The sequence below is a fragment of the Peribacillus sp. SRI_006 genome, from assembly GCF_057586375.1.
In genome coordinates this window covers 57,672-115,342 of sequence record NZ_JBYCZT010000001.1, presented here as the reverse complement: position 1 = coordinate 115,342, position 57,671 = coordinate 57,672, and the positions used below count along the sequence as shown (strand labels likewise).

Annotated in this window: 55 protein-coding genes, 1 tRNA gene, 1 riboswitch and 2 other annotated features (1 of these 59 only partly in view); of the genes, 4 read left to right on the top strand and 52 right to left on the bottom strand. The window is 42.2% G+C overall.

All coding sequences use genetic code 11. From position 1 onward, the window contains the following. From lonB to AC2YHV_RS00380, 33 genes are all read right to left on the bottom strand, one after another. Nucleotides 1–1,337, bottom strand: the 5' portion of a protein-coding gene (gene lonB / locus AC2YHV_RS00540; RefSeq protein WP_187049838.1) for an ATP-dependent protease LonB. Its footprint begins 334 nt before the window's first position; the window shows 1,337 of its 1,671 coding nt (coding positions 1–1,337); it begins with the start codon at nt 1,335–1,337; the stop codon falls past the left edge of the window. A 617-nt stretch (nt 1,338–1,954) separates the two neighbouring features. Next, the gene (clpX, locus tag AC2YHV_RS00535; protein WP_057276653.1) at nt 1,955–3,223 is read right to left on the bottom strand and encodes an ATP-dependent protease ATP-binding subunit ClpX; all 1,269 of its coding nucleotides are present in this window, start codon (nt 3,221–3,223) and stop codon (nt 1,955–1,957) included. Between the two features lie 430 nt (nt 3,224–3,653). Further along, on the bottom strand, nt 3,654–4,946 hold the full coding sequence (gene tig, locus AC2YHV_RS00530; RefSeq protein WP_034308928.1) for a trigger factor: 1,293 nt from the start codon (nt 4,944–4,946) through the stop codon (nt 3,654–3,656). 184 nt (nt 4,947–5,130) lie between these two features. Beyond that, the gene (locus AC2YHV_RS00525) at nt 5,131–6,165 is read right to left on the bottom strand and encodes a tetratricopeptide repeat protein (protein ID WP_487372382.1); all 1,035 of its coding nucleotides are present in this window, start codon (nt 6,163–6,165) and stop codon (nt 5,131–5,133) included. A gap of 156 nt (nt 6,166–6,321) precedes the next feature. Continuing rightward, complete coding sequence (leuD, locus tag AC2YHV_RS00520; RefSeq protein ID WP_034308930.1) at nt 6,322–6,921, bottom strand: 3-isopropylmalate dehydratase small subunit; 600 nt, start codon at nt 6,919–6,921, stop codon at nt 6,322–6,324. Nucleotides 6,922–6,949: 28 nt separating this feature from the next. Next, nucleotides 6,950–8,359: a 3-isopropylmalate dehydratase large subunit gene (leuC, locus tag AC2YHV_RS00515; RefSeq protein ID WP_098866422.1), complete on the bottom strand. Its 1,410-nt coding sequence runs from the start codon at nt 8,357–8,359 to the stop codon at nt 6,950–6,952. Between the two features lie 71 nt (nt 8,360–8,430). Continuing rightward, nucleotides 8,431–9,543: a 3-isopropylmalate dehydrogenase gene (gene leuB / locus AC2YHV_RS00510; RefSeq protein WP_034308935.1), complete on the bottom strand. Its 1,113-nt coding sequence runs from the start codon at nt 9,541–9,543 to the stop codon at nt 8,431–8,433. Nucleotides 9,544–9,558: 15 nt separating this feature from the next. Continuing rightward, nucleotides 9,559–11,094, bottom strand: coding sequence for a 2-isopropylmalate synthase (locus AC2YHV_RS00505; RefSeq protein WP_034308937.1), 1,536 nt, complete (start codon nt 11,092–11,094; stop codon nt 9,559–9,561). Next, nucleotides 11,081–12,109: a ketol-acid reductoisomerase gene (gene ilvC / locus AC2YHV_RS00500; protein ID WP_048688871.1), complete on the bottom strand. Its 1,029-nt coding sequence runs from the start codon at nt 12,107–12,109 to the stop codon at nt 11,081–11,083. Before ilvC ends, AC2YHV_RS00505 begins: the two co-directional genes overlap by 14 nt. 54 nt (nt 12,110–12,163) lie before the next feature. After that, on the bottom strand, nt 12,164–12,676 hold the full coding sequence (gene ilvN, locus AC2YHV_RS00495; protein ID WP_034308941.1) for an acetolactate synthase small subunit: 513 nt from the start codon (nt 12,674–12,676) through the stop codon (nt 12,164–12,166). 3 nt (nt 12,677–12,679) lie between these two features. Beyond that, the gene (ilvB, locus tag AC2YHV_RS00490; protein ID WP_268564530.1) at nt 12,680–14,395 is read right to left on the bottom strand and encodes an acetolactate synthase large subunit; all 1,716 of its coding nucleotides are present in this window, start codon (nt 14,393–14,395) and stop codon (nt 12,680–12,682) included. Between the two features lie 117 nt (nt 14,396–14,512). Further along, nucleotides 14,513–14,771 (bottom strand) — a binding site (T-box leader). A gap of 279 nt (nt 14,772–15,050) precedes the next feature. Next, complete coding sequence (locus AC2YHV_RS00485) at nt 15,051–15,563, bottom strand: M15 family metallopeptidase (RefSeq protein WP_487372381.1); 513 nt, start codon at nt 15,561–15,563, stop codon at nt 15,051–15,053. Between the two features lie 147 nt (nt 15,564–15,710). Beyond that, a complete protein-coding gene (locus AC2YHV_RS00480) occupies nt 15,711–15,989 on the bottom strand; it encodes a GNAT family N-acetyltransferase (protein WP_230136395.1) in 279 nt (92 codons plus the stop codon). A 676-nt stretch (nt 15,990–16,665) separates the two neighbouring features. Beyond that, the gene (locus AC2YHV_RS00475; protein WP_034308949.1) at nt 16,666–17,019 is read right to left on the bottom strand and encodes a YidH family protein; all 354 of its coding nucleotides are present in this window, start codon (nt 17,017–17,019) and stop codon (nt 16,666–16,668) included. Nucleotides 17,020–17,062: 43 nt separating this feature from the next. Continuing rightward, nucleotides 17,063–17,236 (bottom strand): hypothetical protein, encoded by a 174-nt coding sequence (locus AC2YHV_RS00470; protein ID WP_164468799.1) that lies wholly within the window; start codon nt 17,234–17,236, stop codon nt 17,063–17,065. 183 nt (nt 17,237–17,419) lie between these two features. Next, nucleotides 17,420–17,698 carry a 2TM domain-containing protein gene (locus AC2YHV_RS00465; RefSeq protein ID WP_098866425.1) on the bottom strand — a complete coding sequence of 93 codons (279 nt, stop codon included), beginning with the start codon at nt 17,696–17,698 and terminating at the stop codon, nt 17,420–17,422. A gap of 140 nt (nt 17,699–17,838) precedes the next feature. Then, complete coding sequence (locus AC2YHV_RS00460; RefSeq protein ID WP_487372380.1) at nt 17,839–18,201, bottom strand: GIY-YIG nuclease family protein; 363 nt, start codon at nt 18,199–18,201, stop codon at nt 17,839–17,841. An 18-nt stretch (nt 18,202–18,219) separates the two neighbouring features. Then, nucleotides 18,220–18,975, bottom strand: a complete 756-nt coding sequence (locus AC2YHV_RS00455) for a DUF2087 domain-containing protein (RefSeq protein ID WP_063590486.1) — start codon at nt 18,973–18,975, stop codon at nt 18,220–18,222. A gap of 1,009 nt (nt 18,976–19,984) precedes the next feature. Beyond that, entirely contained in the window at nt 19,985–20,185 is a 201-nt protein-coding gene (locus tag AC2YHV_RS00450) for a hypothetical protein (protein ID WP_034308956.1), read from the bottom strand. 175 nt (nt 20,186–20,360) lie between these two features. Beyond that, nucleotides 20,361–20,434: transfer RNA gene (locus tag AC2YHV_RS00445), tRNA-Arg, on the bottom strand. A 174-nt stretch (nt 20,435–20,608) separates the two neighbouring features. Continuing rightward, complete coding sequence (locus tag AC2YHV_RS00440; protein WP_057276662.1) at nt 20,609–21,121, bottom strand: metallophosphoesterase; 513 nt, start codon at nt 21,119–21,121, stop codon at nt 20,609–20,611. 2 nt (nt 21,122–21,123) lie between these two features. Next, a complete protein-coding gene (locus AC2YHV_RS00435; RefSeq protein WP_048689045.1) occupies nt 21,124–21,735 on the bottom strand; it encodes an XTP/dITP diphosphatase in 612 nt (203 codons plus the stop codon). Between the two features lie 215 nt (nt 21,736–21,950). Continuing rightward, complete coding sequence (locus AC2YHV_RS00430; RefSeq protein WP_057276663.1) at nt 21,951–23,072, bottom strand: Ger(x)C family spore germination protein; 1,122 nt, start codon at nt 23,070–23,072, stop codon at nt 21,951–21,953. Further along, nucleotides 23,069–24,544, bottom strand: coding sequence for a spore germination protein (locus tag AC2YHV_RS00425; protein WP_095679672.1), 1,476 nt, complete (start codon nt 24,542–24,544; stop codon nt 23,069–23,071). The genes AC2YHV_RS00430 and AC2YHV_RS00425 overlap by 4 nt, the downstream gene beginning before the upstream one ends. Next, entirely contained in the window at nt 24,541–25,623 is a 1,083-nt protein-coding gene (locus AC2YHV_RS00420) for a GerAB/ArcD/ProY family transporter (protein WP_487372379.1), read from the bottom strand. Before AC2YHV_RS00420 ends, AC2YHV_RS00425 begins: the two co-directional genes overlap by 4 nt. Nucleotides 25,624–25,823: 200 nt before the next feature. Next, the gene (locus AC2YHV_RS00415) at nt 25,824–26,903 is read right to left on the bottom strand and encodes a GerMN domain-containing protein (protein WP_034308974.1); all 1,080 of its coding nucleotides are present in this window, start codon (nt 26,901–26,903) and stop codon (nt 25,824–25,826) included. Nucleotides 26,904–27,223: 320 nt separating this feature from the next. Then, nucleotides 27,224–28,027 carry a glutamate racemase gene (racE, locus tag AC2YHV_RS00410; RefSeq protein WP_048689031.1) on the bottom strand — a complete coding sequence of 268 codons (804 nt, stop codon included), beginning with the start codon at nt 28,025–28,027 and terminating at the stop codon, nt 27,224–27,226. 10 nt (nt 28,028–28,037) lie between these two features. Further along, on the bottom strand, nt 28,038–28,481 hold the full coding sequence (locus AC2YHV_RS00405) for a MarR family winged helix-turn-helix transcriptional regulator (RefSeq protein ID WP_487372378.1): 444 nt from the start codon (nt 28,479–28,481) through the stop codon (nt 28,038–28,040). 217 nt (nt 28,482–28,698) lie between these two features. Further along, on the bottom strand, nt 28,699–28,923 hold the full coding sequence (locus AC2YHV_RS00400; RefSeq protein ID WP_028392149.1) for a helix-turn-helix domain-containing protein: 225 nt from the start codon (nt 28,921–28,923) through the stop codon (nt 28,699–28,701). Between the two features lie 122 nt (nt 28,924–29,045). Beyond that, the gene (locus AC2YHV_RS00395) at nt 29,046–29,510 is read right to left on the bottom strand and encodes an acyl-CoA thioesterase (RefSeq protein WP_057276667.1); all 465 of its coding nucleotides are present in this window, start codon (nt 29,508–29,510) and stop codon (nt 29,046–29,048) included. Nucleotides 29,511–29,774: 264 nt separating this feature from the next. Then, complete coding sequence (gene sdhB, locus AC2YHV_RS00390; protein WP_034308984.1) at nt 29,775–30,548, bottom strand: succinate dehydrogenase iron-sulfur subunit; 774 nt, start codon at nt 30,546–30,548, stop codon at nt 29,775–29,777. Nucleotides 30,549–30,565: 17 nt separating this feature from the next. Next, nucleotides 30,566–32,317, bottom strand: a complete 1,752-nt coding sequence (gene sdhA / locus AC2YHV_RS00385; RefSeq protein ID WP_034311432.1) for a succinate dehydrogenase flavoprotein subunit — start codon at nt 32,315–32,317, stop codon at nt 30,566–30,568. Between the two features lie 70 nt (nt 32,318–32,387). Then, a complete protein-coding gene (locus AC2YHV_RS00380; protein ID WP_063575535.1) occupies nt 32,388–32,996 on the bottom strand; it encodes a succinate dehydrogenase cytochrome b558 subunit in 609 nt (202 codons plus the stop codon). A gap of 383 nt (nt 32,997–33,379) precedes the next feature. Between AC2YHV_RS00380 and AC2YHV_RS00375 the strand changes: the two genes are divergently transcribed. Continuing rightward, nucleotides 33,380–33,850 carry a YslB family protein gene (locus AC2YHV_RS00375; protein ID WP_063575534.1) on the top strand — a complete coding sequence of 157 codons (471 nt, stop codon included), beginning with the start codon at nt 33,380–33,382 and terminating at the stop codon, nt 33,848–33,850. A 63-nt stretch (nt 33,851–33,913) separates the two neighbouring features. On the opposite strand, the gene AC2YHV_RS00370 is transcribed toward AC2YHV_RS00375, so the two are convergent. The 15 genes from AC2YHV_RS00370 to zapA all read right to left on the bottom strand — a co-directional run bounded on the left by AC2YHV_RS00370 (nt 33,914) and on the right by zapA (nt 50,902). Then, nucleotides 33,914–35,146 (bottom strand): aspartate kinase, encoded by a 1,233-nt coding sequence (locus tag AC2YHV_RS00370; RefSeq protein WP_053535875.1) that lies wholly within the window; start codon nt 35,144–35,146, stop codon nt 33,914–33,916. A gap of 89 nt (nt 35,147–35,235) precedes the next feature. Continuing rightward, nucleotides 35,236–35,412: riboswitch (Lysine riboswitch) on the bottom strand. Between the two features lie 61 nt (nt 35,413–35,473). Further along, entirely contained in the window at nt 35,474–37,246 is a 1,773-nt protein-coding gene (gene uvrC / locus AC2YHV_RS00365) for an excinuclease ABC subunit UvrC (RefSeq protein ID WP_063575533.1), read from the bottom strand. Nucleotides 37,247–37,349: 103 nt separating this feature from the next. Next, nucleotides 37,350–37,670, bottom strand: coding sequence for a thioredoxin (gene trxA, locus AC2YHV_RS00360; protein ID WP_328113193.1), 321 nt, complete (start codon nt 37,668–37,670; stop codon nt 37,350–37,352). Between the two features lie 201 nt (nt 37,671–37,871). Further along, a complete protein-coding gene (locus AC2YHV_RS00355; RefSeq protein ID WP_487372377.1) occupies nt 37,872–38,849 on the bottom strand; it encodes an electron transfer flavoprotein subunit alpha/FixB family protein in 978 nt (325 codons plus the stop codon). Between the two features lie 69 nt (nt 38,850–38,918). Next, complete coding sequence (locus AC2YHV_RS00350; RefSeq protein WP_487372376.1) at nt 38,919–39,692, bottom strand: electron transfer flavoprotein subunit beta/FixA family protein; 774 nt, start codon at nt 39,690–39,692, stop codon at nt 38,919–38,921. 122 nt (nt 39,693–39,814) lie between these two features. After that, nucleotides 39,815–40,588: an enoyl-CoA hydratase gene (locus AC2YHV_RS00345; protein WP_057276671.1), complete on the bottom strand. Its 774-nt coding sequence runs from the start codon at nt 40,586–40,588 to the stop codon at nt 39,815–39,817. A 125-nt stretch (nt 40,589–40,713) separates the two neighbouring features. Next, nucleotides 40,714–41,301 carry a fatty acid metabolism transcriptional regulator FadR gene (gene fadR / locus AC2YHV_RS00340; RefSeq protein WP_487372375.1) on the bottom strand — a complete coding sequence of 196 codons (588 nt, stop codon included), beginning with the start codon at nt 41,299–41,301 and terminating at the stop codon, nt 40,714–40,716. After that, complete coding sequence (locus AC2YHV_RS00335) at nt 41,298–41,420, bottom strand: hypothetical protein (protein ID WP_262983582.1); 123 nt, start codon at nt 41,418–41,420, stop codon at nt 41,298–41,300. Before AC2YHV_RS00335 ends, fadR begins: the two co-directional genes overlap by 4 nt. A gap of 83 nt (nt 41,421–41,503) precedes the next feature. Then, nucleotides 41,504–43,204, bottom strand: a complete 1,701-nt coding sequence (locus tag AC2YHV_RS00330) for a long-chain-fatty-acid--CoA ligase (protein ID WP_413011583.1) — start codon at nt 43,202–43,204, stop codon at nt 41,504–41,506. Nucleotides 43,205–44,328: 1,124 nt separating this feature from the next. Then, nucleotides 44,329–45,087 carry a GNAT family N-acetyltransferase gene (locus AC2YHV_RS00325; RefSeq protein WP_098866434.1) on the bottom strand — a complete coding sequence of 253 codons (759 nt, stop codon included), beginning with the start codon at nt 45,085–45,087 and terminating at the stop codon, nt 44,329–44,331. Between the two features lie 210 nt (nt 45,088–45,297). Further along, entirely contained in the window at nt 45,298–45,705 is a 408-nt protein-coding gene (locus tag AC2YHV_RS00320; RefSeq protein ID WP_034309012.1) for a DUF350 domain-containing protein, read from the bottom strand. 65 nt (nt 45,706–45,770) lie between these two features. Then, entirely contained in the window at nt 45,771–48,125 is a 2,355-nt protein-coding gene (locus AC2YHV_RS00315; protein WP_487372374.1) for an endonuclease MutS2, read from the bottom strand. 35 nt (nt 48,126–48,160) lie between these two features. Continuing rightward, complete coding sequence (polX, locus tag AC2YHV_RS00310) at nt 48,161–49,879, bottom strand: DNA polymerase/3'-5' exonuclease PolX (RefSeq protein ID WP_487372373.1); 1,719 nt, start codon at nt 49,877–49,879, stop codon at nt 48,161–48,163. Between the two features lie 212 nt (nt 49,880–50,091). Then, nucleotides 50,092–50,637 carry a CvpA family protein gene (locus tag AC2YHV_RS00305; RefSeq protein WP_034309018.1) on the bottom strand — a complete coding sequence of 182 codons (546 nt, stop codon included), beginning with the start codon at nt 50,635–50,637 and terminating at the stop codon, nt 50,092–50,094. Between the two features lie 4 nt (nt 50,638–50,641). Continuing rightward, nucleotides 50,642–50,902 (bottom strand): cell division protein ZapA, encoded by a 261-nt coding sequence (gene zapA, locus AC2YHV_RS00300; RefSeq protein WP_034309021.1) that lies wholly within the window; start codon nt 50,900–50,902, stop codon nt 50,642–50,644. A 172-nt stretch (nt 50,903–51,074) separates the two neighbouring features. On the opposite strand from zapA, the gene rnhC reads away from it, so the two are divergent. After that, a complete protein-coding gene (gene rnhC / locus AC2YHV_RS00295; protein ID WP_063575527.1) occupies nt 51,075–52,034 on the top strand; it encodes a ribonuclease HIII in 960 nt (319 codons plus the stop codon). 61 nt (nt 52,035–52,095) lie between these two features. Beyond that, nucleotides 52,096–52,263 carry a hypothetical protein gene (locus AC2YHV_RS00290; RefSeq protein WP_487372372.1) on the top strand — a complete coding sequence of 56 codons (168 nt, stop codon included), beginning with the start codon at nt 52,096–52,098 and terminating at the stop codon, nt 52,261–52,263. 47 nt (nt 52,264–52,310) lie between these two features. Here AC2YHV_RS00290 and pheT read toward each other — a convergent pair whose 3' ends face one another. The 3 genes from pheT to AC2YHV_RS00275 all read right to left on the bottom strand — a co-directional run bounded on the left by pheT (nt 52,311) and on the right by AC2YHV_RS00275 (nt 56,898). Further along, on the bottom strand, nt 52,311–54,725 hold the full coding sequence (gene pheT, locus AC2YHV_RS00285; protein ID WP_336059758.1) for a phenylalanine--tRNA ligase subunit beta: 2,415 nt from the start codon (nt 54,723–54,725) through the stop codon (nt 52,311–52,313). Nucleotides 54,726–54,753: 28 nt separating this feature from the next. Continuing rightward, a complete protein-coding gene (gene pheS / locus AC2YHV_RS00280; protein WP_053535889.1) occupies nt 54,754–55,794 on the bottom strand; it encodes a phenylalanine--tRNA ligase subunit alpha in 1,041 nt (346 codons plus the stop codon). Nucleotides 55,795–55,852: 58 nt separating this feature from the next. After that, nucleotides 55,853–56,095 (bottom strand) — a binding site (T-box leader). A gap of 44 nt (nt 56,096–56,139) precedes the next feature. Continuing rightward, a complete protein-coding gene (locus AC2YHV_RS00275; protein ID WP_063575524.1) occupies nt 56,140–56,898 on the bottom strand; it encodes a TrmH family RNA methyltransferase in 759 nt (252 codons plus the stop codon). Between the two features lie 122 nt (nt 56,899–57,020). Between AC2YHV_RS00275 and sspI the strand changes: the two genes are divergently transcribed. Then, nucleotides 57,021–57,230 carry a small acid-soluble spore protein SspI gene (gene sspI, locus AC2YHV_RS00270; protein ID WP_034309032.1) on the top strand — a complete coding sequence of 70 codons (210 nt, stop codon included), beginning with the start codon at nt 57,021–57,023 and terminating at the stop codon, nt 57,228–57,230. A gap of 16 nt (nt 57,231–57,246) precedes the next feature. Here sspI and AC2YHV_RS00265 read toward each other — a convergent pair whose 3' ends face one another. Further along, the gene (locus AC2YHV_RS00265) at nt 57,247–57,630 is read right to left on the bottom strand and encodes a general stress protein (RefSeq protein WP_063575523.1); all 384 of its coding nucleotides are present in this window, start codon (nt 57,628–57,630) and stop codon (nt 57,247–57,249) included. Nucleotides 57,631–57,671: the final 41 nt, after the last annotated feature.

The window sequence follows — 57,671 nt, the reverse complement described above, 5'->3', positions numbered from 1 at the left end:
GGGCCATCCACTGGACTTCCGCCCGGAAAGTTCACATGGATATCGAATTGATTGGCAGGCACTCCCATCGAGCGTAATACCGTAATGACATTTTCAATCGATCCTTTCGCCATGCTCTTGCGTCGAACCGATTTGCCACCCCCGCCGCCGATACTTTCTTCCTCAACGATACCGGTAATGTTTATCGAACCTTTTTCATCAGAGGCAGCCATTACCGTAACCTCTATTTCCAGCAATGCCCCGCTGTTTGGACCATAGACTGCAAGACCGTTGACAAGGCCTATTTTGGATTTCGCTTCTATTTTCCTGTCCATTCTTTGGGTCAGCTGGCTGCTATGGGCCATCCAATCTATATCTTCCTCCCTGATGAAAGTCCTGTTTTCATTAATTGAGATTCCTGCAAGAGTCTGAATCATGTTGACAGCTTCCCTGCCATTTCGGGCATAATCCGAAATCGATTCCAAGCCTTTATCACTGATGGTGATCCCCACTTTATCTGAGGCATTCTTGGCCACGGCGATTATTTCTTCCCGGTCCAGTTCACGGAAAAACACTTCTATGCATCTTGAACGTATCGCAGGCGCGATTTCATTTGGCGTTCTTGTTGTGGCACCAATCAACCGAAAGTCAGCCGGCAGTCCATTTTTAAAAATATCATGGATGTGAGTGGGAATATTTTGATTTTCCTCTTGATAATAGGCACTTTCCAGAAAAACCTTACGATCTTCCAATACCTTTAAAAGTTTATTCATCTGTATCGGATGAAGCTCTCCTATTTCATCTATGAACAGTACGCCTCCATGTGCATTGCTGACTGCACCCTGCTTTGGCTGCGGAATTCCTGCCTGTCCCATTGCCCCGGCTCCTTGGTAGATTGGATCGTGCACAGAACCGATGAGCGGATCGGCAATCCCTCGTTCATCGAACCTGGCTGTGGTGGCGTCCAATTCAACAAAAACGGCAGAATTCTTAAAAGGGGACTTGCCATTTTTCTTCGCCTCTTCCAAAACAAGTCTGGCAGCTGCCGTTTTCCCTACCCCCGGAGGACCGTAAATTATCACATGCTGGGGATTCGGCCCACATAAAGCAGCTTTTAAAGATTTAATCCCATCTTCTTGACCGATGATTTCATTAAATGTGCTTGGTCTAACTTTTTCTGCCAATGGTTCTGTTAACGAAATCGATCTCATCTTCCGTAATTGGTCCATCTCCTTACGTGAATCACGGTCAATGGAAACTTTTTGTGTCCGTTGGCCTTTCAATAAGTTCAAAAAATACAATCCAATAATAATCCCAAAAAACAGCTGGATAAACAACGCCAATCCTGTCCAATTCATCTTATTCCCTCCTGCACTCTCCTAGTTTGTCATTTCTGTTAGTATCTCCTTTGGAAGGGCGAAATTATCCAAGAAATTCGTGTTGAAAAATTGGCGTTTTTATCCTAAATACAACAATTTAGAAAAAAGGGAAAAGAAATAGACTGCCAGGATGAACTGGCAGTCTCAGACTGTAAACAACTCGAAATTATCTGGTTTTACCCTACTGTTTTGAGGTTTTAACGTTGATTTCCACTGCAGGCACTCGCTTTCCGCGGGCGGTCTGCGCCTGCGGGGTCTCCCTCGGACGTATATTCCCGCAGGAGTCTCGCACTTTCCGTTACAATCAACTTTGGTCTAAAAACAAGGCTGTTTTCGCATACTTTGTTGCTATTTACGAAGTAGTGCAGTGTGGTTGATTTCCCCTCCAGGTGCTCGCTTTCCTTGGTGCGGGCGGTGAGCCTCCTCGGCGTAAACGCCTGCGGGGTCTCACCTGTCCCGCTGCCCCCGCAGGAGTCTCGCACTTCCGCTCCAATCAACCTAAAATAGTTTCGTTTTAAAAACAACAATCTTTACGAAAAGAGCCAAAAACAAAAAGACTGCCAGCATTAACTGGCAGTCTTTCTTTTCCTTATAAATCAAGCAGATGTTTTCTTTTCTTGTCCTTTTATGGTTGTACCGTCTTTAAGGACGAGCTTTGGAGATTCATTTTTCGAAATCGTGCTGCCTGTAATTACACATTTTGCAACATCATCACGTGAAGGCAGATCGAACATCACTTCAAGGATGATGCCTTCGATGATGGAGCGCAGACCACGTGCACCAGTTTTGCGTTCAATTGCCTTTTTAGCAATTTCACTTAGCGCTTCCTGTTCGAATTCCAATTCAACATCGTCAAGCTCAAGTAATTTTTGATATTGTTTAACAAGGGCATTTTTCGGCTGTGTAAGGATTTCAATCAAAGCCGCTTCATCCAATTGCTCAAGAGTCGCAATTACCGGAAGACGTCCGATGAATTCCGGAATTAATCCGAAACGAAGCAAGTCTTCAGGAAGGACTTTGGAAAGCAATTCTTTTTCTGCAACATCATCCTTTTTCACGTCAGAGCCAAAACCAATGACTTTTTGCCCAAGACGGCGTTTGATGATCGGTTCGATGCCGTCAAAGGCACCGCCGCAGATGAACAAAATATTGGTCGTATCGATTTGGATGAATTCCTGATGTGGATGTTTACGTCCACCTTGAGGCGGAACGCTGGCAACCGTTCCTTCAAGAATTTTCAATAAAGCTTGTTGCACACCTTCACCAGACACGTCACGTGTAATGGAAGGATTTTCCGATTTACGGGCAACTTTATCGATTTCATCAATATAAATGATGCCTTTTTCCGCTTTTTCCACATCATAATCAGCTGCTTGGATTAATTTGAGAAGGATGTTTTCAACATCTTCCCCAACATATCCAGCTTCCGTCAAGGAAGTGGCATCAGCAATGGCAAAAGGAACATTGAGTAAACGTGCCAATGTTTGCGCAAGAAGGGTTTTCCCGCTTCCCGTCGGTCCGATTAGGGCGATGTTACTTTTAGAAAGCTCAACATCGTCGACTTTGCTATTGGAATTGATACGTTTATAATGGTTATAAACAGCTACAGCCAAAGATTTCTTTGCCTGTTCTTGTCCAATCACATATTCGTCAAGAATTTCGCGGATTTCCATAGGTTTAGGAACATCTCTGAATTCTACTTCTTCATCAGTTCCCAGCTCTTCCTCGACGATCTCCGTACAAAGTTCTATACACTCGTCACAAATATAGACACCTGGACCAGCAACCAGTTTACGGACTTGTTCTTGTGTTTTACCGCAAAAAGAACATTTTAACTGTCCTTTTTCATCATTAAATTTAAACATGTACGTTCACCCCTTTAAATACTCTTCCAACTCTATTACATAGCGGTACCTAATCGTAAAGAAAAAAACTAGGCACACATCTGCTTAAACATTCCAAACTCCCTAGTATGTTTTGCATTTTATCATGTTCTTGGAAGTTTAGTAACAAAAATGCTCACGGTCCGAGTTGTTAAATAAGTACAATAATCAATCAATATGTATTTGCCCTTTACCAGCATGCCCAAAACTTCGGATTTTTAAAAGCAGGATTTGCTGTATAAATATGTATATGCGGTATTAGAACTAATCTACACCGAAATCAAAAAAAAATCAATCAGGAATTAACCGATATTTAAAATTTACACTAATTCTCAATATGTATAAAACAAGGCACGATTACTCGCGCCTTGTTTTTTTAAAGGAAATATTTAAATCTACTTATTTATAAAAATTATTTAGCGTCAACTGTTTTGCTGTTTTCTACCAAGAAGTCAATTGCTTTCTTAATTTTAAGATCGCCTTTGATTCCTTCTAAGTTTCCAAGAGCTTGTTTGATCGCGTCAACTTCCATATTGTACATAGTAGCCATTTGTGCAAGTTCAGCTTCTACATCTTCGTCAGTCGCTTCAAGTTTTTCAACTTCTGCGATTGCTTCAAGAGTAAGGCTCGTACGAACTTGTCCTTCAGCTTCTTCTTTCATTTGCGCTTTTAAAGCTTCTTCGTCTTGACCTGAGAATTGGTAGTAAAGTTCTAAATTAAGACCTTGAGATTGGATGCGTTGAGAGAACTCATTCATCATGCGGTCAACTTCGTTTGAAATCATTGCTTCAGGAACGTCGATTTCTGCACCTTCAACAGCTTTACCAATTACAGTGTTTTGGATGAAGTTTTCTTCTTCATGTTTTTTGTCATGCTCTAATTTATGTTTTGTTTTTTCTTTAAGTTCAGCCAAAGTTTCCACTTCATCGTCGACATCTTTCGCGAACTCATCATCCAACTCAGGAAGTTGTTTTGTTTTGATTTCGTGAATTTTCACTTTGAATACTGCTGGTTTACCTGCAAGTTCAGCAGCATGGTATTCTTCAGGGAATGTAACTTCGATATCTTTTTCAGCGCCAGTTTCAAGACCGACAAGTTGCTCTTCGAATCCTGGAATGAAAGAGTTTGAACCGATTTCCAATGAATGGTTTTCTGAAGCTCCGCCTTCGAATGCTTCACCGTCAACGAATCCTTCAAAGTCAAGAACAACCGTATCGCCTTCAGCGACTTGTCCTTCTTCTTTAACGACAAGTTCAGCTTGACGCTCTTGTAAAGTTTTCAATTCGTTTTCAACATCTTCGTCAGTTACTTCAGTATTGAATTTTTCAACTTCAACACCTTTGTAATCTCCCAATTTAACTTCAGGCTTAACTGTTACAGTTGCAGTGAAGATCAGGTTTTCGCCTTTTTCCATTTTCTCGATGTCGATTTCTGGACGATCTACAGGCTGAATTCCAGCTTCTTCGACAGCATTTGCGTAAGCATCTGGAAGAATGATATCAAGCGCATCTTGGTAAAGTGATTCTACGCCGAATTTTTTTTCGAACATTTGACGTGGCATTTTACCTTTACGGAAGCCAGGTACATTTACTTGTTTCACTACTTTTTTGAAAGCTGCGTCTAAACCTTCGTTTACTTTTGCAGCGTCAACTTCAATTGTTAGTACGCCTTGATTACCTTCTTGTTTTTCCCATTTTACAGACATGTGTTTCCCTCCAAAAATCTATATACTTCAATAATAAGCATTGGATGATTATGCTTTGCAAGTGTTAACAAGTCATCCTTCAAATATACCCCCAAAATAATGGGGAAATCGTCAAAATTAGACGAATTATACATTACAACCACTACATTATACCACAGGATTAATCTGTTACAACAGCAATAGCTTAAATAATAGGATAAGAAATTTCTTCAATTTCTTTTATATAGGAAAGAATATCCGCAATGCTTTCCTCATCTGCCTGGTAAAGATCCGCTAAGTCCCTCACGGAAACTTCCCCGGTCATGTACTCTTCCGCCAAGGTATGGTAGGCAGCTGCCCATGCAGGCAAGCTTTCAGGTCCTGGTTCAAAAGGAAACAATAAAAAAGAATGACGTTCAATCAAACTATGGACCATTTCATATAAGCTCGGATTATCCTGACTGATTTCCTCTTCGGCCAGTCCGGTCACCATCTTATAGAAGTCCGTCTCCTTCAAACTTTTCAATTCCCTTGGGATGACCGACTTCGATTGATTGAATTTCCTCACCGTCATTTCCTCGTTATACTCCTGGTCGATAAGGATGTTAAGGAGCATCGTTTTGAAAAAAGGATGTCCCTCATCTTTTTGGAGAAATTCTTCGATTTGAGGGATAAATGGTCGAATATTGATATTCGTGAGTTTTGAAATGACCATAAGCATTTCATTATCCGTTTTCCCTTCAAAAAGTTCATCCTCCTGCATTTCCTCTGAAAGCTGTTGATTTTGCCTTTCTTTCTCTTCTTTTTTATCCTCAATAGCCCTTTTACTGAACTGAAGCATCTTTTCGAAATGTTCCTCTTTATCGAAGGGAATTTGGTTTTCTTCAAATAACAGTTCGATCGTCGTGACCATTTCCTGATGCTCGCCTAATTGCAGCAGTACCATCAAATAAATATTGATCAGTTGAAAATAGTCGCCGATGCCTTTATTCAGCATCTCTATGCACAACTCTTTTGCCTCCTGGTAATACTCAAGTTCAACTAGTGAGACCACCAGGCCCATGCAAACTTCATCATTTTCGGGCTCATACTCCCTGGCTTGGCTGAAAAGCTGCGCAGCCGCTTTAAAGTTCCTGTTACCAAGCTCATCCAGTCCTTTTACAATCAGCCTCTCACCGAGATTTGGAAAGGCGATAATCTTTGTTTCTCCGGCCTTCTTTTGGTTGTTCTCATCATCCATCCTATTTTCCGCCTCACCGTTCGCTTTTTGAGAAACAGTTTAGCATGTAATAGCTGGAAACACAAAAATTTATATGGGCGGATACCTTCTTTCCCGATAAAAAAAATCCCGTATCCTTTCAAATAAGAAAGGATAACGGGAAATGACTTTTTTCTATTAAATACTCGATACAGCCTTTTTTTGAGATTCATAGGCAGAAATCTCTTTATCATATTGAAGCGTTATCGAAATTTCATCCCAGCCTTTGACGAGCATTTCCTTCCAATATGGATGAATTTCAAAGCTCGTTTCAAACCCTTGACCATCTTTCAATGTCTGATTGGGAAGGTCGATAGTCAGCTCATAATCAGGTGCTGACACTCTCTCCATTAAATAGTTTACTTCAGTCTGGGTCAAAGCGATGGGGACCATGCCATTTTTCATGCAATTACTTTTAAAGATATCAGCATAAGACGGAGCGATGATGATATCGAACCCGTAGTCTTTCAAAGACCAAGGGGCATGCTCACGGGACGAACCGCAGCCAAAATTTTCACCTGCTATTAATATGGACGTGTTTTGATTATGGGGCTGATTCAATTCAAAATCAGGACGTTTCTTCCCGGTTTCATCAAAACGCCAGTTATAGAATAAAAATTCGCCAAATCCGCTTCGCTCAATCCTTTTTAAAAATTGCTTTGGAATGATTTGGTCCGTATCCACGTTTTTACGGTCAAGTGCCGCCGCTCTTCCTTTATATATAGTAATGGGTTCCATTTTCTGCACCTCCGGTTAATTCGTATTCTTATTGGACTTGTTCAGTTCTTTTCAAATTCCTAATATCGACAAATTTCCCATGAATGGCGGCCGCGGCAGCCATAGCCGGACTAACCAGGTGTGTTCTTGCCCCAGCTCCTTGCCTGCCTTCGAAGTTCCGATTGCTTGTGGAGGCACAATGCTCGCCTGCCGGAACCACGTCAGGGTTCATGCTCAGGCACATGCTGCAGCCCGATTCGCGCCATTCGAAGCCAGCAGATTTGAAAATTTCATCCAACCCTTCATCTTCCGCTTGCCTTTTGACGCTTTGTGAACCGGGAACGACCATCGCCCGAACCCCTTTTTGAACAGTTTGGCCATCGATCATTCCTGCGGCTTGCCTTAAGTCCTCAATGCGTGAATTGGTACACGATCCTATGAATACATGTTGTACGGGAATTTCCGTGATCGGCATCCCTTCCTCAAGGCCCATATACTCAATGGCCCGATTCAGTTCCTTAGGATCCATGATATCCTCTGCGAGGGTAGGTACTTTTCCGTCCACGCCACTAGCCATTCCAGGATTTGTCCCCCAGCTGACCATTGGTGGAATCAGGCTGCCATCAAGAATGATTTCTTGGTCATAAACAGCATCCTCATCACTGGAAAGTGACTTCCAGTCCTGAACACATTGCTCGAACTCTTGTCCTTTCGGCAAATATTTACGGCCTTTCAAATAAGAGAACGTTGTTTCATCAGGAGCTACCAGCCCTGCTCTTGCCCCGCCTTCAATCGACATATTGCAGACCGTCATTCTTTCTTCCATTGACATATCCCGGAAAACTTCCCCGCAATACTCAATGATATGTCCCGTACCGAAATCGACGCCGAATTTGGAAATTACATATAAAATGACATCTTTCGCCATCACGCCATGACCAAGCTTGCCATTGACCTCAAGCTTCAATGTTTTGGGTTTTGTTTGCCATAGGGTTTGTGTGGCCAAAACATGCTCGACCTCACTCGTACCGATTCCAAATGCAATCGAGCCAAACGCACCATGCGTGGAAGTATGACTGTCTCCGCAGACAATCGTCATCCCTGGCTGTGTAAGCCCTAATTCAGGCCCGATAACGTGAACGATACCTTGATCCGGACTGTCTAAATCAGCAAGGCGGATACCGAACTCCTTACAGTTTTGCTCAAGCGCCTCTAGTTGTTTCCTTGCAATATCATCCTCGATGAAATAGCGATTAACGGTTGGCACATTATGATCCATTGTCGCGAAAGTACGATCGGGTCTCCTGACTTTCCGCCCTTTTAATCTCAATCCTTCAAATGCTTGCGGAGAGGTCACTTCATGAATATATTGTAGGTCTATATAAATTAAATCCGGTTTATTCTCCTCTTCATTTACAATATGGCGATCCCATATTTTCTCTATTATCGACTTACCCATCACTATCCCACCTCGATCAATCTTGTATTTTTTTTAAAAAACACGGCCTAATGTTAGGCCGTGAAAGAAGTTTATGCATAAGCTCCCATGATGTTGGAAATGGCTTCCTGGTCTAAAAGGTTTGCTTTTATTTCTGCAATCATCTCAGAGGTAGACGTAATTGTCGGTTGGCCATTTGCGATATCGCCTGTTCTCAAGCCATATTCAAGGACCGTTTCCACCGCCTGTTCAACTGCTTTCGCCTCATCTTCCAAACCAAAGGATAGACGCAGCATGGAAGCCGCCGATAAAATCGTCCCAATCGGATTAGCCAGGTTTTTGCCTGCGATATCCGGGGCAGAGCCATGAATCGGTTCATATAGATTAGGACCATTAGTTGATATGGAGGCGGAAGGAAGCATTCCAAGCGATCCAGTCAATACCGACGCTTCATCGCTTAAAATATCGCCGAACATATTCTCCGTCACGATAATATCAAATTGTTTCGGGTTTTTGATCAATTGCATGGCTGCATTATCAACAAGCATATGTTCAAGGATTACATCCGGATAGTCCTTGGCAATTTCTTCAGCCGTCTCACGCCACATCCTGCTGGATTCAAGAACATTCGCTTTATCCACGGAAGTTACTTTTTTCTTGCGCTCCGATGCTAATGAAAAAGCAAGTTCGATGATGCGCTTCATTTCGCTTTTCTGATAGAAAAGTGTATCGACGACCGCTTCTTTCCCTTCTTTTTCAACGCGCTCACTTGGCTTTCCGAAATAAAGGCCGCCAGTTAGTTCCCTGACAATCACGAAATCCACATCTTCAATGAATTCCTTCTTAAGAGGAGAAGATTCCGACAAGCTGGAATAATAGCTGATTGGACGGATGTTAGCATAAAGATTCAAATCTTTTCGGATTTTCAACAAACCTCGTTCCGGTCTTAGGTGCGCAGGCTGGTCATCCCACTTAGGTCCTCCAACGGCCCCTAATAATACCGCATCGCTGTTTTTACAAATCTCCACTGTTTCATCCGGAAGGGGTGAACCTGTGCTATCGATGGCCCCTCCGCCAATCTCACCATATTGAAATTCAAAATCGTGTCCATATCTTTGGGCAACGGCTTCGAGGATTTCTACAGCGCCTCTTGTTACTTCTTTCCCGATGCCATCTCCTTGAAGCACCGCAATATTCCTTTTCATCGAAATCTCCCCTTCCTATTGTAATACTGCTTTTTCTTCCAGTTCCTTCATGATGATCACACGGTTAACAGCGTTCAAATATGCTTTGGCGGATGCTTCCAAGACGTCCTGATCAAGACCCCTGCCGCTTGTTTCCACACCGTTATAATCAATTTTCACAAAAACCTGTGCGAGGGCATCCATTCCGCCCCCCACCGATTGAATACGATAGTCCAGCAAGTTGATCTCTTTGCCCAAACATCTTTCAAGCGTGTTGTATAGGGCTTCTACACTTCCTGCACCTGTAGCCGCTTCCTGAATCTCTTCATTATCGCCTTTTTTCAATGTGACCGTTGCAGTCGCCGTCTGATGGGTGCCATGTGAAATCTGTAAGGAAATCATGTCATAGAAACTGATATCCGTCGCTTTCTCTTCAAGCACCAGCGCAACGATATCTTCATCCGTCATGGTCTTTTTATTATCGGCCAATTCCTTGAACTGGACGAATAATGAGTTCATTTCCTCATCCGTCACCGTAAAATTCAACTCTTGTAACCTTTCTTTGAAGGCATGGCGTCCTGAATGCTTTCCTAAAACGAGTGAATTGGACGAAACCCCGACGAGTTCAGGTGATATGATTTCATATGTCGTTTTTTCTTTTAACACGCCATCCTGGTGAATGCCTGATTCATGTGCGTAAGCATTGGCACCAATAATGGCTTTATTAGCAGGAACTTGCATTCCCGTAAGGCGGCTGACCAAATCACTGGTCCTTTTAATTTCATTCAATACAAGACCCGTTTCCGCTTGATAAAAATCTTTACGGATGTAGAGTGCCATGGCCACTTCTTCAAGTGCCACGTTTCCGGCACGTTCACCAATTCCGTTGATTGTGCCTTCGACTTGCGTAGCCCCGCCTTCGATGGCAGCCAATGAATTGGCCGTCGCCATTCCAAGATCGTCATGACAGTGTGCAGATAAACTAACTTTTTCAATAGAAGGAACATGTTCACGAAGGTATCTGAAAATGTTGCCATATTCGATTGGAGCTGCATACCCTACTGTATCCGGGATGTTAATGACCTTGGCACCAGCCTGAATGACCGCTTCAACGATTTCAGCCAAATAGTCAAGTTCCGTGCGGCTTGCATCTTCTGCAGACCATTGTACGATCGGAAAACGCGCTGCTCCGTACTTAACCATTTCAACCGACCTTTCAATCACTTGCTGCTTAGACATTTTCAACTTATATTCACGATGAATGGGCGAAGTGGCGATGAACGTATGCAATCTTGGTTCTGCGCCGCCCCTTAATGAATCCCAAGCTGCATCGATATCTCCTTTTACAGCACGCGCCAGCCCTGTGACAGAGCTGTTTTTGATTTTGCGCGCGATTTCCTGTACGGAGTTGAAATCCCCTTTGGATGCTGCCGGAAAACCGGCTTCGATTATATCAACACCCAATCTTTCAAGCTGATAAGCAATTTCAAGTTTTTCGGTAAAATTTAAATTTACACCGGCGGATTGCTCCCCATCACGAAGTGTGGTTTCAAATATATTAATTTTTCGCAACGGCTACCACTTCTTTCTCTTTTTGTTGAGGTTTTACGAATGGCATCATTTTTCTTAATTCACGGCCAACCACTTCGATTTGATGTTGGTTTTCACGATTATTGATCGCATTGAAGACTGGACGATTCGCTTGGTTTTCCAAGATCCATCCTTTAGCGAACTCACCGTCTTGGATGTCTTTCAAGATCGCTTTCATTGCCTCTTTCGTAGTTTCCGTCACAACGCGTGGTCCAGAAACGAAATCTCCCCATTGAGCTGTGTCAGAGATGGAATAGCGCATGTTTTCCATACCGCCTTCATACATAAGGTCGATGATTAACTTAAGTTCATGCAAACACTCGAAATATGCTACTTCCGGTTGATATCCAGCTTCTGTCAAGGTTTCGAATCCAGCTTTCACAAGGGCAGTCAATCCGCCGCAAAGTACAGCTTGCTCTCCAAATAGATCCGTTTCCGTTTCTTCCTGGAAAGTGGTTTCCAAACCGCCAGCTCTTAAAGAACCGATTCCCCGAGCGTACGCAAGTGCCAATTCTCTTGCTTCACCCGTAACATTTTGATAGATGGCGAACAATGCCGGCACCCCTGCCCCTTGTTCATATGTACGGCGAACAAGATGTCCCGGACCTTTAGGAGCGACTAATAAAACATCTACGTCTGCCGGAGGAACGATTTGATTGAAATGTACGTTGAATCCGTGTGCGAACATTAACGCTTGACCTGCACGCAATACCGGTTTGATTTCTTCTTGGTATACTTTCGGCTGAGTTTCATCCGGTAATAGGTTCATGATCACGTCTGCCTGTTCAGCTGCTTCCTTCACTGTGTAAACATTAAAGCCGTCTTCCACCGCTTTATCGAAGGATTTACCTTTCCTGATTCCGATGATTACATCTACACCGCTGTCACGTAGGTTTTGAGCGTGTGCGTGTCCTTGTGAACCATATCCGATTACCGCTACCTTTTTATTGTTGAAGAAATTCTCGTTTGCTTCTGCGTTATAATATACTTTTGCCATAATAATTACATCTCCCTTTTCATCATTGTTTTTGTTTTTGTTTTTGTTTTTGTTTTATACGATTGTCGCACTCTTAGCGTGTGCAATTTGCATTCCACGCGGGATGGCGGCAGTCCCTGTCCTTGCCAATTCCTTGATGCCATATGGCTTGATCAGTTCAATGAAAGCTTCGATTTTATCCGATTCCCCTGTGATTTGGACGGTCACGCTATCTTTACTGACATCAATAACTGAAGCTCGGAAGGGTTCGATGACTGAATAAATCTCGGCTCGGGTTTGTGTAGTCACCAATATTTTAATGAGTGCAAGTTCCCTCGCCACAATCGATTGATTCGTAATATCATATACTTTCAAAACATCGATCTGCTTATTCAGCTGCTTGGTGATCTGTTCAATGACAGTTTCGTCATCGACATCGACCACAAAGGTCATCCTTGAAATGCCATCCTGTTCGGAAGGTCCGACAGTCATGCCTTCAATGTTATAATTTCTTTTCGTGAACAGGTTCGTAATCCGATTAAGGACGCCTGGCCGGTTATTCACGGTGAGGCTAAGAATTCCCTTCATTGATTAAACTCCTTCCATTTCATCTAGCCCTTTTCCTTGTGCTACCATCGGAAAAACATTTTCGTTTTGTTTGACCCGGAAATCAATCAATACTGGACCATCAGTCTTTAACGCTACATCCAGGCAGTTGCTTGCTTCTTCCTCCGTCGTCACCTTATATCCCGGAATTCCATAGGCATCGGCCAATTTCACGAAATCCGGATGCGATTGAAAAATACTGTGTGAAAAACGGTTATCATGAAAGAGTTCCTGCCACTGTCTTACCATCCCTAGTGCACCGTTATTGACGATGATGATTTTGATTGGCAGATTCATTTCGGCAATGACCGAGAGTTCCTGCAGGCACATCTGGAATCCACCATCCCCCGATATGGAAAGCACCGTCGCTTTCGGGTTCGCCAGCTGCGCTCCGAGAGCCGAAGGTAAGCCAAAGCCCATCGTCCCCAATCCACCGGAAGTGACCCATGAATTCGGTTTGTTAAATGGATAGTACTGTGCTGCCCACATTTGATGCTGTCCAACATCGGTCGTAACAATGGCCTCCCCATTCGTTTTTTCATGAAGCATCTGGATGACCCGCTGAGGTTTCAATACGCCTTCTTCATGGGTATAGCGCAATGGGAACTCTTCATTCCAAGCAGTAAGCTGTGTTGTCCATTCATCAATTTCCGGTTTCTTGCCATTTTGCGTAATCAATTCCGAGAGTGCTTCTTTAGCACTTCCGACAACTGGAATTTTTGTCGGAACATTTTTACCGATTTCGGCTGGATCAATATCGATATGGGCAACCGTTGCGTGCTGTGCGAATTTCGCTAGATTCCCAGTCAATCGATCATCGAACCTTGCACCGATATTGATTAATAGATCACATTTCGCTAACGCCATGTTTGCTGCATAGCAGCCATGCATGCCACCCATTCCGATAAAGAGTGGATGTTCTGCCGGAAAGCCCCCAAGACCCAATAAAGTGTGGACGACGGGGATGCCTTGCTGCTCGACATATTCCTTTAATAGATGGGAGGCCTTTGCATGCAGGACACCTGCCCCTGCAAGAATGACCGGTCTTTTCGCCCCGCTTACGGCTTCAACAAGCTTTCTGATCTGTAAGTAATTCGGCTTGGTCGTCGGCTGATAGCCAGGGAGATTCATTTCTGGCTCCTCATCCGTCGATACACCTTCCAAAATGGCCATGTCCTTAGGTATATCGATCAATACTGGACCGGGCCGGCCGCTGGAAGCGATATAAAACGCTTCTTTTATGATGCGCGGAAGGTCTTCCGGCTTCCTTACCTGATAGTTATGTTTTGTGATCGGGGTAGTAATCCCCAGTACATCCGCTTCCTGGAAAGCATCCGAGCCGATTACACTGGTAGCTACCTGACCTGAAATTACAACTAGCGGTAAAGAGTCGATCATTGCATCGGCCAAACCAGTGACGATGTTCGTTGCCCCTGGACCGGATGTGACGATGACCACCCCCGGCTTGCCGGTAATCCTGGCGTATCCTTCCGCTGCATGAATCGCACCTTGTTCGTGCCTTGTCAAAATATGAAAAAGTTCTGAACTGTAAAGTTTGTCATAAATCGGCAATACAGAACCTCCTGGATAACCAAAGATGACATCAACATTTTCCTTTTTCAATGCTTCCAGCAGAAATTCGGCACCACTATAATGTGTCTTTCCACTTTTCCGATCAGCAACAACTGACTTTTGTGTCATTTCGTAAAAAACCTCCTTCGCTTTCCTAATTAAATTTTTTCTCAAGATTCAGAATTTTCAGCTTTTTAAGCATACAAAAAAGCCTTTTCACCCCAAATGTACTTGCACTCGGCAAGTTAAAGGGGTGAAAAGGCTTGATGAGCCACTCCACGGTACCACCCTTTTTCGCATGAAACTCCATGCGCACTTTGAATAGACTACACTATTCTCTGTTTTGGTAACGGGTACTGGTACGCACCCGTTCAGCTCTACTAGTCAGACGTTCAAGCTGAAACTCCAAGGTGAGTTCATCTTTCGGGACAATACCGGCTCTCAGCTACCCGGCTCTCTGTGACTGCCTTTTTAAAAGACTACTTATCCTCTTCAATGCTTTTCGCATTATTCATATTTTTCGAAACGCTTATGTTTGATGTCTTGTATTTGTGATTATCTTACGTGTATTTCAGGTAGTAGTCAACAGGTTTTTTGAAATTTTTTGATAATTCTAAATTGAAAGATTTGTTGTATCCGCTTACATACCTATCATGGCCACATTTTATAAAAAAAGTTTTTTCAATTTTTAATTTTTAAAAACACCGGATATCCCAATTAAATGAATCATGTCACGCATCATCCACATGATGTCAGTCACAAGTATCGGATCCCTAAAAAAGAATCATCCATTTTCCCTTTTAGCCTCATTTTCACTGATTGCTGACGCCACTCTTGATATAAGATTCGGCCGCCATCCCTTTTGAAGATCTCTCGTTGATAAACCGCCTGACATTCCAAGGTGAGGAAAATCACGGAACAATTCAAAATCCCCTCCCCAAACAAATCCCAGGGATTTTGCTATGGCTGCCACCCTTGTCCGCTTCTCGCCCTCTGTCCACAGTGCCCGCTTGCCGTCACCACTAAGGATGACAAAATCGACTGCAAGGCCATAGTTATGAAAGGATTGCCCCCCTCTGGCATAAGTCACGATTGGCTTGGATTTATTCGTTCTGCCTCGTTCATACAGTTCATGTTGTTCTCGGAAACTTCGATAACCAGCCGTTATTTGAACAAATATCCCCGCTTCATAAGCTAATTTCACCACTTCGAGTATCGTCTCGTTCACGACCGGGTTCATACCGCTTCCCATGTTTTCCTTTGCGTGATTCAATAGGGTTTGTAATTTGATGGCCATCCTAGCACCTCCCCTATATTAAATGCAAACATAACTGCAGGAGGAAAGGCTTTACCATTATTTTATTGGGGGTATAAAGATTATCTAAAAAATGAAAAAAGGCTGAACATAGGAGATATTAATCATCCCCTAAGTCAGCCCTCCGGTTCATTTAGCCAATACATCCTCGTATTCTGCATTTTTTTCAAATTGTTTTTGAACGAACGAACATACCGGAACAATTTTCAGGTTTTCCTCCCTTGCGAATCCTATGATCTTTTCAACTAGGGCATTTCCTACCTTTTGCCCGCGAAGCTTGTCAGAAACAACGGTATGATCGACCGTGATCTCATCATCACCTGATTTAAAGAATGTAATTTCCGCTAGTTTCTCACCAGATTCTTCGACAAAAAAAGAACTTTCACCTTTTTTGATATCCACCATCATGATGACCTCCTTTTCATTCCTCTTTATCATATCTCACAAAAAGGAAATTAAACAAATATTTAAAACGTGATTGAAATTGAATAAAGCAAGTACTTTCAAGGTTTATAAAGTTAGGAATTACCCATGTGAAGTTTATTTACAAACCGATGATGGTTTATATTTTAAAAGGAAGGCAAAAGACAAAACTTGATCGATCTTTTCCCTACGCTTATATACCCTTCCGGTTTCAAATTTCACCATGTTTAACTATTTCAATTTGTCTACAGAAGGGGTTCAAAAACGTATCTTTCATCAAATGATGCTCACGAAACCAACGGACCTAAAGTACCCAATACCTTTAACTCCTATCGTATCATTTCTATCTGATTCTCATAACGAAGTTGATTGTTGAGGAAGGTGCGAGACTCCACAGGCTCACCTGGACCGCCCGCGGAAAGCGAGTGCCTGAATCGGAAATCCATGCCCAAATTGTAACCGCCATAACATTACAACAAACTCGTTTTCTTCGAATTAGTCTAAGTCTGAATGATTCTTTCATAACCTGAAATACAGTGTTTTTCAAGCTTTCGTTTTTTGATGGCATTAAATTAATGGAAGAAATCTTTCCGTAAAGATGTGAGAATAAGTATATAATAGCAGAAACTGAAAAAACTGCCCTATTCAGGTTAGGACAGTTTTAAATGAAAACAAAATATAAAATGATCATCGATAACAATATGACCATAAAAACAGCGATTAGAATTACGTGCGCACTTGAAGACTGGAACGTCCCTTCATTGATTTGCCGTTTCTTCTGAAGATAACCGATTGTCGCCAGAACGGTAATCACAAGTCCCAATGCACACGCAAACATCCCCAGCACGATGCTGATCAAGTCAATCCGGGCATCCCGATGCACACCAATCGTAAAATGCAGGCTTGTCGCAAGAAAGCCAACTCCCACTATTGCAATCACCGTTCTTATCCATGCCAAGAAAGTGCGTTCATTAGCCAGATGCTGCTGGGCATATTTCAATTGGTTTTTCTCCATGTCATCACCTTAATCGAGCGTTTTTATCAAATGGTAAAATCAGTCATCTTTTCAGGAGCGAAAAGGCCCTGAACATTGACCCGGCAAACATTAGCCCTGCACCGCCGAGCAATAAATATATACATAGAGTTTTATCAATAACATTCAAAGGATAAAGCAAGGCCCCCAGCGCCATGATTGCCCCTATTCCCGTTATGGTCCATCCTATTTTTTTCATTCGCAACTCCTAAGATTAATTATTATTTAGTGAAGGTCCTCCACGGGTTTCCCCCTTTTTCATAGACAGGTCCCTCATTACTAGCTTAAACCATTTAAAAACTTACAACAAGTGAGATCCACCGATTATTTTCCCCACAAAAAAAGAGCCACAAATGACCCCCTGTTTTGAACACACCCAAATTCAGCCGTTCTTTTTATCCTTTTCCATATATTCTTTTATTTTTCTTTCTTCCCACTCAGACCCGAAGTTTCCTTGTGCAAGAATGGTAATTCCATGTATCAGAACACCAATCCCCCACCCACCGAGGGGATAAAGGAACCACCAATAACCGGGATCCGTCAAAAGGTTAATCGCAATCAACATGACATTCACCAATACATACACCATTATATGAATGTAGAATGCCTTAAGGTTTTCAACCTTTTTTTTCGCCCTTAGATATCCATCTCCATTTTCCATCTCAGCCACCCCCTAATCATAAACACTTAAATATATTACCATCTGCTTCCATAATACCTTATTTTTCATAAAGAAATAAGAATGAAATGCATCAAAGGTAAATCGGGAGCCGGGAATCAAGGAGAATCCCTAAAGGCCACTTATAAGTCAGCGGGTTTCATTCTATTGTATCCCCGTTCTTCGTAAGGCTGTATTTTTTCCATCCACTTTTCTTCAAGTTTTTTCAATTCCCGTTTAGCATCAAAAAACCCTGATTCTTTTGGCTTCAATACCTCCAGTACCTCAAAAGAAAATGCATCTTTCCCATATTGGTTCCACTCACTTTGCAGCACTTTATTGGTGTTTGTCCCGACTTCCAATTCAAATTGTTTCCCCTTCAACGTCTTTAAATTCCTGGTGCTTCCGATAAAGACTTTATTATTTACCGTATTTCTGATTTGGTATATCCCTGCTTCAACCTTTGTTTCTTTATATAATTGCTTCAATTCTTTTTTACGATCCATCTTTCTTGCCTCCAGTCATCATTTCTTCAGCCAATATTGGCTCCCATCAGGCTTTCTATCCAAGAATCCATATTCTATTAAGTATCTTCTCAAAAGAACATGATCATGATAAATCGCACCCAATATTTGATTGATTTCCTTTTCTTCGTATTTCCGCTCATTTTCAAAACGGTTCATAATTTCTTGGAGAATGATCAGCCTTTGTTTTTCCTTTGGCGGAAAAGACTTTAATGCATCCTGACTGCCTTTAGGGAAGTATTTTTTCAGTACAGTCACCTTTTCATCCTCAGTAACGTTATAACGATCATCGACCATCCTTGCTTTTTGATGAAGCGGGATAAATGCCGGCGCGTGTTCATCTTTATCTTTCAAAAGTTCCATCAGGGCTAAAAACAACTTAGCCTGACGCTCTTTCTCTTTCAACACAAAGCGATGGTTCCGAATCGTGGAAGGACTGCCAATTCCCATTTCCTCCTGAACCTCGGCATCATTTTTCCCTTGGTAAAAAAGGCGAAGGAGACGGTTTTGATGGTCGGTGAGACCTGTAAGTTTTTTATCGAGATCAATCAAGTATTCAAAAACCGAGCTGTGCGCATGTTCAATATGAATGCGCATATACCTCTTCGCTTCATAAAGAACTCCATCTTTCGGGTATACGATCCCCTTTTCAACTGCATTTCCACACAGTAAACAAACATATTGATTCTCACCTTCGATGTACCCTTGTTTAAGCTCATCCTGAGATGCGCTCCAAAACATTTCCGCGTCCTTCATTAAACAAACACTTCCCTATAAAGTTTATAATATAATAAACATAATATTGATTTGTTTGTATTATGTCAATGTTTTTTCTATTTTTTATAACTCCAGCAAATTATGGCCTTCTTAGTCAGAGGGGCATCATAACATAAAGCTGATAAGGGATTCACCTTCCACTTTACGGTTCCCATGGCACTATGCCGATTTAGTATCATGAGTAATAAGCAGAATTTTCCCAATAATATGCTTTATAAACGTGAATAAGCTTTAGAGGAGGATATCTTATCGAAAGAGGAAAATGAGTCGATCCCATCGATCCATAACACCGATTTGCACATGGCATTACAACATGTATCCGAACAATTCAAGGTCTCACGATTGAATCACTTATACAAAAACAATCGATGCAGCTGAGTGAAGCTGATGAAAAAAGTTCACCCGTCGAAGAATTGAATACGGCAATAATCAAAAACCGTGAAATCATAAAAAAAATCTCCAAACCTTAAATAGAATTTGATATCGAAAAAAAGACATCCAAGTATGGATGCCTCAGCTGCTGACAAAATTCGATGTAAGTAGATTTTACCTACAGTTCTTTTAGCTTGTACAAATTGAACGTAGCCCCAGGCACCGCTATTCCCGCAGGAGTCTCGCACACCCAACACAGTCAACTATGTTTAAAAATTCAGATAGAAATCTTTTTGCCTACAGTTTTTTATTTGAGAAAGTTGGAGTTGATTTCGGAAATTCGCTCCCTTTCCGCCGATTGTCTGCCAAGTCGCATTAAAGCAAGCACTTTTGGTGTCTCGGCTGCCAGTTATTCGGCAGTAGCGCTGTGCAAATTTCTTAAATCCAGTGAGGATTACAGTTAAGAACATAAAGACCTGAGCAAACCACACAATATTCGACCGTTCATGAATTTTTTTAACCCTCACCTCACTGTTCGGTCTCCGATTCCCATTTTGTCGGCGAAGGATGTTTTATGAAATTCCTAATAAACATCCTTCGCAGAGCTCATTAAGTATTAGCTAGGCACAAATTTAAGTATTCCTTCCAGATAAACACCTTTTTCTTTTCGTTTACATTCCCTCAACTTGATTCTTCCTTCTTTTTCCAACTCCTTGGCTAATTGGACCACTTCTGTTCCATCTTCGGTTATTTCGACTGAGAAGAAATTGCCCCGAGTGGAAGTTTGAATGAACTTGAATAATCTATCTTTATTCATTTAAACATCTCCTTATTTATTACAAGTTCGACATAAATGGTCATCCACCTGCGATAAATATAAATAAAAAATTTCATGGTTAAAAGGATGCAAATCAAAATGACCCTCGTTAGCTTAAACACCCAAAAAAGTAAAAAAGCCAAAACCTTTAGAAGGTTTTGGCTTTTTAAGTTAGTGTCCCAGGAGAGATTCGAACTCCCGACCGACGCCTTAGAAGGGCGTTGCTCTATCCAGCTGAGCTACTGAGACGTTTATGATATAAGTTGCGGTAAAACTTATGTATTACCTTAACTGTTCCCTTAGGACACTTCTTATTATAGTAGGATATCAAAAGGAAGTCAACGGTTTTTCAAAAAAAGTTTTTTTCTTTTTTTAAAGAACCAGGAAGCGGGGAAAAACGCTTCCTGTTCATTATACATGAAGTCATTCCATTTGATAAGCATTTCTTAAATCCTCAACGATTTTTCCTTCAAGGTCATAATAGATGATTTCAAGTTGGTCATTTCCAATCTCCAAAATGGCATAGGTTTTCTCTTTTCGTCCCCGCGGCTGCCGTATGCTTCCCGGGTTGATGAAGAGCTTGCCGTCAATCCACTCTGAACCTGGAGCATGGGAGTGACCAAAGCAAATAATATCCGCTCCTGTCTCCTCACTTTTATAAGATAGGTTCATCAAGGTCATATTTATGTTATAGAGGTGTCCATGCGTAACGAAGAAACGCTTGCCTGAGATATTCTCCACAATATCATCCGGATATGCCGAATCATAGTCGCAATTCCCGCCAACGGCCAAAAACTCCGCCATGTGAGGATCATTTCTTTCCAACTCTGAATCACCGCAATGGATCATGGCGGCGACCTCTTGTTTATGACGTTCGGCAATCATGCTGATTTCATGAGTTAAGCCATGACTGTCACTCATTATTAGCACTTTCATCGTCACATTCCTTCTTCCCTTTTTAGAAATAGATCAAGTTTTTCATCTAGAGCCCTCAACGCGTTGGCACGGTGGCTGATTTGGTTTTTTTCCTCTTTTGTCAATTCAGCGTTTGTTTTGCCCTGTTCCTCTACAAAAAAGATGGGATCATAACCAAATCCATTCGTTCCTGAGGGCTGTTCCGTGATCAAGCCTTCCATCGTTCCCGATACCGTAATCGTTTCCTGGTTGGGTGACGCTAGTGCCAAGGCACAATAAAATCTCGCCGTCCTAGCCTCTTTTGGCACGCCTTCCAGTTCGCGGAGGACTTTTTCCGTGTTTGCTTCATCACTCTTGGCCTCTCCAGCATAGCGGGCAGAATAAACGCCTGGACGGCCCTCCAATGCATCTACAATCAATCCGGAGTCATCAGCAATGACAAAGTGGCCTAGCTGATGGGCAATGGCCTCTGCCTTCAGGATCGCATTTTCTTCAAAGGTCGTGCCTGTTTCCTCCACATCCGGGGCATCCGGTACATCGAGAAGTGTTTTGACTTCATAACCTTTAGCGGAAAATAAGCTTTCGAACTCCTTGGCTTTCCCTTTATTTTTCGTTGCAATGATTACTGTCTTCATTTTTCATTTCACCCTTTTTCATTTTATCGGCACGGGAGCTCTTTGGGGCTGAGAAAGAATTTGCTGTCATTCGTAAATATGTAAAAGCCGCTTCTTCTCCAGTGCCAACGGACGGATTCAACTCTGCCTATCATGATCAACAACAGCCGCTGAATTTTCCAGATAAGTTAAGTCTAACACAACTCCCTCACCTGCAATAACCTGAAACTTATAAACTAACGTTTGTAATTTTCACTATGTTCAATATGGATATTAACTTTTATGTTATTTATTGAAGTCTTATCAAAGGAATTAATAATTTTATTATCCCACTTATTGACATGGTATCTGTATGCCTTTTCACTTATGTTAAAAAGGTCTGTATTGATTTTCCCCCCCGTCTCCAATGTCTTCAAAATATCTTGCTTAATTTTTATTTCTACCTTTTTTTCGATTTTTTCCATATCCAAGTTGTCTAAATTCTGTTTCAATATCCCATTTGCTTTAACTTCTAAATCATATAAGGGTTTCTTTTGTTGTTCCAATACTTTGATGTTTGTTTTGGGGTCCATGATTTCAACACTTACCTTTTGTTTATTCAGGGAAAAAAACATGACTGTCGCCTTATTTTCAACCCATTTCATACCAGTCAAATCTTGTTTACTTACAAACCCTTTATACTGTTGTTTTGATAAAACATAGCCGCCATTCAACGTTGGTATCTTTTTTTCTTTCCCCCTGTCTGTGTAATGATGCTCATTTATTACCATTGAGGGAATTAAAATGGAACCAACCGGTTGATAATATTTCGAAACCAGTTCACTGAATTTTAACGGGGAAATGAAATAGTTTTCATTAATAACGGTCTCTGGCCTTTGAATGATCGTGAATAAGTTAGGAAGATTAAAGAAACTATCACCGTTAAACACCTTTTTAATATCCTCGTTTGTAACAAACAGCCATGAATTGTATCGCAATAAGGGCTCTTTCCCTACATATTCAATGAAATCCTTCATTTTCTTATTGATTACATCCTCACTTAAAATGAAGGAGTTAACATGCCCGATATAAAGTGGCAATGCTGCATTTTGTTCCAATTCAGTAAATGCTTCTTCGATACTTTCCCCTTTACCTTTCCCAATGACAACACCGGTTTTTTCTTGTAATGCTGTGGCCCCCTCTTGTTTTGCTATATCCGCAAAATTCAATGCTTGAAAATATAAGATGAATTCACCCTCTTTATAATCGATCCCTAGAGCGGATCCATATGTTTGAGCTTGAATTTCCTTCATTCCCCAGCAGCCTGTCGTCAATAAAAGTTGACAGCCAATTACCATGACTGCAATTAGCTTTCTCATTTGTCCGACTCCTTTTGCGATTCATTATCACTGGATTGTAGAGCTTGATTCCGCTGCCTTAACATCCCATACGGAAGCTTGAATAAGACTTTTAACATGTCCGATTTATTTGGTTTGGAAAATGGATTCACAAAAGGCTGTCCGAAACTTTCCAAGGAAACCACAACAATCAAGATAAGAAATATTCCCATGAAGAATCCAAACAAGCCTAGAAATGCTGAACATGCAAATATGAATAACCTTATAAGAACGATATTCCCAGCGATATTCTGATTGATTAGGGTATAGCTTGAGAGAACTGTAACAGCAATTACTACGAGCATGGAGGGTGAAGTCAGCCCTGCCCGAATCGCTGCATCACCTATAATCAATCCACCCAATACAGAAACCGTCGGACCAACAGCTTTTGGCAGGCGAAGACCGGCTTCTTTAAATAGTTCAAACAATATGATCATTACGAATGCCTCCAAAGAAGCAGGTATGGGTAATCCCTGTCTCGTGATTGAAATCGTCGCAAGAAGCGAAAAGGGAATTTGGTCGAATTGATAGGTAACCAACGCTATAAAAAATCCCGGTAACGTAACCGTTACAAATAATGAGACTACACGAATGATACGCATAAAACTAATGTAAAAAAAGCTTGCATGTGCGTCATCGGCAGCATAAAGTAACTGATTAATACTCGTTGGTCCGATCAAGCTTGTGGGATTCCCGTCTACCAGGATGGCAAAGCGCCCTTGATTCAAGGATTCAACAACATAGTCCGGTCGACCGATATACTCCATTAAGGGGAAAATGGAAAATTGAGTATCATATAAGAGTTCTTCAACTTGGTAACTGCTGACTATGATATCAGCCTTTAATGAATCCAATCGTTTTTTAACATCCAAAAGAATCGAGGGATTGATAATGTCATCAATATATAGCAGCAATATTTTAGTTTTACTTCTTTTCCCGATTGTATATTCTATACATTTAAGTGATGCCGTTTTTAACCTCTGGCGAATTAAAGACATGTTATCCGCTATATTCTCAACGAATCCATCCCTAGGTCCCCGAATGGAAGATTCTATATTGGATTCTTCCGGACTGCGCTTAGGGGAATTGGCTAATGGGGTATGGTAAATTTCGTTGGAAGATTCATTAATAATGATCAGGTCTCCTGAAAAAAGAATGCTTTCTACTCCGTCTTTTAAATCGGAGCCCTTTCTAAGCGTACTGATCTCCATGATATTGCTTAATTGATCAATTGTTAATTCGCCATTTTCTTGAACCGCTTTAGATATTGTAGGCAGAATCACTTCATTGATGAATGGCATATCCACTAAGTTTGGCGCATATAAAAATCCCAACAAATAACGACCTTCATTATCAAAAGTTTTTGTTCTTAAAACAACATCGGAAGAATGTTCGAACCATTTTCGGATTTGGTCAATGTAAGAAGGAGTACCATTCAAATTTCCCTTCTTCATAATGTTTCACCTTTTCCTTTTCCCTTTTTAAAAATAATAAATAACAGTATAATTGCAGCACTAAAAAGAAACAGACTGCTTATCGGAAAGAAATATTTGTATAAAAGATTAAAAAATGAAGTAGCATCCCAATGGATTAGCGTTCCAATAACAATTAACAAATATAGTGAAAGCAGTATCCACTTCTGATGTTTTGAATTCGAGATTAACTTATAGCCTATAAATAAACATAAACTTATTCGGATCATGGCACCTGAAAGCCATTGGAAAATGGAAAGGAAATCGAGTCGAGTAATATAATAGCCAAATCTTAGCAACTTCCACTGTTCGTAAGCCGGATTCCTCATTTTCACCGCTTCCACAGAACCAAATTCCGCCATTGCTCCCATGAGGGGGCCTAACGTCAGCATGATGAGGATAATACCAACCAGTAAAAGCCACTTGGCTTTTAGCTTGTTTTTCAAGTAAGGAGTTAAAAATAAAAAAACGATAATTTCTAAATATCCTGCACTCGTATACAGCATTCCATTTAGTGTATGGCGATACCCGCTTTCAAATATCGGGAACAATAATTCGTAATTCTTATTACTCGTGTTCCCCAGCCCCACAAATATCCCCAAAATAGTGACGACCGGAAGAAATAGGAGAGCCAAAGTACTTATGGTGCGTATTCCTTTATAACTTGCAAAAATACAAATAAAAGTGAATAGGCTGACGACTACGATGTTTGGAATGTCATGAGTATAATTAGCTTTTGCCCAAATCAATGTAAATTTGACGGTTATGAAGGCGTTAATTATAAAGTACAAGGCAAATGCTATCGTGAAAATATATGTAACAAAAGGTGTAGACCATTTTTTCAGAAAAGAGATTATATCTTCTTTATCTAGTTTTTTATAAATATAAAAAATAAATAGTGTCCAAACGATACATGGAACAACACTTATTATGACACTTATCCATCCGTCGCGTTGAGATGCAGATAAGATATTGGGGAGGAGCAGGACATGCACCATGAATCCTGTATTCATGATGATTAAAACATAGATGTGTAAAGCCTGAATGACCTTTTGATCCATAATATCCCCCCATCCATTACATGATTAAAAGTAATTTCCCCTTTTTAAAATTTATTTATGTAAAAACTTTCCCACAACACGGGAAATTGCCTTGGGGCGATATTAGCTTTCACTCTTTAACAGCGTGGTCATTCAATGGCGGAGGCAAAAAAAATAAGAGGCAGCTGCGAGCTGCCTCATTGTTTTATTTCTACATATATTTAAAAACTGCCTGTGTTGACTTTCTCTGGACGGACGACTGGTTCGGATAATTTCTTACCTTCTTCATTAAGAACATCTGCGCTGCCCTGCACTTGCACTTCAACGCTTTCAATTCCTTTCTGTTCCGTCAAGGAAAGGACCAAGGCATCAAGGACCTCTTGTGATACCTTTTTCTCTTTAAAGCTTCCAAGGATATTTTCGTTAAAATTCAGGCTGACCTTACCTTCTGCCACTTTTGGCTCGTCAAGTAAAGCTACATCACTCATGAACCCTGTTTGCAGGCTAGAACCCGAAGGACTCTTCGTTAATTCCTGAATGACTGCTGTTACATTATCAGTCACCGTTTCGCTGATCCTGCGCGTCACGGGAACATAATAAGTGTACTCCTCATCACCGCCTACATAATAAACGGTGAGTGCCTTGGTATTGGAAATGTCGACTACATCACTCGTATCGATATTGATTCCTGAAGACCTTGAGATATTTTCATCTATCGGTGTGCCATTGACCGGCATTTCGGAAATATCTTCCCCATTGATTCTCATTTGGATTTTATCGACCGAGTCGAATTGTGTCAGGGTCCATGTGATGGCTTGAAGGATTTTAAGTTCATCCTCTTTCTGATAGTTTTTGAATTCCGGCGAAAAGTCCGCCACAGCCACCCCGTCTTTAATGTTCACGCTTATTTGGGTATCGGCAGGAATGACGGCCCTGAACCCATTTGGAAGTTTATCCGTGACTGGTCCGTTATTGACAAGGTAATCAAGGGCTTGTTTAGCGACAGCTTCCGATTTAGGAAGTTCCAATGTCTGTGGAACCACATACCCGCTTTTATCAATTAAATATAACTCCGTCTTCACCGTTTTCGATTCTACAGCGCCTTCTTCCCCCTCAGTCGCTGGCTTTTCCTCACCATTCGTTTCTGTTTCTTTTAATGAAGATTCATCCTCGACTAATGAAACATCCTTCGGGGGATCAATTTCCTTTTTCTCTTCACCGCCAAATAATCCGCAGCCTGAAAGCCAAAAAGAAGATGCCAGAATGGTCACAGCCATTGTTACTTTTGATTTATTGGACATAAAATCACTCCTAGGACAGTTTGTACTCCTATTTATACGAGCCCTAGGGGAAAATAGACCAATTATTTTCCCTCCGATAATGGAGCTGGGCAATTTGCCCGTATTGATGCATCTTTTTCAGCTTCATCAGGATTTGGGAACAATCAACTCCCATCCCCAAGTATAATCTGAATGCTGGATAGGATCCTTTCATGCACCTGCAGGGAAAGCGAGTCCCTCACGTTCCAATCAACGGCCACATGTACAAACCATAAAAAAACTGCAGACAAACTCCATTTTCATTAAGTTTGTCTGCAGTCTGAAACTTCCAAATGGAAGTCTTATAAGTGATCGATTTTAATTGTTTCGATGGTATTGGCATGAATACCGAGCCAGCTCGACGCGATGGAACCAAACATATCTCTTGAACCGGTTGTATAAAAGCGATGAACTGGACGGAGCTTGCTTTTATTGATTAATTTATAGTAATCCAAAATGACACTTGCCTCCCGGGCCGTCTCTTCTCCAGAGGAAATGACTTGCACTTCATCCCCCATATAGGAAGAGATTACAGGCCCCAGCAGTGGATAATGGGTACAGCCAAGGATCAGTGTATCGATTTTCGTTTTCTTCAACGGGTTCAAGGTTTGTGCCACGACCCGATTGACGATCCCCCCTTGAAACTCCCCGCTTTCTACGATTGGGACAAATTTCGGGCATGCTAAACTATCTACTTTCACATCGGAATTGATGGAAGCAAGTGCATCGTCATAAGCTTTGCTTTTTACCGTGCCTTCCGTACCGATAACTCCAATATGCAAGGAATCAGAAACTTTCAATGCCGCCCTTGCCCCTGGGTGTATGACACCCAACACAGGAATCGGAAGTATAGCCCTGATTTCATCCAATACAGCTGCAGTCGCTGTATTGCAAGCGATGATCAACATTTTTATATCCTTCTTCATCAAAAATCTCGTCATTTGCCATGTGAAGGTTTGGACATCTTTTTTTGTCCTCGGCCCATATGGGCATCTTGCTGTATCACCTAAGTAAATTATATTTTCATTTGGAAGCTGACGCATGACTTCTTTAGCTACTGTCAAGCCGCCTACTCCTGAATCAATGATGCCTATCGGTTGTTTCAAAAAACTCGCCTCATTTTTCTTTCATTTCTTGATGTAGTTTTACTAGAATCCCTTTGAGGGACATGATGTCAGATTCGTTAAAATTGACTAACACGCCACTCAAGTACTGCCTCCGTTTATTAATCACTTCTTCGATTATCCGTTCGCCTTCTTCAAGAAGGTGAATTCGAACCACACGCCGATCCTTTTCATCCCTGACACGCTGGACAAGCTGATGTTTCTCCATGCGGTCAATCAGGTCCGTCGTTGTACTGAAAGCGAGAAACATCTTCGTAGACAATTCGCCAATCGTCATGTCCCCTGATTCAAAAAGCCATTGCAAAGCCACGAATTGAGGAATGGTAATTTTATAATCATGGAGAATTTCTCTTCCCCTTTGCTTAAGCCATGACGATACATAGCGCAATTCCTTCTCGATATCGGCTACATATGCCACCTGCTTCTCTTCATCCATAAACACAGCTCCCCACTTCATGAAACTTATCATACTACCATTTTGGATGAAAGTGAAATGATTTTCAAGATTGATTGACTGGAATCATAATGAAACCCCACCATAAAAATAAGCAGCATCCAAAGAAGTCAAAACAACCAAATTGTTTTGCCCTTCCTTATATGCTGCCAATGAACGGGAGAGAAATTATTTATAAGGCTTACGTAGAGTTAACACATTAAAGCTTAAGTTCTCCCATACGAAGGAGTTCTATGACTGCCTGCGAACGTCCTTTAACTCCAAGCTTCTGCATCGCATTCGAAATATGGTTTCGAACTGTTTTTTCGCTAATAAACAATTCACCTGCGATTTCTTTTGTTGTTTTGTCTTGTACTAGTAACTCAAATACTTCTTTTTCTCTTTTGGTGAGTAATGGCTTATGAGTGAATTCGTTCTCCTTCAAGTAATGTTACCCTCCTTGCCTTCACCAGCATAAAACCCGGAGTGGGTGTCTATTTAGTCAAGATATAGTATGTCGGCTGGGGCAATGGAGTGACTCTTTTACTTGTCTAAATGGAAATATTTTTAGGAATGTTCCAGCACAGTATACAGCATCGAACGCTTCATGTCTTCCGTCCAAGGTACCGGCTTCCCGGTGGCCTTGGACACTTGTACAATCGTCCCCCTGCCCGTTAAACAAATGGAACCATCTTGTTTAGTCCCCATATAGTGTAGGTCCACTGAAGAATTTCCGATATGGTCAGCTTTCACATGGATTGTCAATTGATCATTGAAAAACATCTGCTTAAGGTAATCACACTGTAAATTGGCAACAACCGGCATCTCACCGCATTCAGCCGAGGTCCAATCCTTCATGAACCCCATACTGTTGAAATACTCAATCCGAGCTTCCTCAAAATAAGTAAAAGGAATCGTGTTATTCAAGTGCCCAAACATATCAGTTTCCGAAAAGCGGATCTTAATCTCATGTTTAAAAGAAAAATCATTGATCCACTCCGTTATATTATCGATATATGATATTTTGCCCAACTTGTGCACACCCTTTCTGAATTGAATGACTATTCACTCATTTTATAAGAAAACAACGATAATGAAAAGGATTTTCTATTGAAAGCAGGGTAAATTATCAAGCTCACTTCACAAATCCTTCACAGTTGGCCTGGTGCCGGATTTACACTTCAACCCCAGCTATCAATCGTTTATGATTCTCTCGATTCCCAACCAAGCCTGTGTATGTAAAACAATGAAAAAAAGAACCCATATCATAAGATACAGGTTCTTTCATGTTCATGATTAAACTTCATCACTGCCGAAGAAGTTACGGAATTGTTGGATCGTAGTATCACGGTTCAACGCAGCAATCGAAGTCGTTAATGGAATGCCTTTAGGGCAAGACTGCACGCAGTTTTGTGAGTTACCGCAGTTTGCAAGTCCTCCATCACCCATGATCGTATTTAAACGTTCAGCTTTGTTCATTGCACCAGTTGGATGTGCATTGAATAAACGAACTTGTGATAATGGTTGTGGCCCAATGAAGTCTGAATTGCTGTTTACGTTCGGACAAGCTTCCAAACATACACCGCAAGTCATACATTTAGATAACTCGTAAGCCCATTGACGTTTCTTTTCTGGCATACGCGGTCCTGGTCCAAGGTTGTACGTTCCATCGATTGGAATCCATGCTTTTACCTTTTTCAATGAGTCGAACATACGGCTGCGATCGACTTGCAGGTCACGAACAACAGGGAATGTACGCATTGGTGCTAGACGAACCGGCTGCTCCAATTGATCGATAAGAGCTGTACATGATTGTCTTGGTTTACCATTGATAACCATTGAACAAGCACCACATACCTCTTCAAGACAGTTCATGTCCCATGCGATTGCTGTAGTGTGCTTGCCTTGTACCGTTACTGGATTACGACGAATTTCCATTAGAGCGGAAATTACGTTCATATTCGGACGGTACGCTAATTCGAATTCCTCATCATAAGGAGCTGAATCCGGTGTATCTTGACGAGTGATTATAAAACGGACTGTTTTAGTCTCAGATTTAGTTTCAACCATTTTTTTGCTCCCCCTCTTTAGTGTTTCGTAGTGTAGTCACGTTTACGCGGTGCGATCAGTGATACATCAATATCTTCATAATGGAATTCAGGTGCTTGATCCAAGCCTTTGAATGTTGCCATAGTAGTTTTCATGAATTCCTCATCATTACGTTCTGGGAAATCAGGTTTGTAATGCGCTCCGCGGCTTTCATCACGGTTTAACGCACCAATTGTGATTACACGGGCCAATTGCATCATGTTTTGCAGCTGTCTAGTGAATGCAGCTCCTTGGTTACTCCATTTTGCCGTGTCATTGATGTTAATTTTCTTGTAACGTTCCATCAGCTCAAGAATCTTGTTATCCGTTTCTTTCAGCTTGTCATTGTAACGAACTACAGTAACATGCTGTGTCATCCACTCACCAAGTTCTTTGTGAAGGATGTACGCATTTTCGTTACCATCAAGAGACATGACTTCATTCCATTTCTCTTGTTCTTGTTTTTCGTACCCTTCATACAATGAAGAAGGAATGGATTCTGAAGTTTTAGCAAGGCCTTCAATATATTTAACGGCATTCGGTCCAGCGACTGAACCACCATAGATTGCAGAAAGAAGTGAGTTGGCACCAAGACGGTTACCGCCATGTTGTGAATAATCGCACTCACCTGCAGCGAATAAACCTTTGATGTTAGTCATTTGGTCATAATCAACCCAAAGTCCGCCCATAGAATAGTGAACGGCAGGGAAAATTTTCATTGGAACTTTACGAGGATCTTCACCCATGAATTTCTCGTAGATTTCAATGATTCCGCCAAGTTTAATATCAAGTAATTTAGGATCTTTATGTGATAGATCCAGGTAAACCATGTTTTCACCATTAATGCCAAGCTTCATGTTCATACATACGTCGAAGATTTCACGAGTCGCGATATCACGAGGTACCAGATTACCATAAGCAGGGTATTTTTCTTCAAGGAAATACCAAGGTTTCCCGTCTTTATATGTCCAGATACGTCCACCTTCACCACGAGCGGATTCACTCATTAGACGAAGTTTGTCATCGCCAGGGATTGCTGTCGGGTGAATTTGAATGAACTCACCATTAGCATAATTAACACCTTGCTGATAAACGATGGAAGCTGCTGAACCTGTATTGATCATTGAGTTCGTTGATTTACCGAAAATGATTCCAGGGCCGCCGCTCGCCATGATGACTGCGTCTCCAGGGAATGATTTGATTTCCATTGAAGTCAGGTTTTGTGCTACGATACCGCGTGCTGTTTGCTCATCATCGATAACAGCTCCAAGGAATTCCCAGCCTTCATATTTCGTTACAAGGCCTTCAACTTCATAACGGCGAACCTGCTCATCCAATGCGTAAAGTAATTGCTGTCCAGTTGTCGCACCAGCGAATGCTGTACGGCTATGTTGAGTGCCACCGAAACGACGGAAATCAAGAAGACCTTCCGGAGTACGGTTGAACATAACACCCATACGGTCAAACATATGAATGATTGATGGTGCTGCTTCGCACATCGCTTTAACCGGCGGTTGGTTAGCCAAGAAATCTCCGCCATAAACTGTATCGTCGAAGTGGATATATGGAGAATCCCCTTCACCTTTTGTATTTACTGCCCCGTTGATTCCGCCTTGGGCACAAACTGAGTGAGAGCGTTTAACAGGCACTAAAGAAAATAAATCAACCTGTTGTCCCAGCTCTGCTGCTTTGATCGTAGCCATTAATCCAGCTAGACCTCCACCAACGATAACTATTTTACCTTTACCCAATTCTGTCACTCCCTTATTTCCATTAGCCAAGCTATGTTTTTCCTAATTCTTATAAATGAACTCTATCTTCTTATACGAATGCGAAAATTGCGCTGATTCCGATATAAGAAAGAAGAACGAAAACGATCAATGTAAAGTAAGTCATGATTCTTTGCGATCTTGGTGAAACTGTAAGACCCCAGCTCACAGCAAATGACCATAATCCATTAGCAAAGTGGAAGATTGCCGAGATAATACCAACAATATAGAACACAATCATGAATGGACTAGAGAAAATCTCTGCCATCATGTCAAAGTTAACTTCAGCACCCATAGCTGCTTGGATTCTAGTTGCCCATATATGCCAAACAAGGAAAATCAACGTTATGATTCCAGTTAGGCGTTGTAGCATGAACATCCAGTTACGGAAGAAACTAAATCTGCCTAAATTGTTTTTTGCTGTAAAGGCAATATAGATTCCGTACACAGCATGGAAAATGAGCGGTAGATAGATGACGACCCATTCTACCAAAATCTTCACGGGCGTAAACTCAATTAAATGAACTGCCCCATTAAAAGTCTCTTCTCCTTTTGTTGCCATAAAGTTTACAGATAAATGAAAAATTAGGAATAGACCAATTGGAATTACTCCTAGAAGTGAATGAAGCCTGCGATTCCCAAACTCACGATTTTTTGCCACTAAGTGCCCCCCCTTAATTTGTGAAAAATCATGCAAAGATAAACTGGTGGCTACCTTTTATCTCCGCGTGAAAATACAGTATAGAGTCAAAAAACTCCTCTATACTTCCTTTACAATTATGTGACATGTCCATTTTACTCCTGACTTCTATGTGCGTCAAGAAAACGGATACAAGAAATCTCTTTTTCAGAATAGATTTTATTGGATTATCTTGGGTGTTTTTTGTTTGTCAAGATGATATTTTGAATAAATTTCTAATTTAACTATTAATATCTCGGTATAATTTCTCATTTTTTTCCAATTGCTATTTAAATAAATAAAAAACAGTATAATTTGCAAAAGAAATACGTTTATAATAGATTTACAGAAAGAGGCGATAAACTATGAAAAAAAATATTGCTGCTGCGATAGAAGAAGAGATTCAAACGGAAGAAATTCAAACTGAAGAATTCAAAGTTCCAGCTTTCGGGTACGAATTAATCAGAGAAGTTCTATTGAACGATATTCTCGGAAAAGACTCTAATCAAATCCTCTATTGGGCAGGTAAACAATTAGCAAGAAAATTCCCATTGAAGGGCGATCAGGAAGTGATTGAATTTTTCCAAAGCGCTGGATGGGGCAATCTGGAAATCTTGAAGTATACGAAACACCAGATGGAATTATCCCTCACGGGTGAAATAATCAGCCGCCGCCTGGATTTACACCCTGATTGTCACTTCCAGCTTGAAGCCGGTTTCCTTGCCGAGCAGTTTTCACTGCAAAAAAAATTCCTCAGCGAATCAACGGAAGAAATCAAACGCCGCGCAAAAAAAGTGATATTCACCATCCAATGGGATCCCAGAGATCCAATCTAATGAGCCCTGAAAACAGACTTACCCTTTTTACCGGAAGTCTGTTTTTTATTGGACTCCTGACACTTAAGCTAGCACATTTGCATGCTGACCAAGTTTAAATGCTTCATGAAGGGATTCAACCGCCTTCACCATTTCCTTTTCATTGACGACGGTCGAAACTTTAATTTCCGATGTGCTGACCATTTTCACCTGGATGCCTGTATTGGCCATCACTTCAAACATTTCGGCAGCCACTCCCGGATTGGATACCATACCAGAACCGACGATGGACACTTTGGCCAATCCGCTCTCCGTTTCGACCCGGTCGAATCCCAATTGTTCTTTATTATTTTCCAGAACGATCAAGGCCGCTTCCGTATCTTCACTTTTTGTGGAAAAAGATAGATTCGTCGTATCCTCGGCAGTCATGCTTTGAATGATGATGTCCACATTGATCCGGTTTTTCGCAAGCGTCGTGAAGATCGTGGATAATGCACCAAGTGATTGGGGCAAACCATATATTGTGACCCTCGTAATACTGTCTTCAAAAGCAATGCCGCGTACAATTAAGTTTTCTTCCATAGTTGCTTCCTCCTCTATGATCGTACCTGATTCTCTCTCCATGCTTGAACGGACTTCAAGCGGAATTTGATAATTTTTTGCATATTCGACAGCCCTTGGGTGAAGGACGCCCGCCCCCAGGTTGGCAAGTTCCAGCATTTCATCGTAAGAAATGGATTGGAGTTTTCGCGCGCCTTTTATGTAGCGTGGGTCCGTTGTGAAAACACCCGTTACATCTGTATAAATATCGCATCTATCCGCATTAAGCGCTGCTGCGATGGCAACTGCCGTCGTATCGGAACCGCCTCGCCCTAAGGTAGTGATTTCCCCATTTGCATCGTTACCCTGGAAACCGGCTACGACCACTATTTTCTTCTCCTGAAGCTGGGCTTGGATCCTTGTGGCATCGATGTTTAAAATCCGGGCATTCCCATGAACGGATTCCGTTTGCATGCCAGCCTGCCAGCCGGTATACGAAATGGCTTCATGTCCTTCTTCAATCAATGCCATCGTTAACAGGGAAATCGTTACCTGTTCCCCAGTCGTCAATAGCATATCCATTTCCCTCTTGCTTGGGGATCCGGAAATATCACGCGCCATGGAAACCAATTGGTCCGTTGTTTTCCCCATAGCTGAAACAACGACGACAACCTCATTTCCTTTCTCCGCTTCCTCGATTACCCGATTGGCAACATTTTTGATTTTTTCTACGCTACCGACGGATGTTCCGCCGAATTTTTGAACGATTAATGCCATCCTCATGCACCCTCTCTACTTTTTAGGCAATAAAAAAAGCAATGAGAAATATCTCATTGCTGTGGTCACATATCTTAATACTGTAATCACAGTGAGATAGCTCTCCAGGGTATAAACCCTGACAATCCGCCATTTATTAAATGTCGGACCAGGAGGACAAGGTATGAGTCTTGTCTTCCTTCGGCGGCGTCCCCTTTCAAAACCTTTCATGGAAGCTCATACTTCTCCAGGTTTTTACTCTTGAATTCCGCACCTCTATCAGCACTTTTAAGTTGTCTAGTTAAAAATTCCTTTTAATCATAGCATAGAGATTTATCGGTAGCAAGATTATTCTTGTAATTTTCTAACGATTCCCTCGGCTACCCCTTTTGGCATGCCAGCTTCCATGATTTCCTCGGCCGTCGCCTCTTTGATTTTCTTCAATGATCCAAAATGCCTTAATAATTGCTTCCTTCGCTTTTCCCCGACTCCTGGAATATCATCAAGCTGGGAGTGAACCGCATTTTTCCCGCGTAGCTGGCGATGAAACGTAATCGCGAACCGATGCACTTCATCCTGAATTCTTTGCAATAGGTAAAATTCCTGGCTCCTTGAATCAAGAGGTACAAGTTCAAGCGGATTTCCGATCATCAATTGCGAGGTCCTATGCTTTTCATCCTTAATGAGGCCTGAAAGTGGAATATCCAAGCCTAATTCATTTTCCAGAATATCCCGTACCGCTTCGACATGTCCCTTTCCGCCATCAATGATGATCAAGTCCGGAAGCGGCAGCCCTTCTTTCAATACTCGTGAATACCTTCTTCTGACCACTTCACGCATCGATTCATAATCATCAGGTCCCTGGACCGTCTTGATCTTATATTTTCGGTACTCTCTTTTTTCCGGCTTCCCATCAATGAACACGACTAAAGCGGAAACGGGGTCACTTCCCTGGATATTGGAGTTATCGAAAGCTTCAATTCGATGCGGGGTGTAGATACCCAGTTGTTTCCCGAGGTTTTCCACCGCATTGATCGTTCTTTCTTCATCCCTCTCAATCAAAGAGAATTTTTCCTGAAGGGCGATGGAGGCATTTTTATTCGCCAATTTAAGCATGTCTTTTTTCGCTCCCCGTTTCGGGTGAATCGTTTTGACACCAAGCAGCCCTTCGGCCATTTCGGCATCCACAGATTCAGGCAGCAAGATTTCCTTTGGTTTAAAATGGTTCGTAATCTCGTAAAACTGACCGAGGAATGTAAGAAGTTCCTGTTCGGGTTCATCGTAGACCGGAAAAAGCGAAACATCCCTTTCTATCAATTTACCCTGCCGGACAAAAAATACCTGAACGCACATCCAGCCTTTATCATAGGCAAAGCCAAATACATCCCTGTCGATGAAATCGGTCGTCATCATTTTCTGCTTCTCCATCGTAATATCGATGTGGGCAATCTTGTCACGGAACTCCTTGGCCCTCTCGAAATCGAGTTCTTCCGATGCCTCCAGCATTTTTTCAGTCAGTTCTTTTTTTATTTCAGTATGCCCGCCGTTCAAGAACCGGTTGATATCATCGACCATTTTTTTATATTCCTGTTCCTCTACTTCATATACACATGGGGCCAGGCACTGACCAAGGTGATAGTAGAGACAAACGCGATCCGGTAACGTATTGCATTTTCTTAGGGGATAGATGCGGTCGAGCAATTTTTTCGTTTCGTTAGCTGCAAATGCATTCGGATAAGGACCGAAATATTTCCCTTTGTCTTTTTTGACTTTTCGCGTAATGATTAGACGCGGGTGGCGTTCCGCAGTCAGCTTGATGAAAGGATACGTCTTATCATCCTTTAGCATGACATTATATTTTGGGTCATGTTTTTTGATTAAGTTCAACTCTAAAATAAGAGCCTCGATATTGGAAGAGGTGACAATGTATTCGAAATCCTCAATCTCGTTCACAAGTCGAAATGTTTTACCGTCGTGAGATCCCGTAAAGTAAGAGCGGACACGATTCTTCAACACTTTCGCTTTGCCTACATATATAATCGTTCCCTGACGATCTTTCATTAAATAACAACCAGGTTGATCGGGAAGAAGGGCAAGTTTATTCTTTATTTGTTGATTCATGCATTCAGCCTCCTGTTCTCCCTTTTTTACAATCATTATATATCAAGATAGCGAAAAAAGCTTCAAGTCCGCAGACTTGAAGCTTTTTTTAGCTATCTTACTATTACGCGTGTTTTGCAATAAGTTCAGCAAGTGCTTCTTTAGGTTGGAAACCAACAACCTTATCGACCACTTCACCGTCTTTAAGGACGATTAATGTCGGGATGCTCATCACACCGAATTTTCCAGCTGTTTCTTGGTTTTCATCTACATCCACTTTTACGATTTTTGCTGTATCGCCAATTTCAGTATCAAGCTCTTGAAGAACAGGAGCGATCATTTTACAAGGTCCACACCATGGAGCCCAAAAGTCTACAAGAACGACACCTTCGCTAGTATCTGTTGTGAAAGTTTGGTCAGTTGCATTTACAATAGCCATATATATTTCCTCCTCAAATTTACTCAAATAACTAAAAACAGTATACCACTGTTGCTCAAATCGATGCTAATATTTTGCTTCAGTGGTAGGATGTCCAAAAAAAGAGTAACTATGCAGGCCAAAAACCCTCCCCATTAGCGCAAACAAAGGGGCAAGACATGTATCGGCTCATGCCGAATGTCTTGCCCCTCATCTGTATTATTTCTATTACGCGTTAACTTTAAGTTTTTTGAATTCTTCCGTAAGTAATGGAACGACTTCGAAAAGATCTCCGACAATTCCATAATCAGCCACATTGAATATGTTAGCTTCCGGGTCTTTATTGATGGCAACGATAACCTTGGAATTGGACATTCCCGCTAAATGCTGGATCGCACCGGAAATTCCGCAGGCGATATAAAGATCAGGTGTTACGACTTTACCCGTTTGCCCGATTTGTAATGAGTAATCGCAATAGTCTGCATCACATGCTCCCCGGGAAGCTCCTACCGCTCCGCCAAGAACCTGTGCCAGTTCCTTTAATGGTTCAAAACCATCTTCACTTTTCACGCCACGGCCACCCGCGATGATTACTTTCGCTTCTGAAAGGTCCACCCCTTCACTGGCTTTTCTAACAACATCCTTAATGATTGTCCGTAAGTCCTTAATATCCACACTTAATGTAGAAACATCACCAGAGCGGGACTCATCTTTCGCTAATGGTTCGATATTGTTCGGACGGATTGTCGCGAAAATCACGCCAGCTGTAACAATTTTCTTTTCAAATGCTTTACCAGAATATATCGGGCGGGTGAAAACGATATTTCCGCCTTCTTCTTCAATGGATGTAACGTCGGAAATCAATCCTGATTCAAGTTTTCCAGCCAATTTAGGTGCAAGGTCTTTTCCTAAGGCTGTATGCCCAAAGAAAATTCCTTCCGGCTTTTCCTGCTCGATGACGGCAAGCAAGCTTTGCGCATATCCATCTGAAGTATATTGTTTCAATTGATCATTTTCGACTGCAATAACCCGGTCTGCACCATACTGGATCATTTCATTACCTAAATTCTGAACACTGTCACCAACTAAAACACCAACAATTTCCCCGCCATCCGCTGCAAGCTTAGCCGCACCGATAGCTTCAAATGATACATTTCTTAGTGAACCATCACGAACTTCGCCCAATACAAGAAACTTTCTAGCCATTTATAAAAACCTCCTGTGCTCTATTTTTCTTTTTGTCGTGTGTTGTTGTTTTGAGATGTACCGTATCGATTAAATCACTTTTGCTTCACTGCGTAATAACTGAACAAGCTCGGTAACTTGAGCACTGATTTCCCCGTCCAAAACTTTTCCAGCTTCTTTTTTAGCAGGAAGGTAAATTTCAATCGTTTTTGTTTTGGCCTCAACATCGTCCTCTTCCAAATCCAGGTCATCCAATTCCAATTCTTCAAGCGGTTTTTTCTTTGCCTTCATGATTCCTGGCAATGAAGGATAACGTGGCTCATTTAGCCCTTGTTGCGCTGTCACCAATAATGGAAGAGAGGCTTCGATCGTTTCAGAGTCCCCTTCGACATCACGGATAACGCTTACATTTCCATTTTCTATGTCCAATTTAGTAATGGTTGTAATATAAGGAATTCCCAAAATTTCGGCAACGCGTGGTCCCACTTGACCAGAGCCGCCATCGATTGAAACGTTCCCTGCAATGATTAGATCTGCATTTTTATCTTTTAAGTATTCGCCAATAATTTTGGCAGTCGTGAATTGGTCACCATTTTCTATGTCGTCTTCTATATTTATCAATACAGCTTTGTCAGCACCCATTGCCAACGCTGTGCGTAATTGCTTTTCAGCCTCTTCTGTTCCGACAGAAATAACCGTTACTTCGCCGCCTTGTGCATCACGCACCTGGATTGCTTCTTCAACTGCATACTCATCGTATGGATTAATGATGAATTCTGCCCCATCCTCATTGATTTTCCCGTTGGATAGTGTAATTTTTTCTTCTGTATCAAATGTTCTTTTCAGCAGTACATAAATGTTCACGATAATACCTCCCGAATAATTTGAGTTTTGAAGATTATGAATTTTATTGATATATAGTAATGTTCTACAGATTTCACCATAATCCTGCATGATATATAAAAATAGTTATTTAAACCGAAACATCATTTCCCTTTGAATACAGCTTCCCTTTTTTCAATGAAAGCGGCGATTCCTTCTTGTGCATCGGCAGTATCGAAAGCCTGACCAAAGAGGGCAGCTTCCCTTTCCACACCTTTATGGTAGGAATCATGCTTGGAATAATTCAATAACTCAATGGCCGCCTTTAATGCCAGTGGGCTCTTCTTGGCAATTTTATTGGCTAGATCCTTAGCTTTTGGAATCAGTTCTTCATCCGTGAAGGCATGATTCGCCAATCCGCATTGCACAGCTTCGGTGCCTGAAATCGGTTCACTTGTAAACAGCATTTCAGCTGCCTTTGCCATGCCTACGTAACGAGGAAGACGTTGGGTCCCAGCAAATCCGGGGATTAAGCCCAACTGCAGCTCAGGCAAACCAAGTTTAGCCCTTTCGGTGACCAAACGGATGTGGCAGGCCATAGCCAGCTCCAATCCTCCGCCAAGCGCCGCACCATGGATGGCTGCAATGACCGGTTTTGGAAAAGATTCGATTTTCTCAAATACAGATTGACCATTCTTGGTCAGCTTCTCGAAAGCTTTCCCGTTTTTCACTTCCGTAAACTCTTTAATGTCCGCTCCTGCAGAGAAGAATCTTCCTTCACCATGAAGAAGGACAACCCGTACGGCTTCGTCTTTCCCAATTTGATCGAATGCCTGTGAAAGCTCTCCGATGATAGCCGAAGAAAGTGCATTTGCTGGTGCATGATCAATCGTTATAAAAGCCACATGATTTTCGACAGAAAGCTTAAGATATTCCATATCAATCCCTCCAGGCATGATAGTCAAACTTTTTTGATAATTCTCTATGTATCACTTCCTGTTAAAGCTGGAAGTTGAATTAACCGATTCTTTCGAGGATGGCTAGCCATCCTCTATTTAAATCGTTAACTTTTCAGGCCACAGCCGCCAATCAGCAGGCGGTGAACGTCTGGTGCAAGGTAAGGAAGCGAATACTTTTGCTCATTCATGACCCAAGTCGTCACAGTTTCATCAATCGTTCCAAAAATCATCTGCCTGGCAAGTAAATTATTTAAATCAGGCAGGAATTCGCCGTTCTCTTTTCCTTCTATAATGATCTGATCGATTAAATTTAAATACCCTCTTAACACATCATTGATTCTAAGGCGCAATTCTTTATTCGACTGTCTTAATTCCAACTGAGTGACAATTGCTAAATTCACGTCTTCTGAAAGGTTTTGAAAATGTTTTTGGATGAGCACATGCAGTTTTTCCGAAGCAGTGGTCTTTCCTTTTATCTCTTCTTCGATCTGTTCCACAAAATACCCCATCTTTTCATGGAATAATGATATTAAGATATCTTCTTTATTTTTAAAATAAAGATAAATGGTGCCATCCGCTACGCCTGCCTGTTTGGCGATTTTGGATACTTGGGCTTGATAGTAACCGTTTTGGGCAATGACAATAACGGCCGCATCAATAATTTGATTATACTTTGGTCTGTTGCTTTTCACTGGATGTCCCCTTTCAGAAAAATGAATGAACCATCATTCATATTTCTATCATAAAATGATGACCCTTTACTGTCAAGCAAAACCTTATATAAGGCTCCTGACATTTCACTTCTGTTCATTGTACAGCCACCATCCATAGCTTGTCCAGCTGTTCTGCAAAACGGAGCCCTCTTCCGCTGCTCCGTTAAAAGGGGGTGCTTGTTTAAGCTTCTTTTCTTTCCTCGGATATTTTTTTCTTTTCTTCCTCGATAAGGACTCTTCTCAGGATCTTCCCTATCGTCGTTTTAGGAAGTTCATCCCTGAATTCATAGCTTCGCGGCACCTTATACGAAGCCAGGTTCTTTCTGGCAAATTCATTCAATTCCTCTTCAGTGACCTTGGCATTTTTTTTCAGGACGACATAGGCCTTGACGGTCTCTCCTCGATAAGGGTCAGGGATGCCTGCCACAACTACTTCCTGTATGGCCTCATGCTCGTATAGCACCTCTTCCACCTCACGTGGATATATATTGAAACCACCTGCAATGATTGTATCCTTTTTCCTCTCGACGACATAAAAGAACCCCTGCTCATCCATATAACCCAGATCGCCAGTAAGCAGCCAGCCATTTTTAAAGGTTTTTTCCGTTTCATCCGGACGGTTCCAATAACCTTTCATTACCTGTGGTCCTTTTATGGCAATCTCGCCTATTTCATTCGGAGGAAGCTCTTCATTGGATTCCAGGGACAGAATCGCCGAGTCAGTGTCCGGCCACGGCAGTCCAACGCTTCCTTTTACACGCGGCTGATCCCAAATGAAATTAGCATGTGTCACAGGTGAGGTTTCTGAAAGTCCATAGCCTTCAACTAGCTTCCCGCCGGTAATTTTCTCAAACTGCTCTTGAACCTCTAAGGGCAAAGATGCAGAACCGCTAATACAGGCATTGATGGAAGAAAGATCATATTTAGCGATATCCGGATGGTTCAAGAGGCCGATATACATCGTTGGCGCTCCTGGAAACATGGTCGGTTTCTGTTTTTGGATGGTTTTAAGCGTCGCTTCGACATCAAACTTCGGCATGATGATCATGGTGTTCCCTTCCATGACGGAAAGAACCAAGACCGTAGTCATACCGTACACATGGAAGAAAGGCAGAATCGCAAGGATCCTTTCCTCACCGCGCTTATTTTTGTAAAGCCATGCATTGCACATTTTCGTATTTGCCAGCAAGTTCTTATGAGTAAGCATGACCCCTTTGGGAAAGCCAGTTGTCCCACCTGTATATTGCAAAAGGGCAAGGTCATTATTGACATCGATCGGCACAGTGTCGACTTCTTCAGTGATCTTTCGTTTCATGATTTCGGAAAATAAATGATGATTCCCTTCATGCTCCACATTGATGACAATGCCGTATTGCTTTTTTTGAATAAAAGGATAGATAAGATTTTTCGGGAAAGGTAAATATTCCTTGATAGCGGTTACAATTATATGTTCAATATCCGTTCTTGATGCCACTGCAGAAACACGGGGAAATAAAATATCCATCACTAAAATCATTTTCGCTCCGGAATCTTTCATTTGATATTCTAATTCACGTTCAGTATAGGTTGGGTTCGTTTGAACCACGACTCCTCCGGCCATCAATATCCCAAAAAAGCTTATGACACCCTGAGGGCAGTTAGGTAGCATGACGGCAACGCGTTCGCCTTTTTGAAGTCCGATACTTTTTAAATAGGCTGCAAACTTTAAAGCAGATTCATGCACTTCCCGGAAAGTTAATTCTTTTCCCTGGAAATGAATCGATACTTTATCAGGGAATTCCTCGGCTGATTCCTTCAAAAAAGAATAAAGAGGTTTATCTTCGTACGACAAAACAGCGGGTATCTGTTCCGGATAAATAGCTTGCCATGGCTTATTGCTCATTTGCCCCCTCCTTCTGAATATTCTCAATACTCTTAATCATTATAATACAATCGGGATTTTCTTACAATTGCCGAATTTCAGAGTATAAAGACCTTACGATTAAAGGCTGGATAGTATATATGTCCTATTCCAACTACAGGGAATGTTGGAATAGGACATATAAAAAGGGAAACAAAAAAAGGAGTGGCTATACTCCTTTCAGAATGTAGACAACCCTTTTACCCTCATTTTTTTCTTTTAAAAAAGTTCCAGTGATTGGAACGGAAGGTACAAGACTCCTGCGGGAAAAGCGTGTCTAGGGGAGACCCCGCAGGCGTGCCGAGGAGGCTCCCCGACCGCCCGCGGAAAGCGAGTGCCTGGAGTGGAAATCATTACACATACCCTCTTTCGGAAATCCGCTCCCTTTCCGCTGACTGTCTGCCAAGCCTCATCAAAGCAATCGCCTGTGGGCCCTCGGCTAGCCAGTTATTCGGCAGGAGTGTCGCAAATCTCTTCCATCCTTTAAGGAATACTGTAAAAATATGAAGAATAATCTAGTTTACTTTTAAAATTTTGGTTCGGGGCGAGAGCAATTCGGAACTCCTTTTGCCGGAAAATTGATGGGACCGCAAGACTGAAGACGAATTGGAGAAGGAGAGCCAGTTTCCCTACAATATTTCTTTAAAAAAAGTTCCAGTTGATTTCAGAAATCCGCTCCCTTTCCGCCGACAGTCTGCCAAGCCTCCTCGACGCAAGCGTCTGCGGTGTCTCGTCTAGCCAGTTATTCGGCAGGAGTGTCGCAAATTTCTTCAATCGATTGAGGATTATAGTTAAAAAAACATGAAGGATAAACTAGTCTTAAACATGGTTTAGATGAGCCTGGCCTGCAGTTTTTTCTTTTAAAACACAAAGTTGATTGGAACGGAAGATACGAGACTCCTGCAGAAAAGCGTGGCAGGGAGACCCCGCAGGCGTGCCGAGGAGGCTCCCGACCGCCCGCGGAAAGCGAGTGCCTGGAGTGGAAATCAACGCTCAAATTTCACAACCCCTCAAGAAAAAAATAAAGGATATTCAAATTTTCTTTAAAATCACAGATCGGGGAGAGCATTCCGATCCTCTTTTGTCGTCTACTGAAAAGAGGCATTCTACTTCTTGGTTTTAATTCTATACCAATACTTATATTTTTCTTCAAACCCCAATTTTCCGTATAAGCTTAAAGCAGGTGCGTTCGTTTCTATCACCTGAAGATAAGCATTTTTTGCTCCATTTTCTTTACCCCAATGCAATAGATTACGAACGAGTATTGCACCATTGCCTTGGTTTCGAAAGTTTTCATGGGTAATGATATTGTACAGGCCTATGTATTCGTCTTCCAAAACACCCAGTCCACTTGCTGTAACGGTTCCACCTTCATCAGTCAACAACATAAAGCATGTTTTTGGAATGATATTCCCTAACATCTTTTTCAGGATGGTTTGATCATGATCATCAATATTACTAAGCTGGCAGAAATCGTGAAACCATTCATCATGTAAATGATCATACTTTATGACATTGGTTTCATTCGGTGACTCTGTATCTGCCAAATTCAATACCTGGACACTTGTTGTTCCTTCAAGGGCATACCCAGACTCTTCCAGCACACGATCCAAGTTGATAGGGTTTGCCTGTGGAGTCACTTTGTACACGGCCTTATCATTCCTTGCAAAATATAATTGTTCACAATTCGAAATTTTCTTTTTCACATTTTCATTCGATGGATAGATGGGGGTGATGGAATTCGCCCTTTTCGTATATCCATCCGCAAATCGGATAACCCATCCATCATAGATTTGTGTTTGCATGGCGGGTAAAGCATTCAGCGATAATTCTTCAATCTTCTGTATCCATTTGGACTGATCCATATTCCTCCTCCTCTTCAAAAGTCTATTTGACCATTATTATTATACATGGCCCCCGATTTTTTTTAATAGAACCAAATAAAAGAAGCGGCACACTGGCCGCTTCAGTTGAACAATGTCATATAAATGATTCCAAACAGAAAAAAGATTCCGCAACAAACAATTAAGACTTTTGCAAGTTTCTCCACAGCTTACTCCCTCTCATGAAGGGCATTAAGAAATTCCGGCGCCGATGACAAAAGATAATGCGATTGATATGATCATCGATAGGAATCCAACTGCCCGATTATCTTTTTGTATTTCTTCATCTATTTTAAATCCAGGAGTCATAAATTCAAAAATGAAATAACCGATCAGCAGCAGGACAAAACCGTAGACGCCCCAGCCAATCATGGTAAGAAGCGAATTCTGATGGAGAATGGACTGTTGGAATACATAGGCGATCCCAAAAATTTTACCACCTGTTGCCAACGCGACAGAAAGGTTTCCCTGTTTGATCTCCTCCCAGTTCTTGTACTTTGTGACAAGTTCAAAAATGGCTAAAAAAACAATCATGCACAGAATAACGACACTGTAACGAGCAGCTATATATACATATTCATTTTCCCACATATTCTCCATGGTCCAACTCCCGAATGGTAACTAGCCACCCGGCTTGGCTGAATTGCCGGAATGACCGCTTTCCTTTATTTAAATTCCACCACCGTAACACCTGTTCCGCCTTCACCGGCTTCGCCGAAGCGAATCCTTTTGACAGAGCGGTGATTTTTCAAGTATTCCTGGACCCCGGACCGAAGAGCACCCGTCCCTTTACCATGAATGATGGAGACACTCGAATAACCGGCCAAAAGAGCATCATCAACGTATTTTTCCACTCTTGATATGGCATTTTCAAAGCGTTCTCCACGAAGGTCAAGTTCGACGCTAACGTGATAATCGCGGCCTTTGATCGTGGTAAGCGGCTTTGTTTCTTTTACTTTTGTGCTCTTGATGAATTCCAGGTCAGACTCCTTCACTTTCATTTTCATGATGCCAATCTGAACCTGCCATTCATTATTTGAGACCTTCTCAATCAAGTGACCTTTTTGACCAAAGCTTACGACCTTTACTTCATCTCCAGGTTTCAAGCTTTTATCCAGCGGCCTCGCAGCTTTATTTGTTGTTTTTTTCACTTTAGGCGCTGCTTCTTCAAGCCGTTTTTTTGCATCGATCAGTTCATGCTCTTTAACATCGGCATGCTTTTCAAGTCGCAGTTTACGTAAGTCGGCAATGATCGCTTCCGCTTCCCTTTGTGCATTTTCAACGATTGCCGCTGCCTCTTTTGCTGCCTTTTCAACCATCGCATCCCGTTCTTGATGGTACTCATCAATTTGCTTTTGAAGGTCTTTATGAAGAATTTCCGCCTGTTTCAGGTGATTCTTGGCTTCCAATTCTTCTTCTTCAGCCTTCTTGCGGCTGTCTTCAAGGGACGCTATCATATTTTCAACTTTATTCGTATCCTCACCGATATGGCCGCGGGCGTTGCTGATCACGTTTTCTTCCAAACCAAGGCGCTTGGAAATTTCAAACGCATTACTCCGCCCTGGTACACCAATTAAAAGTTTATAGGTGGGACTCAAGGTTTCCACATTAAATTCGACGCTTGCATTTATGACGCCTTCCCGATCATATCCATACGCTTTTAATTCCGGGTAATGTGTCGTTGCAATCACACGTGCTCCGCGCTTATACACTTCATCCAAAATGGAAATGGCCAAAGCTGCACCTTCCTGTGGGTCAGTTCCCGCTCCAAGCTCATCGAATAAAACAAGACTGTCATAATCGACATGCTTAAGGATATCGACAATATTGACCATATGCGAAGAAAATGTACTTAAGCTTTGTTCAATCGACTGTTCATCGCCTATATCGGCAAAAACAGAGGAAAACACAGCCGTTTCGGAACCATCCAGTGCAGGGATCTGCAGACCGGACTGGGCCATTAACGTACAGAGGCCAATCGTTTTCAGGGTAACCGTCTTACCACCTGTATTCGGACCGGTGATGACGATTGTCGTAAATTCATCACCAAGAAAAATATCATTGGCCACGACGACATCATTCGGAATGAGCGGGTGTTTCGCTTTGAATAATTTCACGCGTCCCTCATTATTCAGAATCGGCTTGGAACCTTTTATCGCTTTTGCATATTTTGCCTTGGCGACAAGGAAATCGATTTGTGCCAGCACTTTGACATTATGAAGCAATTCAGGGGTGAACGCACCGACTTTTTCCGATAGTTCGATCAATATCCGTTCTATTTCCTGCGTTTCCTTCACTCGGGTTTCCTGCAGGACATTATTCAGCTGAACGATTGCTTGAGGTTCAATGAACAACGTCTGCCCTGATGATGATTGATCATGAATGATCCCTCCATACACACTGCGGTATTCCTGTTTTACCGGGATGACGAATCGATCATTCCGGATGGTGATGATGGCATCGGATAACATGGTTGATGCATTGGAAGAACGGATCATACTTTCCAGTTTTTCCCTTACACGACTTTCATTCGTCCGAATTTGGTTTCTTAGGGTACGAAGCTTGTCGCTGGCAGAATCCATCACTTCGCCATGTTCGCTTACTGCATACGTAATTTCCTGCTGCAAATCAATCAATGGATGTAGGGAATCGATATATTCGGCTAAAAGCGGAACATCAATCTCCTGCTCTGCCAGTTCTTCGAAGAAACGGCTTAAGATCCTGCCGGCACGAATCGTACTCGCAAGTTCCATCAATTCCATCGGTGAGAGCATACCGCCAATCTGTGCCCTTTTTGCATGCGGACGGATATCGAAAATTCCGCCCAATGGCAAGTTACCTTTCAACCTTACGATTTTGGCAGCCTCATCTGTTTCTTCCTGCCATCTCGACACTTCTTCAAAATCCGTGGAAGGCATCAATTGCTCCGCCTTTTCTTTTCCTATGGATGAGGATGCGTGTGAGATTAATTGTTCTTTTATTTTATGAAATTCCAATGTCTTTAAAGCTTTATTATGCATGGAGTTAAAGCTCCTCCTTATTTATGGACAAATAGTTAATCATTTCTCTTTAAAAACGCCAAAAAGCCATCCGTATCCCTTGCATTAAGAACCCTGGATTCTTTAATCCAGCCCTTTTTGGCTGACGAGACACCCACAGGCATATGTTCAAGCATGTCGATGCTGTGGGCATCCGTATTGATCACGATCGGAACGCCTGCTTCCTGAGCCTTGCGCAGATGCGGAGGTGCCAAATCCAATCGGTTCGGATTCGCATTCAATTCCAAGGCCGTATTCGTTTCACGGGCCAGTTCGATCAGCATTTCTATATCCACATCATATCCGGTTCGTCTGCCGATGATCCTTCCCGTTGGATGTGCAATGATATCTACATGCGGATTATTCAGAGCCGTTTTTAAGCGCTCCATGATCGTTTCCCGAGGCTGTGAAAAGCTTGAGTGAATCGATGCAATGACCAAATCCATCTCTGCAAGCAGCTCATCGTCATAATCAAGTGTCCCATCAGGAAGTATATCCATCTCTATCCCGGAAAGAACGGTAAAGTCAGTGTATTTTTCATTAAGTTCATGGATGATCCGTTTTTGTTCACGTAAACGTTCAGCGGTCAAGCCGTTCGCCACTTTCAGATATTGCGAATGATCGGTGATGGCCATATATCGATACCCTTTTGCACGGCATGCTTCAATCATTTCTTCAATCGTATGAGCACCATCACTCCATGTCGTATGCATATGCAGATCACCTTTAATGGCCTCTAAAGATATGAGAGGTTCATTAGCATCATAATGCTCCACTTCCGTTCCGTCTTCACGCAGTTCTGGGGGAATGAAAGGAAGGCCAAAATGATTATAAAATTGTTCTTCCGTTTCAAACGTCAATACATCACCGGTTTCAGTCACTTCCACCCCATATTCGCTGATTTTCTCTCCGCGATCTTTAGCAAGCTGGCGCATCCGCACATTGTGATCCTTCGAACCTGTAAAATGATGAAGTGTCGTGATGAATTCCTTATCCTTAACGATTCGGAAATCGACAGAAATGTCATATTCATAATCAAGCACGACCGATACTTTTGTATCACCGGCCGCAATCACCTGTTTTATCCCTTTTATTGCAAGCAGTTGATTCTTAACCTCTTCGGGATGATCTGTCGAAATGATAAAATCGAGGTCCTTGATTGTTTCCCTCATACGCCGGATGCTGCCCGCCCTGGAAGAACGGATGATGTAATCCATGTTAGCAAGGGCCGTTTCAATATCAGCCGCAATCGGTCTCATGAAGGCTAGGGGGAGCCGATCTGGCCTTGAACCAGCCTCGGCAATTGCAGACAGGATCTTCTCTTCCGTTTTTTTGCCGAAACCGGCAAGCGCCGCGACCCTGCCTTCCTCACAGGCGATTTTAAGATCATTCACATCTTTGACATGCAGCTCTTTATGAAGCTTGGCAATTTTCTTACCGCCCAAACCTTGAAGCTGCAGAAGCGGAATCAATCCTTTTGGCACCTGCTCCTGAAGCTCTTCAAGTACAGTCGATTTCCCTTCATTTATATACTCTTCGATGACGGATGCCGTTCCTTTCCCGATTCCATTCAAAGCGGTAAAATCTTCGATCTCCGTCAGGCTCCGGTCATCCGTTTCCAAGGCGCCCGCTGCCTTTCGGAAAGCTGAAACCTTAAACGGGTTCTCTCCTTTTAGTTCCATATATATTGCAATTTTTTCTAATAGTTTAATGATATCTTTTTTATTAATTGTCATTTAATTCACCGCCGAAAAAATTAGTAGGGTGTCCCATGTTCACTTTCTTAAAGATACCTTTCTTGGAGGTAAAGTACAAGCAGTCAGGTTCTTAACCTTCGAATCAAATAGAATGAAGTTACATGCCGCTACATAAAAAGGGGCCTCCCCCGTGTTCAAAGTATAGGAATCCAGGACTTTGAACACGGGAGGCAGGCCCTCTTATACTGACATTAAGATTGTTTTACATCATGAAACCAAAGTTCCTTCACTTGCTCGGAAAGGAACGGCGTATGTTTCACGATCGATTCTGCCAGAAATGAGCCAGTTAATGGTTTCTGGATGGAATCCATTGGCAGCATGGCAGCTATATATAATATAATAAACATGATAAGATAGACTTCGAGAAAACCCAATATCCCTCCGCCCCAGCGATTCAGTTGCTTTAATATCGGTAGATGGGTAATGAAATTGAGCATGGATCCTATCATTTGCCAAAGAATCTTGGCAGCAAAGAAAATGATTGCAAAGGCAATTGCATTGTAATACGCCGTATCAAGCCCGACTGTATTGAAAAACATATTAAGGGTCGAGGAATCACCCATCGTTGGGAACGGAATCCATAATTTCAAATTGGGAGCAAGATCTCCGTAAAATACATAGGCGACGATGAAGGCTACAATGAACCCAGTCATATGAACCGTTTGTAAAATGAAGCCACGCTTTAAACCGATTAATAAACCGATTAAAAGAATGGCCAGAATTGCTAAATCAAGCATGTACTCAGTCCTTCTCTCTCTTTAATTCCAGTTGAAGCTGGTCTAGTTCATCTTTTAATTTAATATATTCATGGATGGTATTCACGGCCGTTAGCACCGCTAGCTTGCTTGTATCCAAGTGTGGATTTTTCATCCTGATCTCTCTCATTTTTTCGTCAACCATCGAAGCGACCAGGCGCATATGACTTGCGCTTTCTGTGCCGACGATTGTATATGGCTGTCCGTATATATCAACTGTTGTTTTATTTCGTTTATCGTCTGACAAAATGATGCCCCCAATCTAAACAATCCTAATTCTATCATATCATGAAGTTTTTCGTCATGAAAGAGAGTACATCGTCATTTCTCGCATTAAAATTTCAATAATTTGTCATACGATATCGAATTTAGGAAGAAGATTACCTATTAAACAAAATGAAGTTAGGAGCTAACCCATTATGTCCCATGTTGTTTTACTTATCAGTCCTGAACAAATAAAGGCGATGAAGTCCCATTATTCTTCATCCTTGGCGGCCAAGCAGCCGCCAGGGAGCATCTTTTCCGCCAAACCGCCGCTATGTACGGTGACGGCTTATAAATCCGGGAAGGTCCTTTTTCAAGGTAAGAATGCCGAAATAGAAGCGGTAAAATGGCAAAAAGGTACCACTGCTGCGGCTCCAAAGAAAAAAACGGCATCCTCTGCATCGGTCAACGTCCATCGATATTCGCCGCCAGCAAATATCGGAACCATGTCAGTGATTGGTTCAGACGAGGTCGGAACAGGAGACTATTTCGGCCCGATGACCGTCGTAGCCGTATATGCCAAGAAGGAGCAACTCGCTCTATTAAAGGAGCTAGGTGTCCAGGATTCCAAAAATCTGAAAGACCCACAGATCATCGACATTGCCAAACAGATTAAGGATGTAGTGCCCTTCAGCCTGCTCACATGCGACAACCCGAAATATAATGCGCTGCAGGCAAAGGGAATGTCACAAGGAAAAATGAAGGCACTCCTCCATAACCAAGCAATCAAGAACCTCATGCAAAAAATCCAGCCAGAACAAGCGGAAGCCGTCCTTATTGATCAATTCGCTCAACCAGAGGTATTTTTCAATTACCTAAAAGGCCAAGAACTATTCCAAGCTAATGCTACCTATCTATGCACAAAAGCGGAAGGCATTCACCTTGGAGTGGCAGCCGCATCCATCCTGGCCCGATATGCATTCGTCAAACGCTTTGACTTGCTGAGTGAAAAAGCGGGATTCAAAATCCCTAAAGGTGCCGGATTTGCAGTAGATGAAGCGGCCGCAAGATTGATTCACGAAAAGGGAATCGATTCATTACACGAATTCACGAAAACCCATTTTGCCAACACTGAAAAAGCGAAGCGACTCTATCAACAGAAATATCATAAATAGAAGAAAGCGGCTGATCTTCCTGAACAGCCGCCTTTTTCTCATGAAAATGCGCGGTTTACTCATGAATTCACTCTATTTACACGTGAGTTTGTGCGGTTTACTCGTGAATTCACTATTTACTCGTGAATTTGCGCCATTTACTCGTGAATTCACGCCATTTACTCGTGAGTTTGCTCCATTTACTCGTGAATTCGCTCGGTTTACTCGTAAGTTCACCTTTTACTCGTGAAATAAAAAGGACAGCTCCCCATGATTCAGGGAGCTGTCTTTTAGGTTTTATCCTCTTAGCTCTGCGCCGGCTTTTTCTTTAACGGCTTCAAGCACTTTATCATGTGCTTTTGTAATGTCCTCGTCCGTCAGGGTACGTTCCGGGTCGTAGTATTTCAGTGAGTAGGCAATGGATTTCTTGCCTTCCTCCATTCTTTCACCTTCGTATAAGTCGAAGATGCTTACTTCTTTCAGCAGTTTGCCGCCGGCTTCTTCAATAATATCCTGAATGTCCCCGGCTTTCGTGGCTTGATCCACAACGAGCGCGATATCGCGTGTGGTTGATGGATAGCGCGGAATCGTTTGGTACGCTATCGGCGCGACTTCTGCTTCGGCCAATGCTTTTAAGGAAAGTTCGAAAATGTATGTTTCTTTAATATCCAAGTCTTTTTGGACAGTTGGGTGCACTTGGCCGATAAATCCAATTACTTCACCATTCAATAGTACTTCCGCTGTCCGTCCTGGATGCATATCGTTGATTTCCGCTTGGCGGTAACTGATTTGATCAGCTAATCCAAGTGTGTCGAATAATGCTTCGATCACGCCTTTGGCTACAAAGAAATCCACTGGTTTCTTTTCACCCTGCCATAGATGTGACTCCCATAGACCGGTGATTGCTCCAGCAACATGTTCTTTTTCTTCAGGCAGTTCTTGTTCGTCACGCTTAAAGAATACCGAACCGATTTCATACAGTGCCAGTGAATCAATTTGGCGGGCATTGTTATATTTCACGACTTCCAGCAATTGAGGCACGATGCTTAAACGCAGCTGGCTTCTTTCTTCACTTATTGGCATTGCCAATCGAATGGATTCTCTTGCTTCCAATGCGAATTGGGACGCTTTTTCCTGGCTTGTCAGTGAATAGGTCACTGCTTGATAAAGGCCTGCGCCTTCAAGTGTACGGCGTGCCTTCCGCCGTTTAATTTGATAGTCTGTCAATTGTCCTGGATTAGCAGAACCGATCGGCAGTGTAACGGGGATGTTATCATATCCATATAAACGTGCAGCCTCTTCGACTAAATCGGCTTCAATCGTAATATCACCACGGCGCGTCGGGACAGTGATCGTGAATGTTTCATTGTCAAGTTCCACGCCGAATTGCAGACGTTTGAAGATTGATTCCACAACTGATACGGTCATGCTTGTTCCAAGGAGTGTGTTGATTTTTTCAAGCGTAATGCTAATGACCGCAGGTTCCATTGACAATTCGTCAACTTCTGCTGCTCCTTGTAAGACTGTTCCGCCTGCATATTGTGCAATCAATTGTGCAGCACGTTCCCCTGCTTCACGAACACGTGCCGGGTCGACGCCTTTTTCAAAGCGGGCACTAGCTTCACTGCGTAAACCATGGTCCTTTGAAGCTTTGCGAACTACTGTACCAGCAAAATATGCACTTTCAATAATGATGTTCGTCGTATCATTTTTGACTTCGGAATCCGCTCCGCCCATCACACCAGCAATCGCAACTGGCTCACTGCCATTCGTGATCACTAAATGGTCAGGTGTCAAAGTGCGTTCCGCTTCATCCAATGTTACGATTTTTTCAGCATCCTTCGCTCTGCGGATGACGATTTCCTTTGAACCAAAGCGGTCATAATCAAAGGCATGGAGCGGTTGGCCGTATTCAAGTAAAATGTAGTTCGTGATATCCACCACATTATTATGAGGTCGGATACCTGCAGACATCAACCTAGTCTGCATCCAAAGCGGTGAGGGTCCGATCTTAACATCCTTGATGATTTTAGCCATGTATATCGGGTTATCTTCTTTCGCTTCCACTTTGACACTGATATAATCAGTTGCTTTTTCAGCTGCCTCTTCTTTCTCGACTACCGGCCATTTCACTTCCCGGCCTAGAATGGCTCCCACTTCGTATGCAACACCAAGCATGCTTAGCGCGTCGGAGCGGTTTGGTGTCAGCCCAAGTTCCAGCACTTCATCACTTAAACCAAGTTCCTCCAATGCATCTTTCCCTACTTCCACATCATTAGGGAAGACGAAGATTCCTGTAGCATAATCCTTGGAAACAAGCTTGGATTCGAAGCCCAATTCTTGAAGCGAACAAATCATTCCGTGCGATTCTTCTCCGCGAAGTTTCGCTTTCTTGATTTTGAAATTACCTGGAAGGACTGCACCAACAGTAGCGACTGCGACTTTTTGGCCTTTATCGACATTCGGTGCTCCACAGATGATCTGAACGGGATTTTCGGCCCCGATATCAACTTGGCATTTATTCAATTTATCCGCATTTGGATGTTGTTCACGTTCTAAGACATGCCCGATGACGACCCCTTTTAGCCCTTCACTTTTCTTTTCCACCCCTTCAACCTCAATGCCGCTTTTCGTGATTTTGTCAGCAAGCTCCGACGCATTGATGCCTGAAAGGTCAACATAATCTTGTAACCATTTATATGACACAAACATGGTAGGTCCTCCTTTTTAAAATAAAAATTTATGCTTCGTGATGGTTGAATTGTTTTAAGAATCGAACATCATTCGTATAGAAATGACGGATATCGTCCACACCGTACTTCAACATGGCAATCCGTTCCACGCCCATTCCAAATGCGAATCCAGAGTATTTCTTGGAATCGAAGCCAGCCATCTCAAGGACGTTCGGATGAACGATCCCAGCGCCAAGCACTTCGATCCAGCCTGTTTTTTTACATACGCTGCAGCCTTTACCGCTGCAGATTTTACAAGAAATATCCACTTCGACGGAAGGCTCAGTAAATGGGAAGAAACTTGGACGAAGACGGATTTCACGGTCTTGCCCGAATACTTTTTTCGCAAATACGTCTAGCGTTCCTTTCAAGTCGCTCATGCTGATGTTCTCATCGATGACCAAGCCTTCAATTTGCTGGAATTGATGGGAGTGTGTCGCATCATCGTTATCCCGGCGATATACTTTTCCTGGGCAAATGATTTTAACAGGGCCTTGACCTTTATGTTTTTCCATCGTTCTGGCTTGAACCGGTGAAGTGTGCGTCCGCATCAGGATTTCATCCGTGATGTAGAAGGAGTCCTGCATATCACGTGCCGGATGGCTTTTTGGCAAGTTAAGTGCCTCGAAGTTGTAGTAGTCGCTCTCGACTTCAGGACCTTCCGCAACCGTATAACCCATCCCGATGAATAAGTCTTCGATTTCTTCCACGATTCGTGTTAATGGGTGAAGATTCCCCTTGTTTACCGGACGTCCTGGAAGTGTGACGTCAATCGTTTCAGTTGCTAGCTTTGCATTGACTGCCGCGGTTTCAAGCGCTTTTTGTTTCTCCTCGATCTTTGTTGCGATTGCTTCACGTACTTCATTGGCTAGTGCCCCGATTTTCGGGCGCTCTTCGGCAGATAATTTACCCATGCCGCGCAATACCTCCGTGATTGGCCCTTTTTTCCCTAAATAAGCAACACGGACTTCATTCAGTTCTTTTAATTCGGAAGCGGCGGCAACTTTTTGCAACGCTTCTTCCTGCAGTTCTAGTAAACGTTCCTGCATCATGTCTTCCTCCTTTATTTTCCTTTTGTAAAAATGAACACAAAAAAACCCCGATCCCTAAAGGGACGAGGTTTATGTATCGCGGTACCACCCTTATTAGTGCATAAACAAAAAAACTTCTGCACTCACTTCATTAAAAATAACGGCTCTTCACCGGAACATTTTTCGGACATTCTGTCTTCCCAATGCCAACTCGAAAGGTGAATTCACTTAAGCAGTGCCATAAAAATGCTTTCAGTCAAGGCATTTTCTCCCTGGATATGGTTAACTTTAAGCTACTACTCTTTGTCATCGTTGTTTTCATTATAAAATTCTGTTTTATTATATTATAATTCTTCGGCCGTTTCAAATCGATTTTCGTAAATGGTACATTAAAATCCCGGCAGCGATCCCCACATTCAAAGATTCACTTTTTCCGTAGATGGGAATATAGAGGTTTTTAGTCGTTTTCTCCAGTAATTCCTTCGATACCCCTTGACCTTCATTACCGACCAGCAGGGCAAATCGGGAAGACTTTTCCACTTCTTCAAATGGCGATGCCCCTTCTAATGCCGTGCCATAAACCGGTATGCCGCTTTGCTTAAGCTCATCGATGATTTCGGATAGGTTCCCTTTAATGACAGGCATATGGAAGAGGCTCCCTTGCGTCGAACGGACCACTTTGGGATTATACAAGTCAGCACACCCTTCCCCAAGGATGACCGCATCGATTCCCGCTGCATCCGCTGTCCTGATCATCGTTCCAATATTCCCAGGATCTTGGACGGCATCGATCAACAATAATTTCTCCGGATTGATGGACGCCATGCTCGTTGATTTCTGTTCACAAACCGCAGCAATTCCCTGCGGTGCTTCGGTATCGCAAATCGCCTTCATAATATCATTTTTCACATAAATGAGTTCTGTGCCTTCCACCTTAAAATGGGCAGGCATTTCAGTTTCTTCATTGATGATCACTTCCAAGACGATTTCCTCTTTTAAGGCTTCTTCAACTAGGTGAAAACCCTCGACTAAATATTTACCTGTTTTATCTCGTTCTTTTTTCGTCAAAAGTTTTTTCCATTGCTTAACTTGCGGGTTTTTTACGGATTCGATATATTTCAAGGGTAAACGCTCCTTTAACTTCACACTGATTTTCCTATTATAACGCAATTCACATACATATTGCATGCGAGTTTGTGAAATGCTATTAATGTCAGTCATTATGTGTTAGAGGAGGAATAATTATGAATTTAAACTTACGTAATGCGATCATCCAAAATGTATCTGGAAATACGCAAGAGCAGCTGGAAGACACGATTGTCGATGCCATACAAAATGGCGAGGAAAAAATGCTTCCTGGATTGGGAGTATTATTCGAGGTCATCTGGCAAAATTCATCCGAGCAGGAAAAACAGGAAATGATCACTGCCCTCGAAGCAGGATTAAAAAAATAACAGCCTTCAAAGGCTGTTATTTTTTTAATCTCGCCTCGCCAGCCTTCAGTTCTTCGATGGAGACTTCTTCTTCAAGCAGCAAGATGAATTTCTTTGCTTTCACTTCTTCAAGCATCGCTTTTGTCTCCGCAAAAGAGTAGCCGTATTTCGTGAAAAAGCTGCGTAAATCTCCAGATCCTTCATCTGTGAAGTAATGGAAGATTTTCAAAAAAAGAGTATCCTCCTTATCCTGATTGGCGATGATCAGTATATCCGTATGTTCATTTCCAAGCTGCACATTATTTTTTATATCAGCTGCCACTGTCATTTGGGTGCCAGATACGCCTTTTGCTTTTAAGTCTGAAATTGCAGCAAGTAGTTCCGGATTAGAGTCAAAAACACCATATACGTTTTTTTCCATGTTTCTCCCCCTCCTTGTTACTCTACTTATAATAAAATTCC

Coding starts and splice junctions, on each gene's coding strand:
- clpX (WP_057276653.1), bottom strand. CDS start 3,223: ATGTTTAAATTTAATGATGAAAAAGGACAGTTAAAATGTTCTTTTTGC.
- tig (WP_034308928.1), bottom strand. CDS start 4,946: ATGTCTGTAAAATGGGAAAAACAAGAAGGTAATCAAGGCGTACTAACA.
- AC2YHV_RS00525 (WP_487372382.1), bottom strand. CDS start 6,165: ATGGATGATGAGAACAACCAAAAGAAGGCCGGAGAAACAAAGATTATC.
- leuD (WP_034308930.1), bottom strand. CDS start 6,921: ATGGAACCCATTACTATATATAAAGGAAGAGCGGCGGCACTTGACCGT.
- leuC (WP_098866422.1), bottom strand. CDS start 8,359: ATGGGTAAGTCGATAATAGAGAAAATATGGGATCGCCATATTGTAAAT.
- leuB (WP_034308935.1), bottom strand. CDS start 9,543: ATGAAAAGGAATATTGCGGTGCTTCAAGGAGATGGCATCGGGAAAGAA.
- ilvC (WP_048688871.1), bottom strand. CDS start 12,109: ATGGCAAAAGTATATTATAACGCAGAAGCAAACGAGAATTTCTTCAAC.
- ilvN (WP_034308941.1), bottom strand. CDS start 12,676: ATGAAGGGAATTCTTAGCCTCACCGTGAATAACCGGCCAGGCGTCCTT.
- ilvB (WP_268564530.1), bottom strand. CDS start 14,395: ATGACACAAAAGTCAGTTGTTGCTGATCGGAAAAGTGGAAAGACACAT.
- AC2YHV_RS00485 (WP_487372381.1), bottom strand. CDS start 15,563: ATGGCCATCAAATTACAAACCCTATTGAATCACGCAAAGGAAAACATG.
- AC2YHV_RS00480 (WP_230136395.1), bottom strand. CDS start 15,989: ATGATGGTGGATATCAAAAAAGGTGAAAGTTCTTTTTTTGTCGAAGAA.
- AC2YHV_RS00475 (WP_034308949.1), bottom strand. CDS start 17,019: ATGGAGAAAAACCAATTGAAATATGCCCAGCAGCATCTGGCTAATGAA.
- AC2YHV_RS00470 (WP_164468799.1), bottom strand. CDS start 17,236: ATGAAAAAAATAGGATGGACCATAACGGGAATAGGGGCAATCATGGCG.
- AC2YHV_RS00465 (WP_098866425.1), bottom strand. CDS start 17,698: ATGGAAAATGGAGATGGATATCTAAGGGCGAAAAAAAAGGTTGAAAAC.
- AC2YHV_RS00460 (WP_487372380.1), bottom strand. CDS start 18,201: ATGGATCGTAAAAAAGAATTGAAGCAATTATATAAAGAAACAAAGGTT.
- AC2YHV_RS00455 (WP_063590486.1), bottom strand. CDS start 18,975: ATGAAGGACGCGGAAATGTTTTGGAGCGCATCTCAGGATGAGCTTAAA.
- AC2YHV_RS00450 (WP_034308956.1), bottom strand. CDS start 20,185: ATGAATAAAGATAGATTATTCAAGTTCATTCAAACTTCCACTCGGGGC.
- AC2YHV_RS00440 (WP_057276662.1), bottom strand. CDS start 21,121: ATGAAAGTGCTAATAATGAGTGACAGTCATGGCTTAACTCATGAAATC.
- AC2YHV_RS00435 (WP_048689045.1), bottom strand. CDS start 21,735: ATGAAGACAGTAATCATTGCAACGAAAAATAAAGGGAAAGCCAAGGAG.
- AC2YHV_RS00430 (WP_057276663.1), bottom strand. CDS start 23,072: ATGAGAAAGCTAATTGCAGTCATGGTAATTGGCTGTCAACTTTTATTG.
- AC2YHV_RS00425 (WP_095679672.1), bottom strand. CDS start 24,544: ATGAAGAAGGGAAATTTGAATGGTACTCCTTCTTACATTGACCAAATC.
- AC2YHV_RS00420 (WP_487372379.1), bottom strand. CDS start 25,623: ATGGATCAAAAGGTCATTCAGGCTTTACACATCTATGTTTTAATCATC.
- AC2YHV_RS00415 (WP_034308974.1), bottom strand. CDS start 26,903: ATGTCCAATAAATCAAAAGTAACAATGGCTGTGACCATTCTGGCATCT.
- AC2YHV_RS00405 (WP_487372378.1), bottom strand. CDS start 28,481: ATGGATGAAGAGAAGCAGGTGGCATATGTAGCCGATATCGAGAAGGAA.
- sdhB (WP_034308984.1), bottom strand. CDS start 30,548: ATGGTTGAAACTAAATCTGAGACTAAAACAGTCCGTTTTATAATCACT.
- AC2YHV_RS00375 (WP_063575534.1), top strand. CDS start 33,380: ATGAAAAAAAATATTGCTGCTGCGATAGAAGAAGAGATTCAAACGGAA.
- AC2YHV_RS00370 (WP_053535875.1), bottom strand. CDS start 35,146: ATGGCATTAATCGTTCAAAAATTCGGCGGAACATCCGTCGGTAGCGTA.
- uvrC (WP_063575533.1), bottom strand. CDS start 37,246: ATGAATCAACAAATAAAGAATAAACTTGCCCTTCTTCCCGATCAACCT.
- AC2YHV_RS00355 (WP_487372377.1), bottom strand. CDS start 38,849: ATGGCTAGAAAGTTTCTTGTATTGGGCGAAGTTCGTGATGGTTCACTA.
- AC2YHV_RS00345 (WP_057276671.1), bottom strand. CDS start 40,588: ATGGAATATCTTAAGCTTTCTGTCGAAAATCATGTGGCTTTTATAACG.
- AC2YHV_RS00335 (WP_262983582.1), bottom strand. CDS start 41,420: ATGAACAGAAGTGAAATGTCAGGAGCCTTATATAAGGTTTTGCTTGAC.
- AC2YHV_RS00330 (WP_413011583.1), bottom strand. CDS start 43,204: ATGAGCAATAAGCCATGGCAAGCTATTTATCCGGAACAGATACCCGCT.
- AC2YHV_RS00325 (WP_098866434.1), bottom strand. CDS start 45,087: ATGGATCAGTCCAAATGGATACAGAAGATTGAAGAATTATCGCTGAAT.
- AC2YHV_RS00320 (WP_034309012.1), bottom strand. CDS start 45,705: ATGGAGAATATGTGGGAAAATGAATATGTATATATAGCTGCTCGTTAC.
- AC2YHV_RS00315 (WP_487372374.1), bottom strand. CDS start 48,125: ATGCATAATAAAGCTTTAAAGACATTGGAATTTCATAAAATAAAAGAA.
- polX (WP_487372373.1), bottom strand. CDS start 49,879: ATGACAATTAATAAAAAAGATATCATTAAACTATTAGAAAAAATTGCA.
- AC2YHV_RS00305 (WP_034309018.1), bottom strand. CDS start 50,637: ATGCTTGATTTAGCAATTCTGGCCATTCTTTTAATCGGTTTATTAATC.
- rnhC (WP_063575527.1), top strand. CDS start 51,075: ATGTCCCATGTTGTTTTACTTATCAGTCCTGAACAAATAAAGGCGATG.
- AC2YHV_RS00290 (WP_487372372.1), top strand. CDS start 52,096: ATGAATTCACTCTATTTACACGTGAGTTTGTGCGGTTTACTCGTGAAT.
- pheT (WP_336059758.1), bottom strand. CDS start 54,725: ATGTTTGTGTCATATAAATGGTTACAAGATTATGTTGACCTTTCAGGC.
- pheS (WP_053535889.1), bottom strand. CDS start 55,794: ATGCAGGAACGTTTACTAGAACTGCAGGAAGAAGCGTTGCAAAAAGTT.
- sspI (WP_034309032.1), top strand. CDS start 57,021: ATGAATTTAAACTTACGTAATGCGATCATCCAAAATGTATCTGGAAAT.
- AC2YHV_RS00265 (WP_063575523.1), bottom strand. CDS start 57,630: ATGGAAAAAAACGTATATGGTGTTTTTGACTCTAATCCGGAACTACTT.